Annotated in this window: 60 protein-coding genes and 1 tRNA gene (1 of these 61 running past the window's edge); 41 read left to right on the plus strand and 20 right to left on the minus strand. The window is 55.5% G+C overall.

Annotated features, from left to right (window positions below; translation table 11 throughout):
- Positions 1–102: 102 nt before the first annotated feature.
- Positions 103–177, plus strand: a tRNA-Gln gene (locus INF68_RS08380).
- Between the two features lie 109 nt (positions 178–286).
- On the opposite strand, the gene ubiF is transcribed toward INF68_RS08380, so the two are convergent.
- A complete protein-coding gene (gene ubiF / locus INF68_RS08385) occupies positions 287–1,462 on the minus strand; it encodes a 3-demethoxyubiquinol 3-hydroxylase (protein WP_045402162.1) in 1,176 nt (391 codons plus the stop codon).
- 135 nt (positions 1,463–1,597) lie between these two features.
- Here ubiF and miaB point away from each other — a divergent pair, with 135 nt between their 5' ends.
- The 10 genes from miaB to rihA all read left to right on the plus strand — a co-directional run bounded on the left by miaB (position 1,598) and on the right by rihA (position 11,822).
- Positions 1,598–3,022 carry a tRNA (N6-isopentenyl adenosine(37)-C2)-methylthiotransferase MiaB gene (miaB, locus tag INF68_RS08390; RefSeq protein ID WP_023310760.1) on the plus strand — a complete coding sequence of 475 codons (1,425 nt, stop codon included), beginning with the start codon at positions 1,598–1,600 and terminating at the stop codon, positions 3,020–3,022.
- A 163-nt stretch (positions 3,023–3,185) separates the two neighbouring features.
- Entirely contained in the window at positions 3,186–4,232 is a 1,047-nt protein-coding gene (locus tag INF68_RS08395; protein ID WP_008501053.1) for a PhoH family protein, read from the plus strand.
- A complete protein-coding gene (gene ybeY / locus INF68_RS08400; RefSeq protein WP_008501052.1) occupies positions 4,229–4,696 on the plus strand; it encodes an rRNA maturation RNase YbeY in 468 nt (155 codons plus the stop codon). Before INF68_RS08395 ends, ybeY begins: the two co-directional genes overlap by 4 nt.
- A gap of 89 nt (positions 4,697–4,785) precedes the next feature.
- A complete protein-coding gene (gene corC / locus INF68_RS08405) occupies positions 4,786–5,664 on the plus strand; it encodes a CNNM family magnesium/cobalt transport protein CorC (RefSeq protein WP_021242574.1) in 879 nt (292 codons plus the stop codon).
- A gap of 5 nt (positions 5,665–5,669) precedes the next feature.
- Positions 5,670–7,208: an apolipoprotein N-acyltransferase gene (gene lnt / locus INF68_RS08410; RefSeq protein WP_126785955.1), complete on the plus strand. Its 1,539-nt coding sequence runs from the start codon at positions 5,670–5,672 to the stop codon at positions 7,206–7,208.
- Positions 7,209–7,560: 352 nt separating this feature from the next.
- Positions 7,561–8,466, plus strand: a complete 906-nt coding sequence (locus INF68_RS08415; RefSeq protein WP_008501049.1) for an amino acid ABC transporter substrate-binding protein — start codon at positions 7,561–7,563, stop codon at positions 8,464–8,466.
- Positions 8,467–8,620: 154 nt separating this feature from the next.
- Positions 8,621–9,361 (plus strand): amino acid ABC transporter permease, encoded by a 741-nt coding sequence (locus tag INF68_RS08420; RefSeq protein WP_023310756.1) that lies wholly within the window; start codon positions 8,621–8,623, stop codon positions 9,359–9,361.
- On the plus strand, positions 9,361–10,035 hold the full coding sequence (gene gltK / locus INF68_RS08425; RefSeq protein WP_014883002.1) for a glutamate/aspartate ABC transporter permease GltK: 675 nt from the start codon (positions 9,361–9,363) through the stop codon (positions 10,033–10,035). Before INF68_RS08420 ends, gltK begins: the two co-directional genes overlap by 1 nt.
- The gene (locus INF68_RS08430) at positions 10,035–10,760 is read left to right on the plus strand and encodes an amino acid ABC transporter ATP-binding protein (protein WP_014883001.1); all 726 of its coding nucleotides are present in this window, start codon (positions 10,035–10,037) and stop codon (positions 10,758–10,760) included. The genes gltK and INF68_RS08430 overlap by 1 nt, the downstream gene beginning before the upstream one ends.
- Positions 10,761–10,880: 120 nt before the next feature.
- Positions 10,881–11,822, plus strand: a complete 942-nt coding sequence (gene rihA, locus INF68_RS08435; protein ID WP_126785956.1) for a pyrimidine-specific ribonucleoside hydrolase RihA — start codon at positions 10,881–10,883, stop codon at positions 11,820–11,822.
- A gap of 79 nt (positions 11,823–11,901) precedes the next feature.
- Here the strand turns inward: rihA and INF68_RS08440 are convergent, their stop codons facing one another.
- Positions 11,902–12,384: a zinc ribbon-containing protein gene (locus INF68_RS08440; protein WP_032661386.1), complete on the minus strand. Its 483-nt coding sequence runs from the start codon at positions 12,382–12,384 to the stop codon at positions 11,902–11,904.
- A 214-nt stretch (positions 12,385–12,598) separates the two neighbouring features.
- Here INF68_RS08440 and leuS point away from each other — a divergent pair, with 214 nt between their 5' ends.
- The 14 genes from leuS to lipA all read left to right on the plus strand — a co-directional run bounded on the left by leuS (position 12,599) and on the right by lipA (position 27,552).
- A complete protein-coding gene (gene leuS / locus INF68_RS08445) occupies positions 12,599–15,181 on the plus strand; it encodes a leucine--tRNA ligase (protein ID WP_023310753.1) in 2,583 nt (860 codons plus the stop codon).
- A gap of 14 nt (positions 15,182–15,195) precedes the next feature.
- Positions 15,196–15,765 carry an LPS assembly lipoprotein LptE gene (gene lptE, locus INF68_RS08450; RefSeq protein ID WP_023310752.1) on the plus strand — a complete coding sequence of 190 codons (570 nt, stop codon included), beginning with the start codon at positions 15,196–15,198 and terminating at the stop codon, positions 15,763–15,765.
- The gene (holA, locus tag INF68_RS08455; protein ID WP_059446433.1) at positions 15,765–16,796 is read left to right on the plus strand and encodes a DNA polymerase III subunit delta; all 1,032 of its coding nucleotides are present in this window, start codon (positions 15,765–15,767) and stop codon (positions 16,794–16,796) included. The genes lptE and holA overlap by 1 nt, the downstream gene beginning before the upstream one ends.
- Positions 16,789–17,454 (plus strand): nicotinate-nucleotide adenylyltransferase, encoded by a 666-nt coding sequence (gene nadD / locus INF68_RS08460; protein WP_029740134.1) that lies wholly within the window; start codon positions 16,789–16,791, stop codon positions 17,452–17,454. The genes holA and nadD overlap by 8 nt, the downstream gene beginning before the upstream one ends.
- 269 nt (positions 17,455–17,723) lie before the next feature.
- Positions 17,724–18,041: a ribosome silencing factor gene (rsfS, locus tag INF68_RS08465; protein ID WP_023334893.1), complete on the plus strand. Its 318-nt coding sequence runs from the start codon at positions 17,724–17,726 to the stop codon at positions 18,039–18,041.
- 3 nt (positions 18,042–18,044) lie between these two features.
- Entirely contained in the window at positions 18,045–18,512 is a 468-nt protein-coding gene (gene rlmH, locus INF68_RS08470) for a 23S rRNA (pseudouridine(1915)-N(3))-methyltransferase RlmH (RefSeq protein WP_023310748.1), read from the plus strand.
- A 28-nt stretch (positions 18,513–18,540) separates the two neighbouring features.
- Positions 18,541–20,442, plus strand: coding sequence for a peptidoglycan DD-transpeptidase MrdA (gene mrdA, locus INF68_RS08475; RefSeq protein WP_126785957.1), 1,902 nt, complete (start codon positions 18,541–18,543; stop codon positions 20,440–20,442).
- A gap of 2 nt (positions 20,443–20,444) precedes the next feature.
- Positions 20,445–21,557: a peptidoglycan glycosyltransferase MrdB gene (gene mrdB / locus INF68_RS08480; protein WP_023310746.1), complete on the plus strand. Its 1,113-nt coding sequence runs from the start codon at positions 20,445–20,447 to the stop codon at positions 21,555–21,557.
- A 16-nt stretch (positions 21,558–21,573) separates the two neighbouring features.
- Complete coding sequence (rlpA, locus tag INF68_RS08485) at positions 21,574–22,686, plus strand: endolytic peptidoglycan transglycosylase RlpA (protein WP_126785958.1); 1,113 nt, start codon at positions 21,574–21,576, stop codon at positions 22,684–22,686.
- A 139-nt stretch (positions 22,687–22,825) separates the two neighbouring features.
- Positions 22,826–24,037 carry a D-alanyl-D-alanine carboxypeptidase DacA gene (gene dacA, locus INF68_RS08490; RefSeq protein WP_014069323.1) on the plus strand — a complete coding sequence of 404 codons (1,212 nt, stop codon included), beginning with the start codon at positions 22,826–22,828 and terminating at the stop codon, positions 24,035–24,037.
- 106 nt (positions 24,038–24,143) lie between these two features.
- A complete protein-coding gene (ybeD, locus tag INF68_RS08495) occupies positions 24,144–24,407 on the plus strand; it encodes a DUF493 family protein YbeD (protein ID WP_006177135.1) in 264 nt (87 codons plus the stop codon).
- Between the two features lie 94 nt (positions 24,408–24,501).
- Complete coding sequence (gene lipB / locus INF68_RS08500; RefSeq protein WP_126785959.1) at positions 24,502–25,143, plus strand: lipoyl(octanoyl) transferase LipB; 642 nt, start codon at positions 24,502–24,504, stop codon at positions 25,141–25,143.
- Between the two features lie 282 nt (positions 25,144–25,425).
- Positions 25,426–26,379: a YbeF family transcriptional regulator gene (locus tag INF68_RS08505; RefSeq protein ID WP_126785960.1), complete on the plus strand. Its 954-nt coding sequence runs from the start codon at positions 25,426–25,428 to the stop codon at positions 26,377–26,379.
- Positions 26,380–26,586: 207 nt separating this feature from the next.
- Positions 26,587–27,552 carry a lipoyl synthase gene (gene lipA, locus INF68_RS08510; protein ID WP_013097595.1) on the plus strand — a complete coding sequence of 322 codons (966 nt, stop codon included), beginning with the start codon at positions 26,587–26,589 and terminating at the stop codon, positions 27,550–27,552.
- Positions 27,553–27,633: 81 nt separating this feature from the next.
- Here the strand turns inward: lipA and tatE are convergent, their stop codons facing one another.
- Positions 27,634–27,837, minus strand: a complete 204-nt coding sequence (tatE, locus tag INF68_RS08515) for a twin-arginine translocase subunit TatE (RefSeq protein WP_023310742.1) — start codon at positions 27,835–27,837, stop codon at positions 27,634–27,636.
- A gap of 125 nt (positions 27,838–27,962) precedes the next feature.
- A complete protein-coding gene (locus INF68_RS08520) occupies positions 27,963–28,751 on the minus strand; it encodes a deaminated glutathione amidase (protein WP_126785961.1) in 789 nt (262 codons plus the stop codon).
- A 67-nt stretch (positions 28,752–28,818) separates the two neighbouring features.
- Here INF68_RS08520 and crcB point away from each other — a divergent pair, with 67 nt between their 5' ends.
- Positions 28,819–29,202 carry a fluoride efflux transporter CrcB gene (gene crcB / locus INF68_RS08525; RefSeq protein ID WP_109844983.1) on the plus strand — a complete coding sequence of 128 codons (384 nt, stop codon included), beginning with the start codon at positions 28,819–28,821 and terminating at the stop codon, positions 29,200–29,202.
- A 219-nt stretch (positions 29,203–29,421) separates the two neighbouring features.
- Here the strand turns inward: crcB and cspE are convergent, their stop codons facing one another.
- Both cspE and pagP read right to left on the minus strand, forming a co-directional pair.
- Positions 29,422–29,631: a transcription antiterminator/RNA stability regulator CspE gene (cspE, locus tag INF68_RS08530; protein WP_002439184.1), complete on the minus strand. Its 210-nt coding sequence runs from the start codon at positions 29,629–29,631 to the stop codon at positions 29,422–29,424.
- Between the two features lie 190 nt (positions 29,632–29,821).
- Entirely contained in the window at positions 29,822–30,439 is a 618-nt protein-coding gene (pagP, locus tag INF68_RS08535; RefSeq protein WP_080298633.1) for a lipid IV(A) palmitoyltransferase PagP, read from the minus strand.
- 392 nt (positions 30,440–30,831) lie between these two features.
- Between pagP and dcuC the strand changes: the two genes are divergently transcribed.
- Together dcuC and rna are read left to right on the plus strand one after the other, a co-directional pair.
- A complete protein-coding gene (gene dcuC, locus INF68_RS08540) occupies positions 30,832–32,199 on the plus strand; it encodes an anaerobic C4-dicarboxylate transporter DcuC (protein ID WP_023310737.1) in 1,368 nt (455 codons plus the stop codon).
- A 94-nt stretch (positions 32,200–32,293) separates the two neighbouring features.
- Complete coding sequence (rna, locus tag INF68_RS08545) at positions 32,294–33,103, plus strand: ribonuclease I (protein ID WP_126785962.1); 810 nt, start codon at positions 32,294–32,296, stop codon at positions 33,101–33,103.
- On the opposite strand, the gene INF68_RS08550 is transcribed toward rna, so the two are convergent.
- Entirely contained in the window at positions 33,097–33,714 is a 618-nt protein-coding gene (locus tag INF68_RS08550; RefSeq protein WP_023310735.1) for a flavin reductase family protein, read from the minus strand. The genes rna and INF68_RS08550 overlap by 7 nt on opposite strands.
- 267 nt (positions 33,715–33,981) lie before the next feature.
- Between INF68_RS08550 and rnk the strand changes: the two genes are divergently transcribed.
- Both rnk and yldA read left to right on the plus strand, forming a co-directional pair.
- Positions 33,982–34,392, plus strand: coding sequence for a nucleoside diphosphate kinase regulator (gene rnk / locus INF68_RS08555; protein WP_109844981.1), 411 nt, complete (start codon positions 33,982–33,984; stop codon positions 34,390–34,392).
- Between the two features lie 139 nt (positions 34,393–34,531).
- Positions 34,532–34,621 carry a small membrane protein YldA gene (gene yldA, locus INF68_RS23490; RefSeq protein ID WP_023310733.1) on the plus strand — a complete coding sequence of 30 codons (90 nt, stop codon included), beginning with the start codon at positions 34,532–34,534 and terminating at the stop codon, positions 34,619–34,621.
- An 8-nt stretch (positions 34,622–34,629) separates the two neighbouring features.
- On the opposite strand, the gene INF68_RS08560 is transcribed toward yldA, so the two are convergent.
- The gene (locus INF68_RS08560; RefSeq protein ID WP_193525298.1) at positions 34,630–35,868 is read right to left on the minus strand and encodes a zinc-dependent alcohol dehydrogenase; all 1,239 of its coding nucleotides are present in this window, start codon (positions 35,866–35,868) and stop codon (positions 34,630–34,632) included.
- A gap of 180 nt (positions 35,869–36,048) precedes the next feature.
- Here INF68_RS08560 and uspG point away from each other — a divergent pair, with 180 nt between their 5' ends.
- Positions 36,049–36,477, plus strand: coding sequence for a universal stress protein UspG (gene uspG / locus INF68_RS08565; protein ID WP_023310731.1), 429 nt, complete (start codon positions 36,049–36,051; stop codon positions 36,475–36,477).
- Positions 36,478–36,537: 60 nt separating this feature from the next.
- On the opposite strand, the gene ahpF is transcribed toward uspG, so the two are convergent.
- The gene (ahpF, locus tag INF68_RS08570; RefSeq protein WP_126785963.1) at positions 36,538–38,103 is read right to left on the minus strand and encodes an alkyl hydroperoxide reductase subunit F; all 1,566 of its coding nucleotides are present in this window, start codon (positions 38,101–38,103) and stop codon (positions 36,538–36,540) included.
- 241 nt (positions 38,104–38,344) lie between these two features.
- A complete protein-coding gene (gene ahpC, locus INF68_RS08575; protein ID WP_008501015.1) occupies positions 38,345–38,908 on the minus strand; it encodes an alkyl hydroperoxide reductase subunit C in 564 nt (187 codons plus the stop codon).
- A gap of 623 nt (positions 38,909–39,531) precedes the next feature.
- Between ahpC and INF68_RS08580 the strand changes: the two genes are divergently transcribed.
- Positions 39,532–40,431 (plus strand): LysR family transcriptional regulator, encoded by a 900-nt coding sequence (locus INF68_RS08580; protein WP_109844979.1) that lies wholly within the window; start codon positions 39,532–39,534, stop codon positions 40,429–40,431.
- A gap of 276 nt (positions 40,432–40,707) precedes the next feature.
- Here INF68_RS08580 and INF68_RS08585 read toward each other — a convergent pair whose 3' ends face one another.
- The gene (locus INF68_RS08585) at positions 40,708–41,868 is read right to left on the minus strand and encodes a pyridoxal phosphate-dependent aminotransferase (protein ID WP_126785964.1); all 1,161 of its coding nucleotides are present in this window, start codon (positions 41,866–41,868) and stop codon (positions 40,708–40,710) included.
- A 122-nt stretch (positions 41,869–41,990) separates the two neighbouring features.
- On the opposite strand from INF68_RS08585, the gene INF68_RS08590 reads away from it, so the two are divergent.
- From INF68_RS08590 to INF68_RS08600, 3 genes are read left to right on the plus strand one after another with little or no spacing between them, the layout of a single operon-like run.
- A complete protein-coding gene (locus INF68_RS08590; protein WP_109844977.1) occupies positions 41,991–42,605 on the plus strand; it encodes a methylthioribulose 1-phosphate dehydratase in 615 nt (204 codons plus the stop codon).
- Positions 42,602–43,291 carry an acireductone synthase gene (mtnC, locus tag INF68_RS08595; RefSeq protein ID WP_109844976.1) on the plus strand — a complete coding sequence of 230 codons (690 nt, stop codon included), beginning with the start codon at positions 42,602–42,604 and terminating at the stop codon, positions 43,289–43,291. Before INF68_RS08590 ends, mtnC begins: the two co-directional genes overlap by 4 nt.
- Positions 43,288–43,830, plus strand: a complete 543-nt coding sequence (locus INF68_RS08600; protein WP_109844975.1) for an acireductone dioxygenase — start codon at positions 43,288–43,290, stop codon at positions 43,828–43,830. Before mtnC ends, INF68_RS08600 begins: the two co-directional genes overlap by 4 nt.
- A gap of 139 nt (positions 43,831–43,969) precedes the next feature.
- Here INF68_RS08600 and INF68_RS08605 read toward each other — a convergent pair whose 3' ends face one another.
- The gene (locus INF68_RS08605; RefSeq protein WP_023334870.1) at positions 43,970–44,194 is read right to left on the minus strand and encodes a helix-turn-helix domain-containing protein; all 225 of its coding nucleotides are present in this window, start codon (positions 44,192–44,194) and stop codon (positions 43,970–43,972) included.
- Positions 44,195–44,300: 106 nt separating this feature from the next.
- Between INF68_RS08605 and INF68_RS08610 the strand changes: the two genes are divergently transcribed.
- On the plus strand, positions 44,301–44,573 hold the full coding sequence (locus INF68_RS08610) for a helix-turn-helix transcriptional regulator (RefSeq protein ID WP_109844974.1): 273 nt from the start codon (positions 44,301–44,303) through the stop codon (positions 44,571–44,573).
- Between the two features lie 35 nt (positions 44,574–44,608).
- Here INF68_RS08610 and INF68_RS08615 read toward each other — a convergent pair whose 3' ends face one another.
- Together INF68_RS08615 and mtnA are read right to left on the minus strand one after the other, a co-directional pair.
- Complete coding sequence (locus INF68_RS08615; RefSeq protein WP_109844973.1) at positions 44,609–45,088, minus strand: SRPBCC family protein; 480 nt, start codon at positions 45,086–45,088, stop codon at positions 44,609–44,611.
- A gap of 42 nt (positions 45,089–45,130) precedes the next feature.
- Positions 45,131–46,147 (minus strand): S-methyl-5-thioribose-1-phosphate isomerase, encoded by a 1,017-nt coding sequence (mtnA, locus tag INF68_RS08620; RefSeq protein WP_109844972.1) that lies wholly within the window; start codon positions 46,145–46,147, stop codon positions 45,131–45,133.
- 104 nt (positions 46,148–46,251) lie between these two features.
- On the opposite strand from mtnA, the gene mtnK reads away from it, so the two are divergent.
- On the plus strand, positions 46,252–47,451 hold the full coding sequence (gene mtnK, locus INF68_RS08625) for an S-methyl-5-thioribose kinase (protein WP_126785965.1): 1,200 nt from the start codon (positions 46,252–46,254) through the stop codon (positions 47,449–47,451).
- A gap of 62 nt (positions 47,452–47,513) precedes the next feature.
- Here the strand turns inward: mtnK and INF68_RS08630 are convergent, their stop codons facing one another.
- From INF68_RS08630 to INF68_RS08645, 4 genes are all read right to left on the minus strand, one after another.
- Positions 47,514–48,755 (minus strand): LVIVD repeat-containing protein, encoded by a 1,242-nt coding sequence (locus INF68_RS08630; protein ID WP_181366984.1) that lies wholly within the window; start codon positions 48,753–48,755, stop codon positions 47,514–47,516.
- Positions 48,756–48,884: 129 nt separating this feature from the next.
- A complete protein-coding gene (locus INF68_RS08635) occupies positions 48,885–49,949 on the minus strand; it encodes a sugar ABC transporter substrate-binding protein (RefSeq protein WP_023310718.1) in 1,065 nt (354 codons plus the stop codon).
- A 19-nt stretch (positions 49,950–49,968) separates the two neighbouring features.
- Complete coding sequence (locus INF68_RS08640; RefSeq protein WP_126785966.1) at positions 49,969–50,964, minus strand: ABC transporter permease; 996 nt, start codon at positions 50,962–50,964, stop codon at positions 49,969–49,971.
- Entirely contained in the window at positions 50,961–52,463 is a 1,503-nt protein-coding gene (locus INF68_RS08645) for a sugar ABC transporter ATP-binding protein (protein WP_126785967.1), read from the minus strand. Before INF68_RS08645 ends, INF68_RS08640 begins: the two co-directional genes overlap by 4 nt.
- A gap of 159 nt (positions 52,464–52,622) precedes the next feature.
- Here INF68_RS08645 and INF68_RS08650 point away from each other — a divergent pair, with 159 nt between their 5' ends.
- The 4 genes from INF68_RS08650 to INF68_RS08665 all read left to right on the plus strand — a co-directional run bounded on the left by INF68_RS08650 (position 52,623) and on the right by INF68_RS08665 (position 55,377).
- Positions 52,623–53,711: an oxidoreductase gene (locus tag INF68_RS08650; RefSeq protein WP_126785968.1), complete on the plus strand. Its 1,089-nt coding sequence runs from the start codon at positions 52,623–52,625 to the stop codon at positions 53,709–53,711.
- Positions 53,712–53,768: 57 nt separating this feature from the next.
- Positions 53,769–54,512 (plus strand): SDR family NAD(P)-dependent oxidoreductase, encoded by a 744-nt coding sequence (locus tag INF68_RS08655; RefSeq protein WP_032661029.1) that lies wholly within the window; start codon positions 53,769–53,771, stop codon positions 54,510–54,512.
- Positions 54,513–54,695: 183 nt separating this feature from the next.
- Positions 54,696–54,992: a type II toxin-antitoxin system RelE/ParE family toxin gene (locus tag INF68_RS08660; protein WP_047749439.1), complete on the plus strand. Its 297-nt coding sequence runs from the start codon at positions 54,696–54,698 to the stop codon at positions 54,990–54,992.
- Positions 54,973–55,377, plus strand: coding sequence for a helix-turn-helix transcriptional regulator (locus INF68_RS08665; RefSeq protein ID WP_126785969.1), 405 nt, complete (start codon positions 54,973–54,975; stop codon positions 55,375–55,377). The genes INF68_RS08660 and INF68_RS08665 overlap by 20 nt, the downstream gene beginning before the upstream one ends.
- Here INF68_RS08665 and INF68_RS08670 read toward each other — a convergent pair.
- Together INF68_RS08670 and cstA are read right to left on the minus strand one after the other, a co-directional pair.
- Entirely contained in the window at positions 55,374–55,571 is a 198-nt protein-coding gene (locus INF68_RS08670) for a YbdD/YjiX family protein (RefSeq protein WP_006809671.1), read from the minus strand. The genes INF68_RS08665 and INF68_RS08670 overlap by 4 nt on opposite strands.
- A 96-nt stretch (positions 55,572–55,667) precedes the next feature.
- Positions 55,668–56,108, minus strand: the 3' end of a protein-coding gene (gene cstA, locus INF68_RS08675; protein WP_023310711.1) for a pyruvate/proton symporter CstA. 1,665 nt of this gene lie beyond the right edge of the window; only the last 441 of its 2,106 coding nucleotides appear in the window; the start codon falls outside the window, past its right edge; it ends in the stop codon at positions 55,668–55,670.

The following is a 56,108-nucleotide window of genomic DNA, read 5'->3' on the forward strand; positions in this document are numbered from 1 at the left end:
GCCAAGCGGTAAGGCACCGGATTCTGATTCCGGCATTCCGAGGTTCGAATCCTCGTACCCCAGCCAATTTAAAAAGTCGTTAAGCAGTTTGTTTAACGCAATTGGGGTGTCGCCAAGCGGTAAGGCTCTGGTTTCTGATACCAGCATTCCGGGGTTCGAATCCCTGCACCCCAGCCACTTAAGTAACAAAAAAGCCCGCTCTGCGGGCTTTTTTGTTTTTGTTGTTAGTATTGTGCGGCCTGATGCCCTCACCCTGCCCCTCTCCCACGGGGAGAGGGAATGAAAACTAAAGTCCTAAGGCGTATTTCAGCGCCTGACGTTTCAGACCGCCGGCACGCTCCGCTGCCATCAATCCAATATTACGCAGAATGCGCACCGGGGCTAAGTCATTGCTGAACCCGGCATAGAACAGATCCATCCCCGACTGCATAATAAAGTTATCCGCCATGCGCCGCGTCTGGTAACGCTTGAGAATCTGATGGCTGGCCCAGTTTTCCGCGTGCCCGCGGGCGCTGCTCAGCACATCCAGTAACGCATCGACATCACGGTACCCCAGATTCACGCCCTGCCCGGCCAGCGGATGAATGGTGTGCGCTGCATCGCCCACCAGCGCCAGCCCTTCACGGGCATACTGCAAAGCATGGCGCCGCGTGAGGGGAAACGCCCCGGCAGCCACCGGCGTAACGTTGCCCAGACGGCTCGGAAAATGCAGGCGAATTTCCCGCTGCAATTGTTCCATTGAAAGCCCCTGCAGCTGGCGAATGCGTGCCGGTTTGTCGTACCAGACCAGGGATGCCCAGTTATCAAACAGCGGTAAAAACGCATGCGGGCCATTCGGCGTAAAGTGCTGCCACGTGCTTTCTCCCGGCGCATTCTCGCACTCGGCGGTAATCAGCATGCAGGACTGCTCATACTGCCAGGCATGAACGCCAATTCCCGCCATCTGTCTGACCTGCGAGTTAGCGCCGTCCGCTCCGACGACGAGCTTCACGGCCAGTTCATCGCCGCTGTCGAGCGTCAGCAAATACCCGCTCTCGTGAGGATGCAGAGCCTTAATCGACGCCGGAACGCGCAGCGTCACCTTCGGGTGCGCCTCCAGCGCCTGCCAGAGCGCCTGCTGGAGCACGTTGTTTTCCACCATATAACCCAGGCGCGGCAGCTTCAGCTCAGCGGCATCAAACGCGACGTGGGCATTTTCCCACTCCCAGGTTTCAAGACGGCTGTAAGGATGGGCGCGCATCGCCAGCACCGCCTCCCAGACGCCCAGCCCGCGCAGCAGATCGACGGACGCCGCGCTGATCGCGGAAATGCGCACATCCGGTTTGCTGGCGGGATCGAAGGCCGGTGGAGCAGCCTGTTCGATTACCGTTACCTCAAATCCCTGCTGCGCCAGCCCCAGCGCCAGCGCGCCGCCGACCATACCGCCGCCGACAACGGCAACTTCGGTGTGTAGGAGTGTCATGGTCAATTTTCCTTATTGGAGAATCCCTTAAGTTTACCGGATTTTTGCGGTCCTGAGACACATAACCTTCATACTGGTCACAACCCCACCAAAGCATTACAATACGCGGCTTGCAATCCTGAGCTGAGCAAGTCGATGACTAAAAAACTCCATATAAAAACCTGGGGCTGTCAGATGAACGAATACGATTCATCCAAGATGGCTGATCTGCTGGATTCAACCCACGGATACCAGCTGACAGAAAATGTGAAAGAAGCGGACGTGCTGCTGCTGAACACCTGTTCGATTCGTGAAAAAGCGCAGGAAAAAGTCTTTCACGTGTTAGGCCGCTGGAAGCTTCTCAAGCGAAAAAATCCGGACCTGATCATCGGCGTGGGTGGCTGCGTTGCGTCGCAGGAAGGTAAGCTGATCCGCCAGAGAGCCCCGTATGTGGATATTGTCTTTGGTCCTCAGACCCTGCACCGCCTGCCGGAGATGATCAATCAGGTTCGCGGCAGCCGCAGCCCGGTCGTTGACGTCAGCTTCCCGGAAATCGAAAAGTTTGACCGTCTGCCGGAGCCGCGCGCTGATGGCCCGACCGCCTTCGTCTCCATCATGGAAGGCTGCAACAAATACTGCACTTACTGCGTGGTACCTTACACCCGCGGTGAAGAAGTCAGCCGTCCGGCAGACGATATTCTGTTTGAAATTGCGCAGCTTGCCGCGCAGGGCGTTCGCGAAGTGAACCTGCTGGGCCAGAACGTTAACGCCTGGCGCGGGGAAAACTACGACGGCACCACCGGCAGCTTTGCCGAGCTGCTGCGTCTGGTGGCCGCGATTGACGGTATCGACCGCATTCGCTTTACCACCAGTCATCCGATGGAGTTTACCGACGACATCATTGACGTGTATCGCGATACGCCAGAGCTGGTGAGCTTCCTGCACCTGCCGATTCAGTGTGGCTCTGACCGCGTGCTGAACCTGATGGGCCGCCCGCATACGGTGCTGGAGTACAAGTCCACCATTCGTAAGCTGCGTGAAGCGCGTCCGGATATCCAGATCAGCTCCGACTTTATCGTCGGCTTCCCTGGCGAAACCGCTGATGACTTCGAGCGCACCATGAAGCTCATCGGTGAAGTGAATTTTGACGTCAGCTACAGCTTCATCTTCTCTGCGCGTCCTGGAACACCTGCGGCCGATATGGTTGACGATGTGCCGGAAGAAGAGAAAAAGCAGCGTCTGTATATTCTGCAGGAGCGTATTAACCAGCAGGCCAACGCGTGGAGCCGCCGTATGCTCGGCACCGTTCAGCGCATTCTGGTGGAAGGCACCTCCCGCAAGAGCATTATGGAACTCTCCGGTCGTACCGAAAACAACCGCGTGGTGAACTTTGAAGGCACCCCGGATATGATCGGTAAATTCGTGGACGTCGAAATTGTTGAAGTGCTGACCAACTCGCTGCGCGCGAAGCTGGTACGCACCGAGGACGAAATGGGGCTGCGTATTGCCGAGTCACCGGAATCCGTGATCTCTCGTACCCGTAAAGAAAACGATTCTGGCGTGGGGATTTACCAGCCTTAATCCTCCTGGCCTGCCTTTCCGGCAGGCCTTGTATTTCCTCTCATCGTCCCCAATATCTTCCGCAACGCTTGCGCCTTTATCCTGTGGCGTGAATAATTTCGGTAATGACCGTTTTATTACGCCCTATCGCAATGGGTCAGTTAACCAATTAAAGAGGAACAGTTTGAATATAGATACGCGTGAAATTAGCCTTGAGCCAGCAGACAACGCTCGCCTGCTGAGCCTGTGCGGGCCGTTTGATGACAACATCAAACAACTGGAGCGACGTCTGGGTATCGAAATCAATCGTCGCGATAATCATTTCAAACTTACCGGACGCCCTATCTGCGTCAACGCCGCTGCGGACATTCTGCGTAGCCTGTATGTTGATACCTCCCCGATGCGCGGCGAAATTCAGGATATCGAACCGGAACAAATTCACCTCGCCATTAAAGAGGCGCGCGTGCTTGAGCAAAGCGCGGAAAGCGTGCCGGACTACGGTAAGGCAATCAATATCAAGACCAAACGTGGCGTCATTAAGCCGCGTACGCCAAACCAGGCGCAGTACATCGCCAATATCCTCGACCACGATATCACCTTCGGCGTGGGTCCGGCGGGTACGGGTAAAACCTATCTGGCCGTTGCCGCTGCGGTAGATGCGCTGGAACGCCAGGAGATCCGTCGCATCCTGCTGACCCGCCCTGCCGTCGAAGCGGGCGAAAAGCTGGGCTTCCTGCCGGGCGATCTGAGTCAAAAGGTCGACCCGTATCTGCGTCCTTTATACGATGCGCTGTTCGAGATGCTCGGCTTTGAGAAGGTTGAGAAGCTCATTGAGCGTAACGTTATCGAAGTGGCCCCGCTCGCCTACATGCGCGGTCGTACGCTGAACGATGCGTTCATCATTCTCGATGAGAGCCAGAACACCACCATCGAACAGATGAAGATGTTCCTGACGCGTATCGGCTTTAACTCGAAAGCGGTCATTACCGGTGACGTCACCCAGATCGACCTGCCGCGCAGCACCAAATCAGGCCTGCGCCACGCGATTGAGGTGCTGGCCGAGGTCGACGAAATCAGCTTTAACTTCTTCCACAGTGAAGACGTGGTACGCCACCCGGTGGTCGCGCGTATCGTTAACGCCTATGAAGCCTGGGAAGAGGCGGATCAGAAGCGTAAGGCCGAACTGGCCGCAGAACGTAAGCGCGAAGCGCAGGAGCAAGAACAGAAATGAGTCAGGTGATCCTCGATTTACAGCTGGCCTGTGAAGACAATTCCGGCATGCCAGATGAGGCACAGTTTCAGAAATGGCTGGATGCGGTAATCCCCCAGTTTCAGGAAGAATCAGAAGTGACGATTCGCCTGGTGGATGAAGCAGAAAGCCATGAGCTTAACCTGACCTATCGCGGGAAAGATAAGCCGACCAACGTGCTCTCTTTCCCGTTTGAAGCGCCTCCAGGCATTGAGATGCCGCTGCTGGGCGATCTGATCATCTGCCGTCAGGTGGTTGAACAGGAAGCGAAAGAGCAGCAAAAGCCGCTTGAGGCCCACTGGGCGCATATGGTGGTACACGGCAGCCTGCATCTGCTCGGCTACGATCACATTGAAGATGACGAAGCGGAAGAGATGGAGTCCCTCGAGACAGAGATAATGCTTGCTCTGGGCTATGAGGATCCGTACATTGCCGAGAAAGAATAGTCCGTCACCTGACGGACTCACATGCCGCCACGAAAGGATATCGCGTGGCGGTAAACGTTGAACCAACAAGAGAACCCTTAACAAACGCCATGAGCGACGACAATTCACACAGTAGCGACACGACAACCAGTAAAAAGGGATTTTTCTCCCTCATTCTGAACCAGCTTTTCCACGGCGAACCCAAAAACCGTGATGAACTGCTGGAGCTGATTCGTGATTCCGGGCAGAACGACCTTATCGACGAAGATACGCGTGAAATGCTCGAAGGGGTTATGGACATCGCCGACCAGCGCGTTCGCGATATCATGATCCCCCGCTCGCAGATGATCACCCTGAAACGTAACCAGACTCTGGACGAGTGCCTCGATGTGATCATCGAATCCGCCCACTCGCGTTTCCCGGTCATCAGCGAAGACAAAGATCACATCGAAGGGATTTTGATGGCCAAAGATCTGCTGCCGTTTATGCGCAGCGATGCCGAAGCCTTCAGCATGGAAAAAGTGTTACGCCAGGCCGTGGTTGTGCCGGAAAGTAAACGTGTGGATCGGATGCTGAAAGAATTTCGCTCTCAGCGTTACCACATGGCGATTGTTATTGATGAGTTTGGTGGCGTTTCCGGTCTGGTCACGATCGAGGATATTCTTGAGCTGATCGTGGGCGAAATCGAAGACGAGTACGACGAAGAAGAAGATATCGACTTCCGTCAGCTTAGCCGCCACACCTGGACCGTGCGCGCGCTGGCCTCCATCGAGGACTTCAACGACGCCTTCGGTACCCACTTCAGCGATGAAGAGGTCGATACCATTGGCGGGCTGGTGATGCAGGCCTTTGGCCACCTCCCGGCGCGCGGTGAGACCGTTGACATCGACGGTTACCAGTTCAAAGTGGCAATGGCCGACAGCCGACGTATTATACAGGTTCACGTCAGAACGCCGGACGACTCACCGGTGCCAAAACTGGAAGATTAATGTAAATGGCATTTGCCCCACTGCTTGAACGCCAGCGCGTCCGTTTGCTGCTGGCGCTGTTACTCGGAGCCAGCGGTACGCTGGCTTTTTCTCCTTACGATATATGGCCTGCCGCCATTCTCTCCCTGATGGGGCTTCAGGGCCTGACCCTGAATCGTCGTCCGGTACAGGCTGCTGCCATCGGTTACTTCTGGGGGCTGGGGCTGTTTGGCTCAGGTATCAACTGGGTCTATGTCAGCATCGCCCAGTTTGGCGGTATGCCTGGCCCGGTAAACGTCTTCCTGGTGGTATTGCTCGCCGCGTATCTCTCGCTCTATACCGGTCTGTTCGCCGGCATCCTTTCTCGCCTGTGGCCAAAAACTACCTGGCTGCGCGTCGCCATTGCCGCGCCGGTGGTCTGGCAAATAACCGAGTTCCTGCGCGGCTGGGTGCTGACGGGCTTCCCGTGGCTACAGTTCGGCTACAGCCAGATTGACGGCCCCCTGAAGGGGCTGGCGCCGGTCATGGGCGTTGAGGCCATCAACTTCCTGCTGATGGTGGTGAGCGGCCTGCTGGTATTAGCGCTGGTCACACGCTGCTGGAAGCCGCTGGCTGTGGCGCTGGTGCTGTTTGCCCTGCCCTTCCCGCTGCGCTATATCCAGTGGTTCACGCCCGAGCCAAAGCGCACCCTGCAGGTTTCCATGGTGCAGGGGAACATCCCGCAGTCCATGAAGTGGGACGAGAAAGAACTGCTGAATACGCTGAAGATCTACGCCAACGCCACCGAAGAGGTGATGGGAAAATCACAGCTGATTATCTGGCCGGAGTCTGCCATTCCCGATCTGGAGCTCAACCAGCAGCCGTTCCTCAACATGATGAACGACCTGCTGCTGGCTCGGGGCAGCACGCTGATCACCGGGATTGTCGATGCGCGTCTGAATCAGCACAACCGCTACGACACCTACAACAGCATCATTACGCTCGGGAAAGACAGCGAGTACAGCTACCACTCCACTGACCGGTACAACAAGAACCACCTGGTGCCGTTTGGTGAATTTGTCCCGCTGGAGTCGATTCTGCGCCCGCTGGCCCCGTTCTTTGACCTGCCGATGTCCTCTTTCAGCCGCGGCCCGTACGTACAGCCTCAGCTGCACGCGCACGGCGCTGCCCTGACGGCGGCCATCTGCTACGAAATCATCCTCGGCGAGCAGGTGCGCGATAACTTCCGCCCGGATACGGACTATCTGCTGACCATCTCTAACGATGCCTGGTTTGGTAAGTCAATCGGCCCGTGGCAGCACTTCCAGATGGCACGCATGCGCTCCCTGGAGCTGGCGCGTCCGCTGCTGCGCAGTACCAACAACGGCATCACGGCCGTGATTGGTCCGCAGGGTGAAATTCAGGCAATGATCCCGCAGTTTACCCGCGAGGTACTGACCACTAAAGTCACGCCAACCACGGGGCTGACGCCATACGCGCGCACCGGCAACTGGCCGCTGTGGGTACTGACCGCGCTGTTCGGCTTTGGCGCGGTGCTGATGAGCCTGCGTCAGCGTCGTAAATAACCTTTCCTTCTGTTGTCGGGTGGCGTAGCCGCCACCCGACAATTTTCTCCAGACTCCCATTCTGGCACGCCTATTGCTTTGTTTATTCAGGTAAACGCAGTTTGGCTTAACGTGCAACTTTGTCGCACCAGCGTAGATCATCGGTAGCACCGAAACGGTGCAACGGGAGATATTTGCCTCTGAATGGTGCGGCGCGCTTCGCAAAAATAAACAATAACGCAGCAAAATCTTTACATTAAGCCAGACTAAATGTTAACAAGCTTGCATAACACTGCACTCGCACTGCGCGAGATATAACAACATCACAATGGGTATCAATGCGTCGCTGGCGCTGATAAAAAAGGAGTTGGGTATGCAATTACGTAAACTGGCCACAGCAATGCTGGTTATGGGAATGTCTGCAGGCGTGGTTCACGCTGAAGATGCTCCGGCAGCAGGCAGCACTCTCGACAAGATTGCCAAAAACGGCGTCATCGTGGTCGGCCACCGTGAATCTTCTGTCCCGTTCTCTTACTACGACAACACGCAAAAAGTCGTGGGCTATTCACAGGATTACTCCAACGCCATCGTTGAAGCTGTGAAGAAAAAGCTGAACAAACCTGACCTGCAGGTGAAGCTGATCCCAATCACTTCACAGAACCGTATTCCACTGCTGCAAAACGGCACCTTTGACTTCGAGTGTGGCTCCACCACCAACAACCTCGAGCGTCAGAAACAGGCAGCATTCTCTGACACTATCTTTGTCGTGGGCACCCGTCTGCTGACGAAGAAAGGCGGCGAGATCAAAGACTTCGCTGACCTGAAAGGCAAAGCGGTTGTTGTGACCTCTGGTACGACGTCAGAAGTGCTGCTGCACAAGCTGAACGACGAGAAGAAAATGGATATGCGCATCATCAGCGCGAAAGACCATGGCGACTCCTTCCGTACCCTGGAAAGCGGTCGTGCCGTCGCGTTTATGATGGATGATGCTCTGCTGGCGGGCGAACGTGCGAAAGCGAAAAAACCAGACAACTGGGATATCGTCGGTACCGCGCAGTCCAAAGAAGCCTACGGCTGTATGCTGCGTAAAGACGACCCGCAGTTCAAAAAGCTGATCGATGACACCATCGCTCAGGTGCAGACCTCCGGCGAAGCGGAGAAATGGTTCGACAAGTGGTTCAAGAACCCGATTCCACCAAAAAACCTGAACATGAATTTTGAACTGTCTGACGACATGAAAGCGCTGTTCAAATCACCAAATGACAAGGCTCTTAACTAATTAGAACTACAGGGGCGGGATCTCCTGCCCTCTCGATTGTCGGGAAGCATGGACAGACTATACGTTGAGTGGTCGTTCCCCACTCAGCGCGAAAAATGAGCTTCTCACCAATCTTCGAGGGTAGCGCTGCTACCCTTTTTTTCTGGAGTTTATTATGTCAATAGACTGGAACTGGGGCATATTCCTGCAACAAGCCCCGTTCGGCAACACCACCTATCTTGGCTGGCTGTGGAGCGGCTTTCAGGTCACCGTGGCACTATCGATAACGGCGTGGATTATCGCGTTTCTTGTCGGTTCTTTGTTCGGTATTCTGCGCACCGTCCCTAACCGTTTTCTTTCAACGCTTGGCACCCTGTATGTGGAACTGTTCCGTAACGTTCCGCTGATCGTGCAATTCTTTACCTGGTATCTGGTCATCCCGGAACTGCTGCCGGAAAATATTGGCATGTGGTTCAAGTCGGAACTGGATCCGAACGTGCAGTTCTTTGTCTCCTCCATGATGTGTCTGGGGCTGTTTACCGCTGCACGCGTTTGCGAGCAGGTGCGTGCCGCCATTCAGTCATTGCCGCGTGGACAAAAAAACGCGGGCCTGGCAATGGGCCTGACGCTGCCCCAAACCTACCGCTACGTGCTGCTGCCTAACGCCTACCGCGTTATCGTTCCGCCGATGACCTCCGAGATGATGAACCTGGTAAAAAACTCGGCCATCGCCTCGACTATCGGCCTGGTCGACATGGCCGCGCAGGCGGGCAAGCTGCTGGATTACTCCGCTCACGCGTGGGAATCCTTCACCGCGATTACGCTCGCGTATGTTCTGATTAACGCTTTCATCATGCTGGTGATGAACCTGGTTGAACGCAAAATCCGCCTGCCGGGTAATCTGGGGGGCAAATAATGTACGAATTTGACTGGAGTTCTATCGTTCCATCCATGCCTTACCTGCTTGATGGACTGGTGATTACCTTAAAAATCACCGTTATCGCCATCATCATTGGTATCGTCTGGGGTACCCTGCTGGCCGTCATGCGCCTGTCGAGCTTTAAGCCGCTCGCCTGGTTTGCGACCGCCTACGTTAACGTGTTCCGTTCCATCCCGCTGGTGATGGTGCTGCTGTGGTTTTACCTGATTGTGCCCGGTTTCCTGCAGAACGTGCTGGGGCTGTCGCCGAAAACCGATATCCGTCTGATCTCCGCCATGGTGGCGTTCTCAATGTTCGAGGCCGCTTACTACTCAGAAATTATCCGAGCGGGCATTCAGAGTATCTCCCGCGGGCAATCCAGCGCCGCGCTGGCGCTGGGAATGACGCACTGGCAGTCCATGCAGCTCATTATTCTGCCGCAGGCGTTTCGCGCCATGGTTCCGCTCCTGCTGACCCAGGGTATCGTGCTGTTCCAGGATACCTCGCTGGTCTACGTTCTGAGTCTGGCAGACTTCTTCCGTACCGCGTCAACCATCGGTGAACGTGATGGTACGCAGGTCGAGATGGTGCTCTTTGCGGGTGCGGTCTATTTTGTGATTAGTTTAAGCGCGTCGCTGTTGGTCAGCTGGCTGAAGAAAAGGACGGTATAATGATTTCCCTGAAAAATGTTTCTAAATGGTATGGGCACTTTCAGGTGCTGACCGACTGCTCCACCGAAGTCAAAAAAGGCGACGTGGTGGTGGTGTGCGGGCCGTCCGGCTCCGGTAAATCGACGCTGATCAAAACCGTCAACGGACTGGAGCCGGTGCAGCAGGGTGAGATCGTCGTCAACGGCACAAAGGTCAACGACAAGAAAACCAATCTTGCCCAGCTTCGCTCTCACGTTGGTATGGTGTTCCAGCATTTTGAGCTGTTCCCTCACCTCTCCATTATTGAGAACCTGACCCTGGCCCAGGTGAAAGTGCTCAAGCGTGATAAAAAAGCGTCGCGCGAGAAAGGTCTGAAGCTCCTGGAACGCGTTGGCCTCTCTGCGCATGCCGATAAGTTCCCGGCGCAGCTCTCCGGCGGCCAACAGCAGCGTGTGGCGATCGCCCGCGCGCTGTGCATGGATCCGGTTGCCATGCTGTTTGATGAGCCAACTTCGGCGCTCGATCCGGAGATGATCAACGAAGTGCTGGACGTAATGGTCGAACTGGCGCACGAAGGGATGACCATGATGGTGGTGACCCACGAAATGGGCTTCGCCCGTAAGGTGGCCAACCGCGTGATCTTTATGGACGAAGGGAAAATTGTCGAAGATTCCCCGAAAGAAGAGTTCTTCGCTAACCCGAAATCCGAGCGTGCGAAAGATTTCCTTGCGAAAATCCTGCACTAACCTTCCCGGTGCGCAATCTGCGGATTGCGCACTGCTTCACGCTTTCGCTCAGTTCCTCTCGTCGGCGTCACATTGCAGCGTTAACCTTGTCACAAAATAACGCTACGTATGGAGAACGCTATGGCACAGCCTATTATTCTCGATTGCGATCCGGGTCATGACGACGCGATCGCGCTCGTCCTCGCTCTTGCCTCCCCTGAACTCGTGGTAAAAGCCGTCACTTCATCCGCCGGAAACCAGACGCCTGACAAAACCCTGCGCAACGTGCTGCGCATGCTCACGCTGCTCAAACGCACCGATATTCCTGTCGCCGGCGGGGCCGTGAAGCCGCTGATGCGCGAGCTGATTATTGCCGACAACGTTCATGGTGAAAGCGGGCTGGATGGTCCGGCACTGCCGGAGCCGGGTTTCACGCCGCAAAACTGTACCGCCGTCGAGCTGATGGCGAAGGTGCTGCGCGAAAGCGCGGAACCGGTAACGCTGGTGGCAACCGGACCGCAAACCAACGTTGCGCTGCTGCTGAACAGCCATCCTGAGCTGCATAATAAAATTGCCCGTATTGTGATTATGGGCGGGGCCATGGGGCTGGGGAACTGGACGCCTGCGGCGGAGTTCAACATCTTTGTCGACCCGGAAGCGGCGGAAATCGTCTTTCAGTCCGGCTTACCGATTGTGATGGCCGGGCTGGACGTTACCCACCGCGCGCAGATTATGGCGGACGATATTGAGCGTTTTCGCTCGGTGGGTAATACGGTCGCGACAACCGTGGCCGAGCTGCTCGACTTCTTTATGGAATATCACAAAGCCGAGAAATGGGGCTTCCACGGCGCGCCGCTGCACGACCCGTGCACCATTGCCTGGCTACTGAAGCCGGAGATGTTCACCACGGTGGACAGATGGGTTGGTGTTGAGACGCAGGGAAAATACACCCAGGGAATGACGGTGGTGGATTACTACTCGCTGACGGGGAATAAACCTAATACCACGGTGATGGTGGACATCGATCGCGAGGCGTTTGTGGATTTGCTGGCGAAGAGACTGGCTTACTATAGTGCAGCCTGATGCCCTCACCCCAACCCTCTCCCACGGGGAGAGGGGGCAAACACTAAAAACGGCAACATAGTTGCCGTTTTGCTTTTATTTAGGGCTCAAACGGCCGACGCTGGAACTGATCGTGGCCGCATTTCGGACACAGCGGCAGGACATCCGGCGTATATACCGCAATATGGTGGTGGCAATTCTCGCACACCAGATTTCCCAAGCCGACCACCTCACCACTGTGATACACACCGTGATGGTTCAAATCCTGAAAGACCTCGCGCCACTCCAGCTGCGTTTTATCCGTGATGTCGGCCAGCTCCTGCCACAGGCTCTCTTTAATCACCCGCATAAAAACGCTGTCAGTGACCTCCTCCTGACTCTCCTGGTAGCTGCGCGCGAACTCTTCCAGATCGCGACGCACGGCGCGCGTCACCTCTTCCACTTCGGTTCGCGTTAACTCACCCGTTTGCGTCACGCGGGCACGCGCCTGCTCCACCAGCGCATCGATATCTCGCTCGCCGTTACGCAGCCGTTCCGTCAGTGTCGCCACCAGTTCGCGGTAAAATTGAGCAACCTTGTTCATCATTTTGCCTCCCGGGTAAGTAACTATTTCTAATAATAGACCTTATTTCATCGCCGCTTTGTCAGGTGAAGCACAGACCCGGTAAATTCCTGCAAAGCGCATTTGTGCGAAAGGCTGTTTTGACGCGGGCGTTTGGGCTATGCTATGCGGATCTGAATTACCACATCCATTGGCTACATTTGTAGCTGTATTGAAAACAGGACCACTGGCTGCCATGCAAGAGCAATACCGCCCGGAAGAGATAGAATCAAAAGTCCAGCAACACTGGGACGAGAAGCGCACCTTTGAAGTAACCGAAGACGAGAGCAAAGAGAAGTATTACTGCCTGTCGATGCTTCCCTATCCTTCTGGTCGACTACACATGGGCCATGTGCGTAACTACACCATCGGCGATGTGATTGCACGCTACCAGCGCATGCTGGGTAAAAACGTTCTGCAGCCTATCGGCTGGGATGCGTTCGGTCTGCCTGCGGAAGGCGCGGCGGTCAAAAACAACACCGCTCCGGCGCCGTGGACGTACGACAACATCGCGTACATGAAAAACCAGCTCAAAATGCTGGGCTTTGGCTATGACTGGAGCCGCGAGCTGGCAACCTGTACCCCGGAATACTATCGCTGGGAGCAGAAGTTCTTCACCGAGCTGTACAAAAAAGGCCTGGTGTATAAGAAGACCTCTGCCGTTAACTGGTGCCCGAATGACCAGACCGTTCTCGCGAACGAACAGGTTATCGACGGCTGCTGCTGGCGCTGTGACACCAAAGTTGAGCGTAAAGAGATCCCACAATGGTTTATCAAAATCACCGCTTACGCTGATGAGCTGCTGAACGATCTGGATAACCTGGATCACTGGCCAGATACCGTTAAGACCATGCAGCGCAACTGGATCGGCCGTTCTGAAGGCGTGGAGATTACCTTCAACGTTGAGAACTACGACCAGACTCTGACTGTCTACACCACCCGTCCGGATACCTTCATGGGCGCGACCTACCTGGCCGTGGCCGCAGGTCATCCGCTGGCGCAGAAAGCGGCGGAAAACAATCCGGAGCTGGCGACCTTCATCGACGAGTGCCGCAACACCAAAGTGGCCGAAGCCGACATGGCGACGATGGAGAAAAAAGGGGTTGATACCGGCTTTAAAGCCATTCACCCACTGACAGGCGAAGCAATCCCTGTCTGGGCCGCCAACTTCGTTCTGATGGAGTACGGCACTGGCGCCGTGATGGCTGTTCCGGGTCACGACCAGCGCGACTACGAATTTGCCACCAAATATGGCCTGACCATCAAGCCTGTCATCCTGGCGGCTGACGGTTCAGAACCAGACCTGTCTGAACACGCGCTGACTGAAAAAGGCACCCTGTTCAACTCCGGTGAATTTAGCGGTCTGAGCTTCGAAGAGGGCTTCAACGCCATCGCCGATAAGCTGGCCTCTCTGGGCGTGGGCGAACGTAAAGTTAACTTCCGTCTGCGCGACTGGGGCGTGTCCCGTCAGCGTTACTGGGGTGCGCCAATCCCGATGGTGACGCTGGAAGATGGCACCGTGATGCCAACCCCGGAAGATCAGCTCCCGGTGATCCTGCCGGAAGACGTGGTCATGGACGGTATCACCAGCCCGATTAAAGCCGATCCGGAGTGGGCAAAAACCACCGTTAACGGACAGCCTGCGCTGCGTGAAACCGACACCTTTGACACCTTTATGGAGTCATCCTGGTACTATGCGCGCTACACCTGCCCGCAGTATCAGGACGGTATGCTCGATTCCGATGCGGCAAACTACTGGCTGCCGGTTGATATCTATATCGGCGGCATCGAACACGCCATCATGCACCTGCTCTACTTCCGCTTCTTCCACAAACTGATGCGCGATGCAGGCATGGTGAACTCTGACGAACCAGCAAAACAGCTGCTGTGTCAGGGCATGGTGCTGGCAGATGCGTTCTATTATGTTGGTGCCAACGGCGAGCGTAACTGGGTTTCACCGGTTGATGCGATCGTCGAGCGTGACGAGAAGGGCCGTATCGTTAAGGCGAAAGACGCCGAAGGTCATGAACTGGTCTACACCGGCATGAGCAAGATGTCCAAGTCGAAAAACAACGGTATCGATCCGCAGGTGATGGTTGAGCGTTACGGTGCGGATACCGTGCGTCTGTTCATGATGTTTGCCTCTCCGGCGGACATGACCCTGGAATGGCAGGAGTCCGGCGTGGAAGGGGCGAACCGCTTCCTGAAACGCGTCTGGAAACTGGTTTACGAACACACTGCACTGGGCGATGCCCCGGCGCTGAACGCCGCCGCACTGACTGAAGATCAGCAGGCGCTGCGTCGCGATGTTCATAAAACGATTGCGAAAGTGACCGATGATATTGGTCGTCGTCAGACCTTCAATACCGCAATTGCGGCTATTATGGAACTGATGAACAAGCTGGCGAAGGCTCCGCAGGACGGCGAGCAGGATCGTGCCTTAATGCGTGAAGCGCTGCTTGCTGTTGTTCGCATGCTGAACCCGTTCACTCCGCACGTCAGCTTCACCCTGTGGCAGGAGCTGAAAGGCGAAGGCGATATCGACAACGCGCCGTGGCCGCAGGCTGACGAATCAGCGATGGTAGAAAACACGACGCTGGTTGTGGTCCAGGTAAACGGCAAAGTCCGCGGTAAAATTACCGTGGCGGTCGATGCAACCGAAGAACAGGTTCGCGAGCGCGCGGGCCAGGAACCTCTGGTCGCAAAATATCTTGAGGGCGTTACCGTACGTAAAGTGATCTACGTACCGGGTAAACTGCTCAATCTGGTCGTTGGCTAAGCGCGGGAGGAAACGTGCGACAACTGGCAACAATACTCTTATCACTGGCGGTGCTTGTCACCGCCGGCTGTGGCTGGCACCTGCGCAATACCACGGCGGTGCCTGCTGAGATGAAAACGATGATTTTCGACTCATCAGATCCGAATGGTCCACTCAGCCGGGCAATTCGTAATCAGCTGCGTCTGAACGGCGTTGAGCTTGTTGAGAAACAAACGCTACGCCAGGATGTACCGTCTCTGCGCGTTACAGGAAGTGGTCTGTCGAGAGATACGGCCTCTATCTTCCAGGATGGCCGTACAGCTGAATATCAGATGGTGCTGACGGTCAACGCAGCGGTCCTGATCCCGGGTAAAGACATCTATCCGATCAGCACGAAAGTGTACCGTTCGTTCTTCGATAATCCGCAGACGGCGCTGGCAAAAGATGCCGAACAGCAGATTATCATCAACGAAATGTACGACAAGGCGGCGGAACAGCTGATCCGTAAACTGCCAGGTATTGCAGCGTCTACCAGACAAGGCTCTGACATTGTTGAAAAACCCGTTGCCGGCACGCTTCCTGCTGCTAACTCTCTGGGTAAATGATGATCAGGCTGTATCCTGAACAACTCCGCGCGCAGCTCAAAGAAGGGCTGCGCGCGGCGTATCTGCTTCTTGGAAACGATCCGTTATTACTTCAGGAAAGCCTGGATGCCGTGCGGCATGAGGCCGCCTCTCAGGGCTTCGATGAGCACCACACCGTCCAGCTGGATAACAACACCGACTGGAATGCCCTCTTCTCACTCTGTCAGGCGATGAGCCTTTTTGCGTCGCGCCAGACTATTCAGATCCTGCTGCCAGAGAACGGCCCTAACGCGGCCATCAATGAACAGCTGGCCACGCTGGTCAGCCTGCTTCACAGCGATCTGCTGCTGATTGTGCGCGGCAACAAGCTCACCAAAGCGCAGGAAAATGCGGCGTGGTTCACCCAACTCGCTGCCCACGCGGTGCAGGTGACCTGTCAGACGCCTGAACAGGCGCATCTGCCCAAATGGGTGGCAGCGAGAGCGAAGCAGAACAACCTTCAGCTGGATGATGCGGCGAACCAACTGCTCTGCTACTGCTATGAAGGTAACCTTCTGGCCCTGGCGCAGGCGCTGGACAGACTCTCCCTGCTCTGGCCGGATGGCAAGCTGACCTTGCCGCGCGTCGAGCAGGCCGTTAACGACGCGGCGCACTTCACGCCGTTCCACTGGGTGGACGCGCTGCTGTCGGCGAAAAGCAAACGCGCCCTGCATATTCTGCAACAGCTGCGTCTCGAAGGGAGCGAACCGGTTATTCTGCTGCGTACGCTGCAGCGCGAATTGCTGCTGCTGATTACGCTCAAGCGTCAGTCTGCCCATACGCCGCTGCGTTCGCTGTTTGATAAACACCGCGTGTGGCAAAATCGCCGCGCTTTGACCACCGAGGCCGTCAACCGCCTGAGTCATGAACAGCTTCGTCAGGCTGTGCAGCTTCTGATGCGCGCTGAGCTCACGTTAAAACAAGATTACGGCCAGTCGGTCTGGGCGGAGCTGGAAAGCCTTTCCCTGCTGCTCTGCCACAAGGCGCTGGCAGACGTTTTTATTGATGGATAGCATGCATTCTTTACAGGCCTTATATGGCGGCACCTTCGACCCGGTACATTACGGACATCTGAAGCCGGTTGAAATTCTGGCGAATCTGATCGGACTTCAGCGCGTCACCATCATGCCCAACAATGTCCCGCCCCATCGTCCACAGCCCGAGGCGACGAGCGAGCAGCGAAAAGAGATGCTTGCCCTTGCCATCGCAGATAAACCGCTCTTCCGACTTGACGAGCGTGAGCTGCGTCGCGACACGCCCTCCTGGACGTCTCAGACGCTTCAGGAGTGGCGCGCCGAACAAGGACCAGACCAGCCGCTTGCCTTTATCATCGGCCAGGATTCTCTGCTGAATTTCCCCACGTGGCATCAGTATGAAACCATCCTGGAGAACAGCCACCTGCTCGTCTGCCGCCGTCCCGGCTATCCGCTGACCATGCGCGAAGAGCAGTACCAGCAGTGGCTGGAAGACCATCTCACCGATAATGTTGAAGATCTTCACAACCAGCCTGCCGGGAAGATCTATCTGGCGGAAACGCCGTGGTTCGATATCTCTGCGACTCTCATTCGCGAGCGTTTACAGCAGGGTTTAGCGTGTGACGATCTGCTGCCAACCCCGGTGCTGGCCTATATCCATGCGCACGGTTTGTATCAGAAAAGCGCAGATGAATAGCCGGAGAGCATAAAAAGCGGCTTATTGTTTATCCTGCCTTGACAGGGTAAGCCATACTGTTATTCTCCGCTGCCAGACTTTCCCGCCGATCGTTGCTTTACAGAAATTGTTTTACAAAAATGGCAATGCAATCTCAGGCGGAGGGTGGGATGATACCCGCCTTCAAAAGCCCGGCCGGAGACATTTGTCCCGACGCAGGCGTGAGTTCAGGTATACTGTCTGGCTACGAATTCAAAGTTTTACAATCTCATTCACCCCAGGGGGAAAACTTGCAGGGTAAAGCACTCCAGGATTTTGTTATTGACAAAATTGATGATCTGAAAGGTCAGGACATCATCGCTATCGACGTTAAGGGTAAATCCAGTATTACCGACTGCATGATCATCTGCACCGGTACATCGACGCGTCATGTTGTTTCAATTGCCGATCACGTGGTTCAGGAATCGCGTGCAGCAGGGCTGTTACCGCTGGGTGTTGAAGGTGAAGCGACGGCTGACTGGGTGGTAGTCGACCTCGGCGATGTGATTGTCCACGTCATGCAGGACGAGAGCCGTCGCCTGTATGAGCTGGAAAAACTCTGGGGTTAATGCGTGAAGTTACAGCTGGTCGCCGTCGGCACCAAAATGCCGGACTGGGTACAAACCGGTTTTACTGAATATCTGCGTCGTTTTCCAAAAGACATGCCGTTCGAGCTGGTGGAAATTCCCGCCGGTAAGCGCGGCAAGAACGCTGATATCAAACGTATTCTCGATAAAGAGGGCGAACTGATGCTGGCTGCCGCAGGCAAAAACCGCATCGTCACCCTCGATATTCCAGGTAAACCCTGGGATACGCCGCAGCTGGCGCAAGAACTGGAGCGCTGGAAGCAGGATGGTCGTGACGTCAGTCTGTTGATTGGCGGACCAGAAGGGTTATCCCCTGCCTGCAAAGCGGCGGCTGAACAAAGTTGGTCTCTCTCCGCGCTGACGCTTCCCCACCCGCTCGTTCGGGTACTGGTGGCAGAAAGCCTGTATCGCGCGTGGAGCATTACTACCAACCACCCCTATCACCGCGAGTAATGACTGACCAGGGTAGATTAAGCAGCGGATGAAACTACAGAATTCTTTTCGCGACTATACGGCTGAGTCCGCGCTGTTTGTGCGCCGGGCGCTGGTCGCCTTTACCGGGATTTTGCTGCTTACCGGCGTGCTGATCGCCAACCTCTATAATCTGCAAATTGTCCGCTTTACCGACTACCAGACGCGTTCAAACGAAAACCGCATTAAGCTGGTGCCTATCGCACCCAGCCGCGGCATTATTTACGATCGTAACGGCACACCGCTGGCGTTAAACCGCACCATCTATCAAATCGAGATGATGCCGGAAAAAGTCGATAATGTTCAGGATACGCTGGAAGCGCTGAAAAGCGTTGTCGACCTTAACGATGACGATATCGCGGCCTTCAAAAAAGAGCGCGCCCGCTCTCACCGCTTCACCTCGATTCCGGTTAAAACCAATCTTACGGAAGTCCAGGTGGCCCGCTTTGCGGTGAATCAGTACCGTTTCCCCGGCGTGGAAGTGAAGGGATATAAGCGTCGCTACTACCCCTACGGCTCCGCGCTGACGCATGTGATTGGCTACGTTTCCAAAATTAACGACAAAGACGTCGACCGCCTTGATAAAGACGGCAAGCTGGCCAACTACGCTGCTACGCACGATATCGGTAAGCTGGGGATCGAACGTTACTACGAAGACGTTCTGCACGGACAAACCGGCTATGAAGAGGTTGAAGTTAACAACCGCGGCCGCGTGATCCGCCAGCTGAAAGAAGTGCCGCCTCAGGCGGGGCATGACGTCTACCTGACGCTCGACCTCAAGCTACAGCAGTATATCGAAACCCTGCTGGCGGGTAGCCGTGCAGCCGTTGTGGTCACCGATCCCCGTACCGGCGGCATCCTGGCGATGGTCTCCATGCCTAGCTATGACCCGAACCTCTTTGTTGACGGCATTTCCAGTAAAGACTATTCCGGTCTGCTGAATGACCCGAACACGCCGCTGGTGAACCGCGCGACGCAAGGGGTTTACCCGCCGGCATCAACGGTTAAACCGTACGTGGCGGTCTCTGCGCTGAGTGCCGGCGTTATCAACCGTAATACCAGCCTGTTTGACCCGGGCTGGTGGCAGCTGCCGGGTTCAGATAAGCGCTATCGTGACTGGAAAAAATGGGGCCACGGTCATCTGAACGTCACCAAATCGCTGGAGGAATCCGCGGATACCTTCTTCTATCAGGTGGCGTATGACATGGGTATCGACCGCCTGTCAGAGTGGATGAGCAAATTCGGCTACGGACACTACACCGGCGTTGACCTTGCGGAAGAACGCTCCGGCAACATGCCGACGCGTGAATGGAAGCTGAAGCGCTTTAAAAAACCGTGGTATCAGGGTGACACCATCCCGGTGGGTATCGGCCAGGGTTACTGGACGGCAACGCCGATTCAGATGAACAAAGCCATGATGATCCTCATCAATGACGGCGTGGTAAAAGTGCCTCATCTGCTGCAGAGCACGGTTGAAGACGGCAAAAAAGTGCCGTGGAATCAGCCGCACGAGGCCCCGGTGGGTGACATCCATTCCGGCTTCTGGGAAATTGCGAAAGACGGTATGTACGGCGTGGCAAACCGCCCGAATGGGACCGCGCATAAGTACTTCGCCGGTACGCCGTACAAAGTGGCAGCAAAGTCCGGTACCGCGCAGGTGTTTGGTCTGAAAGCCAACGAAACCTATAACGCGCACCGCATTGCTGAACGTCTGCGTGACCATAAGCTGATGACGGCGTTTGCCCCTTATGATAACCCGCAGGTCGCGGTGGCGATGATTCTGGAGAACGGCGGTGCCGGACCAGCAGTAGGGACCATCATGCGCCAGATTCTTGACCACATTATGCTGGGTGATAACAACACCGAACTGCCGGCTGAAAACCCGGCCGCCGCTGCGGCGGAGGACCAATAATCATGACGGATAATCCAAATAAAAAATCGCTGTGGGATAAAATCCATATCGACCCAGCCATGCTGCTGATCCTGCTGGCTCTGCTGGTGTACAGCGCCCTGGTTATCTGGAGCGCCAGCGGCCAGGACATCGGCATGATGGAGCGCAAAATCGGCCAGATCGCCATGGGTCTGATTATCATGGTAGTGATGGCGCAAATCCCGCCGCGCGTCTATGAAGGCTGGGCGCCCTATCTCTACATCTTCTGTATTATTTTGCTGGTTGCGGTAGATGCGTTTGGCGCCATTTCAAAAGGGGCGCAGCGCTGGCTGGATCTGGGCGTTGTCCGCTTCCAGCCTTCGGAAATTGCCAAAATCGCCGTTCCATTGATGGTGGCACGCTTTATCAACCGCGACGTCTGTCCGCCGTCGCTGAAAAATACCGCCATCGCGCTGGTGCTGATTTTCCTGCCGACGCTGCTGGTTGCGGCACAGCCTGACCTCGGTACCTCAATCCTTATCGCCCTCTCCGGCCTGTTTGTCCTTTTCCTGTCAGGACTGAGCTGGCGCCTGATTGGTATCGCGGTGGTGCTGATTGCGGCGTTCATTCCTATCCTCTGGTTCTTCCTGATGCATGATTACCAGCGCCAGCGCGTCATGATGCTGCTCGATCCGGAAACCGATCCGCTGGGCGCGGGCTATCATATTATTCAGTCCAAGATTGCGATTGGCTCCGGCGGCCTGCGCGGTAAAGGCTGGCTGCACGGCACGCAGTCGCAGCTGGAGTTTTTACCGGAACGCCACACCGACTTTATCTTTGCGGTACTGGCGGAAGAGCTGGGGCTGGTTGGCATCTTAATATTGCTGGCGCTGTACGTCCTGCTGATCATGCGGGGATTGTGGATTGCAGCGCGCGCGCAAACCACCTTTGGTCGCGTCATGGCCGGCGGGTTGATGCTGATTTTATTCGTTTATGTCTTCGTAAATATTGGTATGGTGAGTGGTATTCTGCCGGTGGTAGGCGTACCGCTGCCGCTGGTGAGTTACGGAGGCTCGGCACTGATCGTGTTGATGGCCGGGTTTGGTATCGTGATGTCGATCCATACCCACAGAAAAATGTTGTCAAAAAGCGTATAAAAATAAGGGGATCGGAATGCGTAAGCAGTGGCTGGGGATCTGCATCGCGGCAAGTTTACTTGCGGCCTGCACAAGTGATGATGGTCAGCAACAGGCAACCGTCGCGCCGCCGCAGCCTGCGGTGTGTAATGGCCCGATCGTTGAAATCAGCGGTGCCGATCCCGTTTATGAACCGCTGAATGCCAGTGCCAATCAGGATTACGAGCGCGACGGCAAAAGCTATAAAATTGTTCAGGATCCTTCCCGTTTCAGTCAGGCGGGCTTTGCCGCCATTTATGATGCCGAGCCAGGCAGTAACCTGACGGCTTCCGGGGAAGCGTTCGACCCAATGCAGCTGACGGCGGCACACCCGACGCTGCCGATCCCGAGCTACGCCCGTATCACCAACCTGGCGAATGGCCGTATGATCGTCGTGCGGATCAATGACCGTGGACCTTACGGGAATGACCGGGTGATTTCCCTGTCGCGCGCGTCTGCCGATCGCCTGAACACCTCGAACAACACCAAAGTCCGTATTGATCCGATTATCGTCGCACAGGATGGTTCGCTCTCCGGGCCGGGTACCGCGTGTACGACGGTGGCAAAACAGACCTATGCCCTTCCTGACCGCCCAAATCTTGACGGCGGAATGGGAAGCGTCTCGTCTCCGGCAGAGCCTGCTCAGCCGGGGGGAGAAATTCGCCCGATCAGCAATGACACGCTGCAAAGCGAGGATTCTACCGGCGCGCCGGTAAAGAGTAGCGGCTTTCTTGGCGCACCGACGACCTTAGCCTCAGGCGTGCTGGAAGGCAGCGAGCCGACTCCGGCCCCTGCTCCCGTTGCTGCGCCAGCGACCCAGCCGGCTCCCGTAACGGCGCCAGCGGCCACGCAAAGTGCGGCGGTGGCGGCTCCAGCAGCGGCCAGCGGCAGCTATGTGGTTCAGGTAGGCGCAGTGAGCGATCAGGCCCGGGCCAGGCAGTACCAACAGCGTCTGAGCCAGCAGTTTGGCGTACCGGGACGCGTTGAGCAGAACGGCGCGGTCTGGCGCATTCAGATGGGGCCGTTTGCCAGCAAATCGCAGGCCGCATCCCTGCAGCAGCGTCTGCAGAATGAAGCTCAACTTCAGTCATTTATCGCTGTTGCGAAATAATTAACCGGCGGTATCCGAATTGTCAGTTAGTGTAAAACACATTCACAAACTCATGCTTAAAGTCGGATGCCTGCCTGAATAGCATTTGCTATAGTAAGGCACTTTTTTTAATTCCATCACGGATGTCGTAGTTCTGACCATGAAGACCACTTTTTCTGCTCGTTTTGTGCAGCGCATGGCGCTGACCACGGCCCTTTGCGCTGCTGCGCTCTCTGCAGCTCACGCCGATGACCTGAATATCAAGACCATGATCCCTGGCGTTCCGCAAATCGACGCGGAATCCTACATCCTGATCGATTACAACTCTGGCAAAGTGCTGGCAGAGCAGAATGCCGATGCCCGCCGTGACCCGGCCAGCCTGACCAAAATGATGACCAGCTACGTTATCGGCCAGGCGATGAAGGCAGGTAAATTCAAAGAATCGGATCTGGTCACCATCGGTAACGATGCTTGGGCAACCGGGAACCCTGTTTTCAAAGGTTCCTCTCTGATGTTCCTGAAGCCGGGTATGCAGGTTCCTGTTTCCCAGCTGATTCGCGGTATCAACCTGCAGTCTGGTAACGATGCCTGCGTGGCAATGGCCGATTTCGCCGCCGGTAGCCAGGATGCCTTTGTGGGTCTGATGAACAGCTACGTTACCGCGCTGGGTCTGAAAAACAGCCATTTCCAGACTGTACACGGCCTGGACGCAGACGGTCAGTACAGCTCCGCACGTGATATGGCCCTGATTGGTCAGGCCCTGATCCGCGATGTACCTAACGAATACTCTATCTATAAAGAGAAAGAGTTCACTTTCAACGGTATTCGTCAGACCAACCGTAACGGTCTGCTGTGGGATAACAGCCTGAACGTTGACGGCATCAAAACTGGCCACACCGACAAAGCGGGCTACAACCTGGTGGCCTCTGCCACTGAAGGTCAGATGCGTCTGATCTCTGCCGTGATGGGCGGCCGCACCTTTAAAGGTCGTGAAACAGAAAGCAAGAAACTGCTGACCTGGGGCTTCCGCTTCTTCGAAACCGTGAACCCACTGAAAGCAGGCAAAGAGTTTGCGTCTGAACCCGTCTGGTTCGGCGACAACGACCGTGCTTCACTCGGCGTTGATAAAGACCTCTACCTGACCATTCCACGCGGTCGCATGAAGGATCTGAAAGCCAGCTACGTGCTGAACAGCACCGAGCTGCATGCCCCGCTGCAGAAAAACCAGGTTGTGGGCACGATCAACTTCCAGCTGGATGGAAAAACGATCGATCAGCGTCCGCTGGTTGTCCTGCAAGAAATTCCTGAAGGCAATTTCTTCGGCAAAATCATTGATTACATTAAATTGATGTTCCACCACTGGTTTGGTTAAAAATTGAACACTTGAAAGTGTGATTTTGATCCCCATATACTAAGTATCCTGATAACTCCCACCTGACGTGGGAGTTATTATTTTTTGACGTTACGCCGGAGCTGACATGAAAACCAAACTTAACGAACTGCTTGAATTCCCTACCTCATTTACCTACAAAGTAATGGGTCTGGCGAAACCTGAGCTGGTTGATCAGGTGGTTGAAGTGGTACAGCGCCATGCGCCGGGTGACTACTCTCCGTCAGTAAAACCAAGCAGCAAGGGCAACTACCACTCTGTCTCTATTACCATCACTGCGACACACATCGAGCAGGTTGAAACGTTGTACGAAGAGCTCGGCAATATCGAAATTGTTCGTATGGTGCTGTAGTCCCTTTGCGGTTACCCGGTTTGCCGGGTAACCCCTCTCCCCGCTGTGATATACTCCCCCACACCTTTTGTCCCTCGTCTTCGGAGACGCAGTTTTGTATCAGGATAAAATTCTGGTCCGTCACCTCGGCCTGCAACCTTATGAGCCTGTCTCCCAGGCTATGCATGACTTCACCGATTCACGCGATGACAGCACCCCGGATGAGATCTGGCTGGTCGAACACCTGCCGGTATTTACGCAGGGCCAGGCGGGTAAAGCAGAGCATTTGCTAATGACGGGAGATATCCCGGTTATTCAGAGCGATCGCGGCGGTCAGGTCACTTATCATGGGCCCGGGCAGCAGGTGATGTACGTCCTGCTCAATCTGAAACGCAGAAAGCTTGGCGTACGTGAACTGGTTACCTTACTGGAACAAACTGTCGTCAACACGCTGGCGGAATATGGTATTGACGCGCATCCACGCGCCGATGCGCCGGGCGTTTACGTTGGGGAAATGAAGATCTGCTCCCTGGGGCTGCGTATTCGTAAAGGCTGCTCATTCCATGGCCTGGCCTTGAATATTAATATGGACCTCGCGCCTTTCCAGCGCATTAACCCCTGCGGCTATGCCGGCATGGAAATGACGCAGGTACGCCAGTGGGTTGAAACCGCTACGCCAGAAACTATTCGTCCGGTGCTTTTGAAGAACGTTTTAGCACTACTTAACAATCCACCACACGAATATATCCCTGCTTAATATATCATACAACAGGGCTCGATAATTTGGCGGGCCACTGTTTATTTACCGCTTTTGCACTTTACAATAATCCGCAGATTCTATATTTTCGAAGCGCCCGAATATTACCGCTACATATTATTTAGCCTCCAGCAAGCACGGCATAAGTAACGTGAGCAATAATCACTCAACTGTTTGTTTTTGATAAACAAGTGAAACAAAACCAACACTTTATGAATCTCTACAAGCATAATAAATAAATTCAACTATCATTCATATTGTGAATGTATACGGAGTGAAAGCGTGGAGTATAATAATTTACCAGCCAAACGACTGAATGAACCCGGTGGCGAAGACAAGCCACAAATTTTTCGGACTTTACGTAATATTGATCTCAATTTACTGACTATTTTTGAGGCGGTATATGTCCATAAGGGTATCGTTAACGCTGCGAAAATTCTTAATCTCACGCCATCAGCAATAAGCCAGTCAATCCAAAAGCTTCGCGCTATATTTCCTGACCCATTATTTATCCGCAAGGGCCAGGGGGTAACGCCGACGGCTTACGCCACGCATCTCCATGAGTACATCAGTCAGGGGCTGGAGTCGATTCTGGGCGCGCTGGATTTAACCGGGAGCTATGATAAGCAGCGAACCATCACCATCGGCTGTTCCCCTTCTGTAGGGGTGCTGGTGATGCCGGCGATCTTCCAGGCCCTGAAAGAACATGCTCCGCAGCTCCTGCTTCGCAACGTGCCTCTCAATGAACCAGACATTCAGCTTGCCCAGTTCCAGACGGACCTGATTATTGAAAGCGGCAGCTTCAGTGCCAGAGCGCTGGGGCAAAATGTGCTTTATGCGGATAACCTGGTATTGGTTTGCCGCCAGCAGCATCCTGCTCTTAGCGAGCCGTTAACCATCGAAAACCTGCGCAACTACGATCACTCATCTTTCATGACCGAAGGGCAATCTAATCACGCACTTCGTCAGCGTATTGATGAAATTTTCCCGGAACGTCAGATCAGCTTCAGCAGTTACAATATGTTTACCACCGCATCCCTGATCGGCAGCAGCGACATGCTGTGCGTTATGCCATCACGCCTGTACAGTCTGCTACAAAAATGCTGGCCGCTGGAAAGCATCCCGCTCAGTCAGCTTAATGCGGAATCTATCGAGATTTCACTGCATTACAACAAGCTAAGTTTGCGCGATCCGGTCCTGGAAAACGTCATCCGCATTATCCGTCAGGCCTTCTGACAGGTTTAGCCAGCACAAGTCCCTGCAACCCGCAGGGCAAAAGGCACAAAACAACAACTATTTTACAAATTGGCGATCTGACAGGCTGCTTTAAAGACCGTTTCAATGATATACTGCCTGTCGTTCGTTCAAAAATAGTTGATAAATACAACATTCCCTTGAATTGAAACGCTTTCCTTCGATATTCGCAACTGGAACACGCACGCTATGAGTAAACCCATTGTGATGGAACGCGGTGTTAAATACCGCGATGCCGATAAAATGGCCCTTATCCCGGTTAAAAACGTGGCTACAGAGCGCGAGGCGCTGTTAAGAAAACCGGAATGGATGAAAATCAAACTTCCGGCCGACTCTTCGCGTATCCAGGGGATCAAAGCGGCGATGCGCAAGAATGGCCTTCACTCCGTCTGTGAAGAAGCCTCTTGCCCGAACCTTGCTGAATGTTTTAATCACGGTACCGCGACGTTTATGATTCTGGGTGCTATCTGTACCCGCCGCTGCCCGTTCTGCGATGTTGCTCATGGCCGTCCAGTCGCGCCTGATGCTAACGAACCCCAGAAACTGGCGCAGACCATCGCCGACATGGCGCTGCGTTATGTGGTTATCACGTCCGTTGACCGTGACGACCTCCGTGACGGTGGTGCTCAGCACTTCGCCGACTGCATTACGGCCATTCGCGAGAAAAGCCCTAACATCAAAATCGAGACGCTGGTGCCTGACTTCCGTGGCCGTATGGACCGCGCGCTGGATATCCTGACCGCAACGCCGCCAGATGTGTTTAACCACAACCTGGAAAACGTGCCGCGTCTTTACCGTCAGGTCCGTCCGGGCGCTGACTATAACTGGTCCCTGAAGCTGCTGGAGCGTTTCAAAGAAGCGCATCCGCATATTCCGACCAAGTCTGGTCTGATGGTGGGTCTGGGTGAAACCAATGATGAAATCATCGAGGTGATGCGCGATCTTCGCCGCCACGGTGTGACCATGTTGACCCTCGGACAGTATCTGCAGCCAAGTCGTCACCACCTGCCGGTACAGCGCTACGTGAGCCCGGACGAATTCGATGAAATGAAAGCCGAAGCGATGGCGATGGGCTTCACCCATGCTGCCTGCGGCCCATTCGTTCGTTCCTCATACCATGCCGATATGCAGGCTAAAGGCGAAGAAGTCAAATAATGCTGTAATATTCATTTACAGTAATACAAAAAAACCGGCCTCATGAGCCGGTTTTTTTTCGCAAGCCCTCAGGCGTTGCTGTCACTCTTTGTGAGAAAGCTTGTCTGCCGGGACGTCATCCTCGGCGCTTTTCTTCGCCGCTGCATCATCATCGTTCATCGCTTTCTTAAAGCCTTTGATGGCAGCCCCCAGGTCACCACCCAGCGTGCGTAACTTCTTGGTACCAAACAGCAGGACGACCAGTGCGGCAACCACCAGCAGTTTGGTAATACTAATCTCACCCATAGATACCTTCTTTACTTAAAACAGGCTGCATTCAGCGCCAAAACCTGACTGTATTAACGGTCATTTAGCGCGTGCACACAATAGCAATCTGTAACAAGGTGAATCAAGCATTGTTGAAAAAAACATCACAATAATTGCGGTGGCGCAAACCGACGATTGCGAAGAACGGGTAATTGCTGACGCGCAAGCGCAATTCTCTCTAAGTTTATCTCCGCCACCAGCAAATGCGGGGCTTCAGCGGCGGCGGCGATCGTCACCCCCAGCGGGTCAACCACCCTGCTTTGCCCAATGTTTTTCGTGCCACATTCCCCTGCGGCAACGACATAGCAGGTTGTATCCAGCGCGCGCGCCGTAAGCAGCGTTGCCCAATGGTACTCTTTTAACGGCCCTTTGACCCACGCGGCGGGGAGTACCAGCACGTCCGTCCCCTCCAGCGCCAGATGCAGCGCCAGCTCGGGAAAACGCAGGTCATAGCAGGTCATCAGCCCGATCTTAAATCCGTCAATCTCCAGCAGCGGAGGGAGCTCGTCTCCGGGGTCAACGCGACGCGACTCCTGGATGCTGAACGCATCATAGAGGTGAAGCTTGGCGTAACGTGCGACGATGGCCCCGTCACGAATCGCCACGAGCGTATTCACCGCGCGGCCCGGCATGGAGGGAACATGGATCGTTAAGATCGTCGTCATCGTATTGCCCGCGCTTTGGGCGAGTAATTGCTGTAAGAATTCGCCGTCCAGCGGCTGCGCGGACTTCACGGATAAATCCGGGTCATTATCATCCCTGGCCAGCAGCGCCTCGGGGAGAACCAACAGCGACGCGCCTTTCTGCCTGGCCTGCATCATCAGTTCGACGCACGTGAGCGCATTTTCACGCCAGTCAGGCGTGACCACAAATTGCCCTACCGCTACATACATATTTGTCCCCTCATCATAAACGGCGTTAAACTCGCTACTCTTACACATCAAATAGCAGGTATTTAGCGTGTTACAACTACTTTTAGCCGTTTTTATTGGTGGGGGAACGGGTAGCGTTGCGCGATGGTTTCTGAGTATGCGATTTAACCCCCTGCATCAGGCGATTCCCATGGGGACGCTTGCCGCTAACCTGATTGGTGCCTTTATCATCGGCATGGGGCTGGCCTGGTTTAACCGAATGACGCACATTGACCCAATTTGGAAGGTATTGATTACCACCGGATTCTGCGGCGGTTTGACCACCTTCTCAACCTTTTCTGCGGAAACGGTTTTTCTCTTTCAGGAAGGCCGCATTGGCTGGGCGCTAATGAATATGGCGATCAATATGTTCGGCTCGTTTGCGATGACGGGGATCGCATTTTGGCTATTTTCTTCCGCAAGCGCGCATTAACAGCCGAACCGTTAATGTTGGCTTAATTTTTCTCTGTCACTCTGCATGCAGTAATGAACGAGGGTGACAGAATGAAACAGAGTCTGATGAGCGCAGGAATGGTGTTGTTGAGCGTGCTGATCGTAGCCAGCTTCCTGAAAATGTATCTGCTTGGCTGATTCAAAACGAAAAAAACCCGCTCAGTGAGCGGGTTTTGAAATTCTTGCTGACGCGTCTGAATTACAGAGCGATTACGTTAGCAGCAGAAGGGCCTTTGGCACCGTTAGTGATTTCGAACTCTACACGCTGACCTTCAGCCAGAGTTTTGAAACCATTAGACTGGATTGCAGAGAAGTGTACGAACACGTCTTTGCTGCCATCTTCAGGAGTAATGAAACCGAATCCTTTGGACTCATTAAACCACTTAACGTTACCTTTAATCTTAGACATCAAAATTACCTTTACATTAAAAAACGACACAAATGCTGTGTCGGTTATCAGTACATCAATTGTGGGACCTTTTGTCCAGCGGATCTTTGATAAAAAGTGACTAAAGTCGCGTTAATTTTCACTGACAGATTTTTATCGCTTATGAATCAACAACTGCGCGTTTTATCACCAGCATGTAACGTTTTGTCAGTTAAAACTGAAAACGCATCCAGGCGAAGTAAACGTTACCGTTGTTGTACGTACCCGGGATGTAGGTCATCTGGAACGTTGCGGGACCATAGCCAATAGAGGCCAAAGGCAGCAGGACCGGGATCGGAATGTAGTTCCAGTTGTCACGTGCAGTGACCCCGGCGGTATAGCCCAAACCGACGTGGAAGTTCTCGTCCGCTAGCGGACGCCAGGTTTTCTCCCAACCATACCCCCCAATCGGCTCCCATTTATTAAACGAGTCTTTGAAGGCCATCAGATAGATGCCATGCCAGTTTCCCTTTTCATCCCAGCGCGACTGGCCAAAACCCGCGCCCCACGGACGCTCGTTGTATTTATCGGTTTTCTCTTTGTCATAAGCAAAACGCGCATGCCACGTTATTGCCGGGACATAGAGATCATAATGTTCAGGTGCCGTCCATGTCTGGGAAACATTATCCGTAAAGGTTGAGAACCAGCCTTTATCCGTCGCGTTGCCTTCTGCCTGTGCAACAGAAGAAAACGTTAACTGCCCAAAAATAAACAACAAAATAGAGAAAAATGTATTACGTACAATCACAATGCAATTACCATTCTTAGTATTCGAGGCAAAGTTTACCATAAAGTAGTTGAATCAAAGCTTAACGACATCAGCGTTATTCCTAATTATTCGGGCTCATTCCGGGAATATTCTTAAAGAAAGCGAGAGATACGTACAAATAAACCCACAAGGGGTGTGACTTTTCGCATTACTCTTTGTTAATCAGCAACATGCAAAACCATACAAAACATTAACAATTTGTTATCATTAATGGGGCATGTTGCGCTATTTCTGACGGTCAAGGGGCGCATGACATAAATGTACTGGCCATGGCAAAACATGGTTGTTCGGTTCTCTAGTCGTCTGTTTATTGATTTTAATCAGCAAGAACAGGCCAATTATTCGGCACATTTTCATCCTTCTTTTTTTATTGATTTTTTGTGCTCCATAGCAGCAGAGATACAGGGGAAATCATGCTTACGTTATTCGAACTCCTTATTGGAGTCGTCGTCATTGTCGGCGTCGCACGCTACATCATTAAAGGCTACTCGGCCACGGGCGTATTATTTGTCGGCGGTCTAACGCTGCTGATTATCAGCGCAATAATGGGGCACCAGGTGTTACCTGCCAGCGCGACCAGCACCGGTTACACGGCAACAGATATTGTTGAATACATTAAAATATTGCTCATGAGCCGCGGCGGTGACCTGGGTATGATGATCATGATGCTGTGCGGTTTTGCAGCCTACATGACCCACATCGGCGCCAACGACATGGTCGTTAAGCTTGCCTCCAAACCCCTGCAATACATCAACTCGCCGTATCTGCTGATGGTCGCCGCCTATTTCCTCGCCTGCCTCATGTCGCTGGCCGTTTCGTCAGCTACCGGACTTGGCGTACTGCTCATGGCAACGCTGTTCCCGGTCATGGTGAACGTCGGTATCAGCCGTGGCGCGGCCGCGGCAATTTGCGCGTCTCCGGCAGCGATTATTCTCTCCCCGACCTCCGGCGACGTTGTGCTGGCGGCAAAGGCGGCGGAGATGTCACTCATCGACTTCGCCTTTAAAACCACGTTACCGATCTCGATCGTTGCCATCGTGGGCATGGGGATCGCACATTTCTTCTGGCAGCGCTATCTCGATAAGAAAGAAAACATCAGCCATGAAATGATGGACGTGAGTGAAATCACCACGACCGCTCCCGCGTTCTATGCCATTCTGCCGTTCACCCCGATCGTCGGAGTGCTGATTTTTGATGGCAAATGGGGTCCACAGCTGCACATCATCACCATTCTGGTCATCTGTATGCTGCTGGCCGCCGTGCTGGAGTTTGTGCGCGGTTTTAACACGCAAAAAGTCTTCTCGGGTCTGGAAGTGGCGTATCGCGGTATGGCGGATGCCTTCGCTGGCGTGGTGATCCTGCTGGTTGCTGCGGGCGTTTTTGCCCAGGGTCTGAGCACGATCGGCTTTATCCAGAGCCTGATTTCTATCGCCACCTCGTTCGGCTCGGCCAGTATTATCCTGATGCTGGTTCTGGTGGTGCTCACCATGCTGGCGGCGATGACCACCGGTTCCGGTAATGCCCCTTTCTACGCATTCGTTGAGATGATCCCGAAACTGGCTCACTCCTCCGGTATTAACCCGGCCTACCTTTCCATTCCCATGCTGCAGGCGTCAAACCTCGGCCGGACCATTTCGCCGGTGTCGGGTGTGGTCGTCGCCGTTGCCGGGATGGCGAAAATTTCGCCATTCGAAGTCGTCAAACGCACCTCAGTGCCCGTTATAGTTGGTCTGATTATCGTGATTATCGCCACGGAAGTGCTGGTACCCGGCGCGGCCTAAGCTAAATTATGGATATCCAAAAAGCGCCTGCGGGCGCTTTTTGTGCTTTAATAACTTCCAGAAATAAATAGTGCTCATTCGATCAGGAAATCATATGTTCAGGAAGGATATCGTCATCCCGTCTGGCGCAATGGCGCTTTCTCTCTGTCTCTTCTCCGCGCAGGCGGAACTGCTGAAGGCAACACAGTATGGCGATTTCGATCGCTATGTGCTGGCTCTGTCCTGGCAAACCGGGTTTTGCCAGAGCATGGTCGAGCGCAACCGCAATGAACCTGACGAATGTCGCCTGCAAAAAGAGCGCGATAATAAAGCCGATTTTCTGACCGTCCACGGTCTATGGCCTGGCCTGCCAAAATCTATTGCCGCACGCGGCGTGGATGAACGTCGATGGATGCGTTTTGGCTGCGCCACACGCCCGATTCCGAACATGCCGGAAGTGAAGGCCAGCCGCAAATGCGATGCCGCCGAAACCGGACTCTCGCTTTCTGCTGCCGCAAAGCTCAACGACGTCATGCCGGGTGCGGGCGGTAATTCCTGCCTGGAACGTTACGAATATGCCAAACATGGCGTCTGCTTTGGTTTCGATCCGGATGCCTATTTCGGCACGATGGTGCGGATGAATCAGGAAGTTAAAAACAGCGCGGTCGGTAAATTCCTCGCCGAGAATTACGGGAAAACCATCAATCGCAGCGACTTTGACAGTGCCGTTGCCAAAAGCTGGGGCAAGGAGAACATCAAAGCGATCAAGCTGACCTGCAACGGCAATCCGGCGTATCTGACCGAGATGCAGATTTCGCTTAAGGCGGACACCATTAACAACCCGCTTTCTCCGGCGTCATTTGCACCGCAGCCACATCCGGGTAACTGCGGAAAACAGTTCGTGATTGATAAAGCCGGTTACTGATCCGCGCCCGGGCGCACCATGTCAAACCGGTTTTCATCACTGATGCCATAATACGCCGTCGGCCCACCCGCACGCAGGATGGGCTGCGCTTTAGCCGTCTGGTATATCCCCTCTTCCAGCAGCGTTTCGGCTATATGGATACCAACCACCTCTCCCAATACCAGCCAGGTATCCACCGGCGTGCCGTCGGCACCGGTAAGCTGAATGCACTGCGACAGGCGGCATTCAAAGTTAACCGGGCTTTCGGCGACGCGGGGCGCGTTAACCAGCTGGCTCGCCGCTGGCGTTAGCCCGGCAAAGCTAAATTCATCCCGATCGTGGGGAAGCATTGCAGAGGTTTGGTTCATTGCCTGCGCGAGATCGCGCGTCGCCAGGTTCCAGACAAATTCCTTTGTTTCGGTAATATTACGCACGCTGTCCTTCCAGCCGTTGCTGGAAAAGCCGATGATCGGCGGGCGATAGTTAAAGCAGTTAAAGAAGCTGTACGGTGCGAGATTCAACTGACCGGCCTTATCGCATGACGAGATCCAGCCGATCGGACGTGGACCAATAATGGCGTTCAGCGGATCGTGCGGCAGGCCGTGACCCTGAGACGGTTGGTAGAAGTACATAATTCTCTCTCGTTGGTGGGCTGACGCGAATTGCGCTTCGCGCAACGCCCGGGTTCAGGACTCTCAGCGTAACGTATTCCGTCGGGAATGAAGACTGAATAAATTTCAGCGAAAATTCATATGGACCATGAATGTGACCTTCATCACTTCAAACTTACGCGCTCAGCCAGTATCATCGGGAGAGTTAAACCCTCGCTGCCAGACGGCGAGGGTTTTCTTTTGGATTGGTTTCTGCGTTACACGCAGCATTAACGACATGGAGTAAAAATGTCCAGACCTACAATTATCATCAACGAGCTCGACGCAGAACGTATCGACAGGCTGCTGGAAAAAGCAGAGTTTGCCTCACTTCCCGTGGCCGACGCCCTGAATGAGGAGCTCGACCGGGCACAGATGTGCACGCCTGAGACGATGCCGCATGACGTGGTCACCATGAACAGCCAGGTAAAATTCCGCAACCTGACCACCGGTGAAGAGCTGATCCGCACGCTGGTTTACCCGGCTCAGATGACCGACAGCAGCGCACAGCTTTCTGTTCTTGCGCCTGTGGGTGCCGCACTGCTGGGCCTGCGCACGGGCGATACCATCCACTGGGAATTGCCGGGCGGTGCCTCAGCCCATCTTGAAGTGCTGGCGTTGCTCTACCAGCCAGAAGCCGCGGGCGATTACCTGCGTTAACCACTTCTGAACAAGCGCCCACCCGCTTTGCACAGAGGATGCAGCCGCATCCTCTTTCCGTAAATTCACCCCATTTTCTTATATCGCGCAAAAAGCCCTTAATCCACGCTTAATCTGTTTTGGTGCCGTGGGGACGGTCATGAGTGAGATACTGGCTATCACACTTATTTTTCTGATTATTGCGGCGATTATCGTCTTGGCCGTGCTTTATCTTGAACGCCACAGCTAGGCGAGTATTCATGTAACCCCACCGGGGAAAGCATTCACCAGGCCCTTAACTTTCTGCTCTGCGGCCTCGGGCGTTTCTGCACCAGGGACCAGAATCACCTTCCGGCACTCCTCCTCCCGTTTTTCGAATACCTTATAGGCGCGTTCCGCATCAGCAAGGGGAAGATAATGGGTCACGATCTCTTCCGGGGTAAGCAGCCCTTTTTCGATCAGCGGTAGCAGTTCACCCAGCCAGGCATGGACGTGGGTCTGGCCCATCCTGAACGTCAGCCCCTTATCAAAGGCATCGCCAAACAGGAATCCATGAATAAACCCGGCGTACACGCCGGGTACGCTAACTACGCCACCGCGTCGAACGGCAGCAATGCACTGCCGCAGCGCTTTGCCGCTGCTACCTTCAATTTTGAGATTGCTGAGGATCGTTTCGGTGGTGCTGCCTTTCGCTTCGAACCCTACCGCATCAATCACGGCGTCAACGCCGCGCTGGCCCGCGGTCTGCTCGATGATTTTTTCCGCTGCGTCGTTATCCTCATCAAAGTTGATGGGGATTGCGCCGTAACGCGCCTCGGCAAATCGCAAACGGTACGGGTGGTGATCGATAACAAAGATCTGCTCAGCCCCTAACAGCCGCGCGCAGGCAATAGTCAGTAGCCCCACCGGCCCGGCGCCGAAAACCGCAACGCTTGAGCCTTTTTCAATCTGCGCATTTTTTGCCGCCTGCCAGGCCGTGGGCAAAATATCGGACAGGAACAGCGCCTTATCATCGGAAAGGAGTTGCGGGACCTTAAACGGCCCGACGTTGCCTTTTGGCACGCGGACATATTCCGCCTGTCCCCCCGGCACGCCGCCGTAGAGATGGCTGTAGCCAAACAGCGCGGCCGGAGCGGGAATTTGCTTTTTGTTCAGCGCGGCGCCCTGCCCGGCATTGGTATTCTCACAGGCCGCGTATTGCTGCATACGGCAGAAGAAACAGTCTCCGCAGGCAATGACAAAGGGGATCACCACGCGATCGCCTTTTTGCAAATTCTTTACCTCTGCGCCGCACTCGACGATTTCCCCCATAAACTCATGGCCAAAAATGTCGCCGTGCTGCACCTTCGGGATCTTTCCGCGATAGAGATGCAAATCGGAGCCGCAGATCGCCGTGGCCGTGACGCGCAAAATGATATCGTCGGTCTGCTCGATAATGGGATCGGGGACATTCTCGACGCGAACATGGTGCGGACCGTGATACGTAAGTGCTTTCATGCGACCTCCGAAAGGTTCCAGGTAAGTGTATAAGGGTAGCTACCCCTGAAGGTCTGCCCGTGAATACGGTTCTTTTGAGATTTATCCTGGCAAGATAAGAAAACTGACGGGGCGCTTACAGAAACCATGACTATTTTGTGGTTGAATGAGTACAGCGTTTATAAACAAGGAGAAACGGGTATGTATCAGAGAATCATTATGCCGGTTGATGTTTTTGAGATGGAGTTGAGCGACAAGGCCGTACGCCACGCGGAGTTCCTGGCGCAGCAGGACGGGGTCATTCATCTGTTGCACGTGCTCCCGGGCTCCGCCAGCCTGAGCCTGCACCGCTTTGCTGCCGACGTGCGCCGCTTCGAAGAGCATCTGCAGCACGAGGCGGAAACGCGCCTGCAAACCATGGTCAGCCACTTCAGCATCGACCCTTCACGGATCAAAACGCACGTCAGATTCGGCAGCGTACGTGATGCGGTAAATGAACTGGCGAACGAGCTGAAAGCAGACGTGGTGGTCATCGGTTCGCGCAACCCTTCCATTACCACGCATCTGCTGGGATCTAACGCCTCCAGCGTGATCCGCCACACGCATATACCGGTGATGGTCGTCAGATAAAAAAAGAGGCCACCTTTCGGTGGCCTCTCGCTATTGCAGGTGTAGCCTTACTTTCTTTTCTTATGCGGTTTTGGTGCGGATCAGGTAGTCAAACGAGCTGAGAGACGCTTTCGCCCCTTCACCCGTGGCGATAATGATCTGTTTGTACGGCACGGTGGTGCAGTCGCCCGCCGCAAACACGCCCTTCACGCTGGTTTCACACTTCGCATCGATGATGATTTCGCCCATGCGGTTGCGCTCAATCGCGCCTTCCAGCCAGGTGGTGTTTGGCAGCAGACCAATCTGCACGAAGATCCCTGAAAGCTGCACGCTGTGCACGTCGCCACTCACGCGGTCGCGGTATTCCAGACCGGTCACCTTGCTGCCGTCACCCTTCACTTCCGTGGTCTGCGCGTTCAGTATGATGTCGACGTTTTTCAGGCTGCGAACTTTATCCTGCAGAACCTGGTCGGCCTTCATCTCTGGAGCGAACTCCAGAAGGGTAACGTGCTCAACAATCCCCGCAAGGTCGATAGCCGCTTCCACGCCCGAGTTACCGCCGCCGATCACCGCCACGCGTTTACCTTTAAACAGCGGGCCGTCGCAGTGCGGACAGTAGGTCACGCCTTTGGTACGGTACTGATCTTCGCCCGGAACGTTCATGTTGCGCCATTTCGCGCCGGTGGCAATGATGATGCTGCGCGCTTTCAGCACCGCGCCGGACGCGGTTTCAATCTGGTGTAAACCACCCTCGACCGCTGCCGGAACCAGCTTGCTGGCGCTCTGGCTGTCGATCACGTCTACGTCATAGTCGCTGACGTGCGCCTTCAGCGCCCCTGCCAGCTTCTGGCCTTCGGTCTTCGGCACGGAAATGTAGTTTTCGATGTCCACGGTATCGAGCACCTGACCGCCAAAGCGTTCACCCATCAGGCCCGTGCGGATCCCTTTACGCGCGGAGTACACTGCCGCCGCCGCGCCCGCCGGACCGGAACCGACAATCAGCACGTCATAGGCATCACGTTTGTTCAGCTCTTCCGCCGCACGTTTTTCAGCACCGGTATCCACTTTGGCTACGATTTCGGTCAGCGTCATACGGCCCTGGCCGAACTCTTTGCCGTTCATGTAGACCGCTGGAACGCCCATCACGTTGCGATCGGTGATTTCATTCTGGAAGGTACCGCCGTCAATTGCCGTGTGCTTGATGCGCGGGTTGAGGACCGACATCAGGTTCAGCGCCTGCACCACGTCCGGACAGTTGTGGCAGGAGAGCGAGTAATAGGTTTCAAACTCGAAATCGCCGTCGATATCGCGGATCTGCTCCAGCAGCGCCTGCGCCTCTTTCGACGGATGACCGCCGGTCCACAGCAGCGCCAGCACCAGCGAGGTAAATTCGTGCCCCAGCGGCGAGCCGGCAAAACGCGGCCCCAGCTCAGAGCCTGGGTTAGTAATCAGGAAAGAAGGCTTACGGACGTTAAGCGAGTTATCTTCTTTGAAGGTCACTTTTGGCGACAGCTCGGCGATCTCAGCCAGCAGTTCTTTGATCTCTGCCGATTTCGCGCTGTCGTCCAGCGTGGCAATCAGCTCAACGGGTTTAGTCAGTTTCTCAAGGTAGGCCTTGAGCTGGGTTTTCATATTGGTGTCGAGCATTGTTCTTCCCTCTCTTAAGACGTCATCATGCAAGCTGCCTTATGTGGGCGGCCTGAATGCAACTTGCATCATGGTGCTGGAATAACATGGGCGCGGGTGCGCCCATAATAGAAACAATTTCCAAAGTATTTCGCGTCAGAGCAAGGCGGCTAGCCTGTGAATCCCCGGGAGCTTACTGAAGTAAGTGACCGGGGTGAGCAGGCGACGCCAACGCAGCTATGGCGTGAAAGACGACGGAAATTTAGATCTTGCCGACCAGGTCCAGGGATGGTGCCAGCGTTGCTTCGCCTTCTTTCCATTTAGCCGGGCACACTTCGCCTGGGTGAGAAGCGACATACTGCGCTGCTTTCACTTTACGCAGCAGGTCAGACGCATCACGGCCGATACCTTCAGCGGTAACTTCGATAGCCTGGATAATGCCCTGCGGGTCAACAACGAAGGTGGCACGGTCAGCCAGGCCTTCATCTTCACGCATGTTGTCGAAGTTACGGGTCAGGGCGCCAGTCGGGTCACCGATCATCGCGTATTTGATTTTCGCGATGGTTTCAGAGCTGCTGTGCCATGCTTTGTGGGTGAAGTGGGTATCGGTAGAGACAGAGTAAACGTCTACGCCCAGCTTCTGCAGTTCGTCGTAATGGTCTGCCACGTCACCCAGTTCAGTCGGGCAAACGAAGGTAAAGTCAGCCGGATAGAAGAAGAAGACGCTCCAGCGGCCTTCGGTATCTTTCTCGGTAACTTCGATAAACTCACCGTTTTTGAACGCCTGGTTTTTGAAAGGTTTAATTTTGGTGTTAATCAAAGACATCTGTACTTCCTCCGTGTTTTCGTTGAGATGTAAGGTAACCAACTTTATTCATCGGGGCTAATGCGTATGCTTTATCAAATCAATCAGCCAAACCTTACAACGTCGACAAGACAACAAGGTGAACCTTTTACAGGAAAGCCTAAAAGTAAAAAGGCCGCCTCAACGGGCGGCCCTGATACCTGAATTCCCCGCAGGTACATTCAGTGCCAGCCGAAACTGGCGTTGCGTTGCGCTCTACAACCCTTTATATCAAGGCGGTAACAGCCTTTTGATTACACCACCCGCGCAGGGATTGAGCAATCCATAAGAGAGGCATTCCTGCCTATGGCTGTGATAGGTTGCGTCGAACATCATTCCGGAGCGTTATAGATGTATTTTTATTATAAAACTATCGCGATATATAAATGGCAATTGTCATTTAAAATGATCACTCACTTTTCTACAATAAAATTATCTCAATCGCTTTCGAAGCGCTATTTCAATAATCTGCCACCGTGATATATTAAGATGTTTTTAATTTAAAACTAAGAGAATTAACCGAAAGAATTATAAATGGTTAGCCTCAAACTATTGTTATCAGTTATATGATAACCACAGCAAACGCAGCACCCTCAGGACGAAACATGGCAAACCTCTATGACCTTAAAAAATTCGATCTTAATCTGTTAGTCATTTTCGAGTGCATTTACCAGCACCTTAGTATCAGTAAAGCCGCCGAAACGCTGTATATCACACCCTCTGCCGTGAGCCAGTCACTGCAGCGTCTGAGAGGGCAACTCAACGATCCTCTGTTTATCCGTTCCGGTAAAGGGATCACGCCCACGACCGTCGGCGTCAATCTGCATCATCATCTGGAACAGAACCTGAACCAGCTGGAGCAGACTATCAATATCATGCACAGCAGCGGGTTGAAGAAGAACTTTGTCATTTATTGCCCGCATTTTATGAGTACGAAAGCAACGCTTGACCCTATAAAACTGCTCATGGATAACCATAACTATTCAATTGAATTGCATGATGTTTTTCTTTCGTCTGATTCAGCAGAAGATCTTTTAGCCTACAGAAGAGCCGACCTGATATTTTCATTTTCTTCTTCTAACAATCATTCTGTCGCCTGTAGCCTCTACCATAAACTTCCTTTCGTCCTCGTTTGTCGTGAGGGCCATCCCCGTCTCAGTGAAAATCCCACGCGTGAAGAGATCCTGAATGAAAACTTCACCGCCTACCTGAACGATGAGAACAGCTTCAAAGACTATCAGGAAAAGGCCGAAAGCCTGTTAACCAAAAGAAATATCGTCTATCGTAGCGACTCTTTTATCTCCCTTCTGTCGGTGATCGGTTCGTCCGATCTCATAGGATTAGTACCCGCGCCGGCCTTCGAACAATATGGGCCAGCCCTCAACCTGCGAAAAGTGGAAACTGACATTCGATTCCCCAGCATTGATATTTACATGATGTACAACCGTTCCGCGCTCAATAGCTCAGCATTCGCGAGTTTTATTGAAGAATTATCCTTACCGTAAGATATTGCTGTGGTTCTCACACAAAATGAGAACTACGATTTTAAAAAAGCATCACGTCATAGAATTAAGCGGCATATATCCAGTTGATTATTGACTGATATCATCCTCTCTTTTGTATTGGCGCTACAGTCTGGTATTTATTGCGCAGGATGAGAATAAGCAAGGCGCTGGGAATGGACGGCGATGAAGTCTTGCGCCTCAGACAAATAAACGGTCTGCTGGAGCTGTTTGCAGACCGCAGACCGCCGTTACTCAGAAGCCTGGACGGTGAAATAATCAGAGCGTGTTCAGACGCTCTGCCGCCGCCAGCAGCGTCGATTCCTGCTTCGCAAAGCAAAGACGAATAAGCTTATGCGGGAAAGGATCGGCGCAGAACACCGACAGCGGAATGGCGGCCACGCCCACCTCTTTCGTCAGCCACTGGCAGAAGCTCACGTCGTCCAGATCCGAAATCGCGCTGTAGTCGGCGAGCAGGAAATAGGTCCCTTCTGAGGGCAAAATCTCCAGACGGCTTTTGCTTAGCGCCGCCACAAACAGATCCCGACGTTCACGATAGAAGTGCGGCAGCTCGCGATAGTGCTCCGGCTCGGTGCGCAGCATATCCGCCAGCGCCAGCTGAGCCGGCGTGTTCACGGCAAAGGTCAGATACTGGTGCACCTTGCGCAGCTCGGCGCTGATAGCCGCCGGTGCAACGCAGTAGCCCACTTTCCAGCCGGTCATATGGTAAGTCTTACCGAATGACGAGACGGCGATAGCGCGCTCGCGAAGCTGCGGATGGGCCAGCACGCTGGCATGTCCTTCTTCTGCAAAGCAGATGTGCTCGTAGACCTCATCGCTCAGCACGTAAATTTCACGTTCCGCAATCGCCTGCCAGAGTGCGGCGAAATCGGCCTTTTGCCACACCGTCGCCGACGGGTTGTGCGGGGTGTTCAGGATCACCAGGCGGGTTTTGTCGCTCAGCAGCGCAGCAAACGCCTGCCAGTCAGGGCGAAAATGCGGCGGCTGAAGCGCCACGCGCTTCACCACGCCGCCGGAGAGTTCAACCGCAGGTGCATAGCTGTCGTAGCTCGGATCAAAGCAGATAACTTCATCGCCCTTACGCACCAGCGCGGTAATCGCCGCATACAGCGCTTCGGTCGCCCCTGCCGTCACCGTAATGTCGCTGTTCGCATCGGGCTTATGGCCGTATAGCTCCGCCGTTTTATCCGCAATGGCTTCCCGCAGCGCCTGCACGCCCGTCATCGGCGCATACTGATTCGCCCCCTGCGCCACGTGGTACGCCAGACGCTCCTGCAGATACGTCGGGCCATCGAAATCCGGGAAGCCCTGAGAAAGGTTAATGGCGCTGTGCTGCTGCGCCAGAGCGCTCATCTGCGTAAAGATGGTAGTACCGAGATTGGGAAGTTTACTATTAGGAATCAATGCATTATTGCTCATTGTATCGTGCCTGCTTGTAATACTTATGTTGCTGCCACTATAACACGATGTTAGTCTTTGGCAATCAAGACGCTTAGACGTCTAAACCATATGAATATTCCTGGCCGCGAGGGTAAAAGGAAATGACAGACAACCTGCAACTCACACATCTTGTCGACGCCTGCCGCTGGATTGGCGCTAAAGGCTGGGCACCCGCCACCGGCGGCAACATGTCGGTGCGTCAGGACGAACGCCTGTGCTGGCTCAGCGAATCCGGCAAAGACAAAGGCAGCCTGACGACGGAGGATTTTTTGCAGGTGGAGATTGCCACCAACCGCGCGCCATCTGGCCGTAGACCGTCGGCGGAAACCGGTCTTCACACCCTTATTTATCGCCTGTTCCCGGAAGCCAACGCCGTCCTGCACGTTCATACCGTCAACGCCACGGTGCTGTCGCGTCTGGTCAAAGAAGCCGAGCTCAACATCAGCGGCTTTGAGATGCAAAAGTCCCTCACAGGGCAGACCACGCATCTGGATACGGTGGCTATCCCGGTCTTTGATAACGACCAGGATATTGACGCCCTCGCCTCCCGAATCGCCCATTACGCACAGGAACGCCCGCTTAATTATGGTTTTCTTCTGCGCGGTCATGGCTTAACCTGCTGGGGACGCGACGTGGCCGAGGCCCGCCGTCATCTGGAAGGACTAGAATTCTTATTTGAATGCGAAATGCGTTTACGACAACTGGAGAGAATATGATTCGCGCGATTGTGACGGATATTGAAGGGACCACCAGCGATATCCGTTTTGTCCATGACGTTTTGTTCCCCTATGCGCGTGAGCGGCTGGCGGCCTTCGTGACCGCGCAGCAGTACGCCGAGCCGGTCAAATCCATTCTGGACAACCTGCGTGATGAAATCGATAACCCGCACGCTAGCGTCAGCGAGCTTATCGAGGCCCTTTTTGCCTTTATGGATGAGGACCGCAAATCCACGGCGCTCAAAGCCCTGCAGGGGATCATCTGGCATGACGGCTACGTGAACGGCGACTTTACCGGCCACCTCTATCCGGACGTACTGCCCGCGCTGGAAAAATGGAAGGCGCAAGGGATTGATCTCTATGTTTATTCCTCTGGCTCCGTTGCCGCGCAGAAACTGTTATTTGGCTACAGCGACGAAGGTGATATTACTCATCTGTTCAGCGGCTATTTTGATACCCACATCGGCGCCAAGCGCGAGGTGCAGTCCTATCAGAACATTGCGGCACAAACGGGCATCGCCCCGTCGCAGATCCTGTTCCTGTCCGATATTCATCAGGAGCTGGACGCGGCTGAACAGGCAGGCTTTCGCACCCTGCAGCTGATTCGCGGTGATGAAGACGGCGCAAGCCATCACCATCAGGTCCACCAGTTTGACGAGATTAATCCGGAGCAGATCCCTTCATGAGCGCATTGACCATTTATTCCGATAAAGACGCCAGTCAACATCAGTGGTACAGCACCGACGCCGCCGAGATCGCCCAACAGCTCAACGCCAAAGGCGTGCGGTTTGAACGCTGGGCTGCGGATCGCGATTTAGGACACGATCCCGCGCCCGAAGCCGTGATCGCGGCGTATCAGCATGCGATCGACAAACTGGTGGCAGAGAAAGGCTATCAGAGCTGGGACGTGATCAGCCTGCGCGCCGACAACCCGCAGAAAGAGGCGCTGCGCGCGAAGTTCCTGAACGAACATACCCACGGCGAAGACGAAGTGCGCTTCTTCGTGGAAGGCGCGGGGCTGTTCTGCCTGCACATTGGCGATGAGGTGTATCAGGTGCTGTGCGAGAAAAACGATCTGATTTCCGTTCCCGCCGGCACGCCGCACTGGTTTGATATGGGCTCAGAGCCGAACTTTACGGCGATTCGTATTTTCGACAATCCGGAAGGCTGGGTGGCGCAGTTTACGGGCGATGCCATCGCGGATGCGTATCCGCGAATGGCATAATCTTTTCTCCCTCTCCCCGTGGGATGAGTGATCCCCACAAATTAATGCGAGCACTGAGCTATCCCCTCGCCCCTCTGGGGAGAGGGTTAGGGTGAGGGGAACATACGGCTGAGGTGGTCATTCCTATTTCAGGCATTAATTAAATACTGGCGATAATCCTCTGTACATCTGCGTCAACCAGCCTCGCCAGATGCACAAACTCCACCACATCTAACCTGCGTTCACCACTTTCCACTTTAGCGATAAACGATTGGGGTTTCCCCAAAGCCTCAGCAAGCTGCGCCTGAGTAATCCCCTTCTCCTTACGAGCTTTCTTCAACGCACTGATAACACGCTGGTATTCGTCCGAGTAAACTGAGGCCATTGTTCCGATTCCATACAAATATCCTGAAATCGAATATCCTCCCATTGTGTTTTTATCCCAAAACAGGATAATTAAGTGCGTAACAAATACATGTAAGGAGGACACAATGCGTCATCAGAACTGGCATCCTGCCGATATCATCGCCGCACTAAAGAAACACGGAACAAGCCTTGCTGCGTTGTCCCGAAAGGCTGGCCTTTCCTCATCCACACTGGCAAACGCGCTTACCCGACCATGGCCCAAAGGTGAATTGCTTATCGCTCAGGCGCTAAACATTCCGCCCGATGTGATATGGCCGGAAAGATACTTTGATGAAAAGGGAGAGCCAATATTTCGTCAGATGAGGAATACCAAAAAGAGAAACCTATCTTCGACTTGATCAATGAATTCTCCCCCTCACCCCAACCCTCTCCCTCAAGGGAGAGGGGGTCGAAGAGACTTCACATACCCCACCAGCTGATCCAGCACAATCCCCCACCCTTCGTGGAAGCCCATCTGCTCGTGCTGTTCGCGGATTTCCTTCGTCGGATGACGCGCAATCGCCGTGTAGCGGGTTTTGCCCTCGCCTACGTCTTCCAGCAGCAGGATCGCCGTCATAAACGGTTTCTCCGCAGGCTTCCAGTCCTCCCCGTAACCGTCGGTAAAGACCAGCTTTTGACCGGGATCGATTTCCAGAAAGACGCCCCGGTTATCCATCCGCTGACCGTCCACATCAAACACGGTGTTGAACCGCCCGCCCACGCGGAGATCGAGATCGCATTCGGTCACCTTATGGGGAGCAGGAATGAAGAAGTTTTTGATGTGTTCCGGCGTGGTCCAGCAGAGCCACAGCAGGTCGCGCGGTGCATCCACCACGCGCTCCAGTTTTAAGTCAGTTTCAGGATCGAGCGTCACGATATTGTCCTCTTAAGGGAACCCCTTAAAGGATAGCCGGACTCAGGCGAATTTCCCGTTTGCCACCGCTTCCGGCGTGACCACGCCCGTATCCAGCACCCAGCCGCTAACCAGCGAGGCAGGCGTAACGTCAAACGCCGGGTTATAGACCTGCGCGTTTTCCGGCGCCCACTGCACCGCGCCAAAGCTTCCGGCCACGCCCGTCACCTCGCTGGCGGCGCGCTGCTCAATGGGGATCGCGTCCCCGTTCGGGCAGTCCGGATCGAGGGTCGTTTGCGGGGCAGCCACATAAAACGGAATGCCGTGGAATTTCGCCAGCACCGCCAGAGAATAGGTGCCGATCTTGTTCGCCACGTCGCCGTTGGCGGCAATACGATCTGCGCCCACCCACACGGCGTCAACTTCCCCTTTTGCCATCAGGCTGGCGGCCATGGAATCGGTAATCAGCTGGTACGGTACGCCCAGCTCGCCAAGCTCCCACGCGGTCAGTCTACCGCCCTGCAGCAGCGGACGGGTTTCATCCACCCAGACGCTGCTGACGTTGCCTTCCTGATGCGCGCGGGCAATCACGCCCAGCGCGGTACCGACGCCCGCCGTTGCCAGCCCGCCGGTGTTGCAGTGGGTCAGTAGGCGGCTGCCGGGCTTCACCAGCGCGCTACCGGCTTTCGCAATCGCGTCGCAAAGCCGTTTGTCTTCGTCAATCAGGCGCAGCGCTTCGGCCACCAGCGCCGGAACATAATCTTCCTGCCACAGCGCAATCTTCATGCGGTCGAGATTGTTCATCAGGTTCACCGCCGTCGGGCGGGAGGCGCGCAGGGTTTCCAGCGCCGCCGCCAGCTCGTCGCGGCTTTTGCCGTTTTCCGCCAGCAGCGCCAGCAGCAGGCTTGCAGAGAGACCAATCAGCGGCGCACCGCGCACGCGCAGGGCGTGAATATGCCCGACCAGCGCCTCTACCGTCGAGGCATCCAGCCAGCATTTCTCCTGCGGAAGCGCCTGCTGATCGAGAATAAAGAGCTGATTATCCGCCACCCGCAGGCTGGTCGTCTGTAATGTCTGCATGTCGTTAATTCCCTGTTGCGTTGTTGTAGCACATTGTGTCAGGATGAAATCCAGATGTATAGACGTCTACATGTCTTAATTAGAAAACTCGTGAGGAGCAGGCCATGTCGCAATACCGTACCTTTACCGCTCAGGACGCCGTGGAGTATGCCAGGCAGTTTGGCGGACTTGACGATCCTTCATCGCTGGTAGAGGCGCAGGAAGTAGGCGACGGCAACCTCAATCTGGTATTCAAAATTTTCGACGGCGCGGGCGTGAGCCGCATCGTCGTTAAGCAGGCGCTGCCCTATGTGCGCTGCGTCGGCGAGTCCTGGCCGCTGACGCTGGACCGCGCCCGTCTTGAAGCACAGACCCTGGTCGAGCACTACCAGCACAGCCCGCAGCACACCGTGAAAATCCACCACTTTGACCCGGAGCTGGCGGTGATGGTGATGGAAGATCTCTCCAGCCATCGCATCTGGCGCGGCGAGCTGATTAAAAATAATTTCTACCCACAGGCGGCCCGTCAGCTGGGCGAATACCTCGCGCACGCGCTGTTCCACACCAGCGATTTCTACCTGCACCCGCACGCGAAAAAAGCGCAGGTGGCGAAATTCATCAACCCGGAGATGTGCGAGATCACCGAAGATCTGTTCTTCAACGATCCGTACCAGATCCAAGAGCGCAACAGCTATCCGGCCGAGCTGGAAAATGACGTCGCGGCCCTGCGCGACGACGCTCAGCTTAAAATTGCCGTGGCCTCCCTGAAGCACCGCTTCTTCTCGCACGCCGAAGCGCTCCTGCACGGCGATATTCACAGCGGCTCGATTTTTGTGGCCGACGGCAGCCTGAAGGCCATCGACGCCGAGTTCGGCTACTTTGGCCCGATTGGCTTTGACGTCGGCACCGCCATCGGCAACCTGCTGCTGAACTTCTGCGGGCTGCCGGGGCATCTGGGCATTCGCGATGCCGCCGCCGCGCGCGAGCAGCGCCTGACAGATATCCAGGAGCTGTGGAACACCTTCGCGGAACGCTTCCAGGCGCTGGCAAACGAGAAATCCCGCGACGCCGCGCTCGGCGCGCCGGGCTATGCCTCCGCGTTCCTGAAAAAGGTCTGGCATGACGCCATCGGCTTCTGCGGAACCGAGCTCATTCGCCGCAGCGTCGGGCTTTCCCACGTCGCGGATATCGACACCATCCAGGACGAGGCGATGCGCCACGAGTGCCTGCGCCACGCCATAACGCTCGGTAAAGCGCTGATTGTCATTGCCGACCGCATCGACAGCGCCGAAGATCTGGTGGCACGAGTGCGGCAGTACAGCTGATTACATTTGGTTTTCTCCCTCTCCCTGTGGGAGAGGGCCGGGGTGAGGGCATCAAACCGCACTTACCCCAAATACTCAATCACCGACAGCCCGCCGTTATAATCCGTGCTGTAAATTATCCCCTGCACATCCACAAACACGTCGCACGACTGGATCACCTGAGGGCGATTCGGCCGCGTGTCCATCATTCTCTCCGGCGCGGCGGGCACCAGCGCACCGGTTTCCACTGGTCGATACGGATTGGAAATGTCATACGCCCGCACGCCCGCGTTCTGCCAGGTGGCAAAAATCAGCGTCGAGCTGACGAAGCTTCCCGGCCGGTTCTCGTGCAGGTTGTGCGGGCCGAAATGCGCCCCTTTCGCCACGTAGTCGGTTTCATCCGGCTGCGGGAAGGTCGAGATGCTGACCGGGTTCGACGGCTCGCGGATATCAAACAGCCAGATCAGCTTTTCGCCGTCCTCCTGGTTATCCAGCACCGCTTCGTCCAGCACCACCAGCAAATCGCGGTCCGGCAGCGGCAGCGCGGTGTGCGTTCCGCCGCCAAACGGCGGGCTCCAGTTGCGGTGGCTAATTAGCTTCGGCCGGGTGCGGTCCTTCACGTCCAGCAGCGTCAGGCCGCCGTCGCGCCAGCTGCCGTAGGCGGTATCGCCCGCGATAATCGCGTGGTGCAGCGCGTAGCGTTTCCCTTCCGGCCAGTTCGGCTTCTCCCCTTCCGCCTGGTTCATCCCCGGCAGCCACCAGCGCCCCGCCACTTCAGGCTTGCGCGGGTCCGCCAGGTCGATGGTCAGAAAGATGTAGTCGGTAAAGCCGTCAATGAGTGCTGAAACGTAGGCCCAGCGTCCGCCGACGTACCAGATGCGGTGAATGCCGATGCCGCTCAGCGACAGAAAGCCGATTTCGCGCGGCCTGTCGGGCGTGGAGATATCAAATACGCGCAGCCCGGCGCTCCAGCCTTTGTCCTGCACGTCGCTGACGGTCTCGCCCACCTGCCGGGTGTAGTAGACCTTCTCATCGGCAAAACGCGCATCGGCAAAAAGATCCCGCGCGTTGATGACCAGCAGCAGGTCGTCATGCGCCTGCAGGTGCACGTTCCAGGTGCCGGGCGGCGCGGGCACGTAGCCCGCCGCTTTCGGGTTCTTCGGGTCGCGCACGTCGACAATCGAAAAGCCCTGCGACACCATATGGCCGATATAGGCGAAACCGCGATGCACCATCAGCTGTACGCCGTCCGGACGACCGCCCTGATCGCTATGGCCAATCAGCCGCATATTGCAGCTGTATTCGGGTGGGGGTAGTTGAGACACCTTGAACTCCTTTCGCCCGTTGGCGCTACGCTTACCGGGCCTACGGGTACTGTTGGTTTTCCCCCTCTCCCTGCGGGAGAGGGCCGGGGTGAGGGCGTCAGGCTGCACCTGACGCCACCCGGCCTGGTTTTATTTATTCTTCGCTTCCAGCGTCGCAAACCATGGCGCGATAAAATCTTCCGTCTGGCCCCAGCCCGGAATGATTTTCCCCAGAGACGCCACGTTCACCGGGCCCGGCTGGGCGGTCAGCAGCGCCTGAGGAATGGCCGCCGCTTTGAAATCGTAGGTCGCAGGCGTGGCTTCCCCGGCAATCTTGTTCGCCACCAGACGCACGTTAGTCGCGCCAATCAGCTTCGGATCCACCGCCACGCTCACCTTCCACGCGCTGCCCGGCTCGCGCATCAGCTGCAGATCCTGGTTGGAGATGTCGATGCTGTAGAGCTTGATCTCGGTACGCCCGTTCTCTTTCAGCGCTTTGTACGCGCCCTGGCTGAAGGCGTCCCAGGTTCCCCAGATGGCGTCGATTTTGCCTTTCGGGTATTTCGCCAGGATCGCACCCACCTTGTTGGCGGTATCGCCCTGCACGTCAGAGGAGACGGCGCCAATAGACTCCAGCTCTTTGATGTCCGGATACTGCTTTTGCAGCTCTTTATAGGCCGCCTGACGACGCTCCATCGGCGGGAAGCCCGCCACCCACAGCTTGACGATATTCGCCTTGCCGTTGAAATCTTTCGCCAGCTGGCCGAAGGAGAGGTTCGTCAGGGAGGCATCGTCCTGCTGGGTGACGGTTACGCCCGGGATCTCGCCGTTAACCGCCGTATCAAAGACTGAAACTTTGATCCCGGCATCCACCGCTTTCTTCACCAGCGCGGTGGAGTACGGATCGCGCCCCTGAGAGAGAATAATCCCGTCATATTTCTGGCTGATCGCCTGGTTCACGAAGTCCTGGAATTTGGCGTCGTCCCCGTTGCTTAAAAAGGTGCTGACCTTAAAGCCGAGCTTTTTCCCTTCCTGAATTGCCCCGGCAATAAACTGCGTGGTGTTGTCGTCTGAGCCGAGGTTACGGATCACCGCGATGCGGATGGGGCCGTCATGGTTCGCAATGGCAGCCGGAAGCGGCGCGGGCGTAGCCGCGAAGCCTGGCAGAGCAGTGAGCAACCCAAGTGCCACCAAAGATAGTGCAATCTTTTTCATTTTTTATCCCGTTGTGTTGTCAGCGTTTTTGTATGTAGGTAATCGCCAGCGCTACCGCGAGCACCAGCCCTTTTATAATGTCCATGGCGTAATACGGCACGGAGAGCATCACCAGCCCGTTCGACAGCACGCCGAGAATGACCGCCCCGACCAGGGTTCCCAGCGCGTTCGGCTTGCCGGAGCCTGCCAGAGAGAAGCCAATCCACGCCGCCGCCACCGCATCCATCAGGTATCCGCCGCCCGCATTCACCTGCGATGAACCGATGCGCGAAGCCAGCAAAATCCCGCCCAGGCCCGCCAGCAGCGAGGCAATCACGTAGGCCGCCACCTTGTAGCGCGTGGTGCGAATGCCGGAGAGACGCGCGGCTTCAGGGTTGCCGCCGATGGCGTACATCCGGCGCCCGTGAGTGGTCAACGAGAGGCCCAGCTGCGCCAGCACGGTCACCACCAGCATGACGATCACGATGGTCGGCACCTGCCCCAGCAGGCTGAACGCCACCGGAATAGTGCCTTCCGCCATGTCGCCGCTCGGCAGCACCATGTTCTCGGTAATCGACCCGCCGTAGCTGTAGGTCATCGCCACGCCCTGAATGACGAACAGGCTGGCAAGCGTCGCGAGCATGTCAGGAATACGCAGGATGACGATGAGGAAGGCGTTAAACAGCCCCACCAGTGAGCAGAGCGCGAGGGTAATCAGAATCGACTCGGTTGTGCCAAAGCCGTGCCAGACGAAAAGGGAAATCACCAGCGCGTTCGCCAGCGACGCGGTCGATCCTACGGAGAGATCGAACCCGCCAATGGTCAGCGAGATAGACACGCCGATAGCAATCACCGTCACGATGGCAATCGAACGCAGAATATTGATGATGTTGTTTGGATCGAGGAAGCTGTCCGACGCCAGGCCAAAGACGGCCACCAGCGCGACGACGGTTAACAGCATGCCCCACCTGTAGAGAAAATCGAAAATCTGCTGGCGGCCAGACGCCGCCGCGTTCACTGAAAGGGCCTTGCTCACGACGCCGTTCCTCCGGTTGAATAATAAAGTAGTGTTTCTTCGCGGGCCTCGGCACCGGCGATTTCCGCCACGATGCGCCCGTCCCACAGGACGCAGATGCGATCGCACAGCCCGACCAGTTCGGCAAATTCGCCCGAGGCGTAAATCACCCCTTTGCCCTCGCGCGCCAGGCCGTCAATCAGCTGGAACAGATCGGTTTTGGCCTTCACGTCCACGCCTTTGGTCGGCTCGTCGAATATCAGCACGCTGGCGTCATTGCGCAGCCATTTACCGATGGCGACCTTCTGCTGGTTGCCGCCGGAGAGACGGCGCAGCACCTGCCCCGGCCCACGCGCGCGCACGCCGACGCGGGCTATCACCTCTTCCGCCCAGCGCCACGCCTGACGATGGCCAAACAGGCTCCAGCGCGAAAAGCTGTTATCGGCGCATACGGCAAGGTTCATGCTCACCGGCTCGTCGATAAAAATGCCCTCTTTCCGCCGCTCCTCCGGCACCAGCGCCAGACCTCGCAGCACGGAGTCGGCCGGGTCGCGCGGCTGCCAGGATTGATGATTCAGCTCACCGCGCGCCACACGGCTTTTGGTGGCGCCAAACAGCGCCTTGCAGAGTTCGGTTTTTCCCGCGCCCGCCAGCCCGGCAATCCCGAGAATTTCGCCTTTGCGCAGGTGCAGGGAGATATCTTTCAGCAGCGCGTCGTCATGCAGACCTTCCACCCGCAGCAGCGTCTCTTCGCCGTGCGGCGGCCTCGCGGGCGGATAGATATCGCTCAGCACGTGGCCGAGCATCTTCTCGACGATCGCTTCGCCGCTAAGATCGGCCATCGGACCGGACTCGATCAGCTTGCCGTCGCGAAGCACCGTCAGGGTGTCGCAGATGGCCTTCAGCTCGTGAATGCGGTGAGAGATAAACACCACGCCGATGCCCTGCTGCTTTAAGCGTCTCACTACCGCAAACAGGCGCTCGCTCTCATGCGCGTCCAGCGGCGCGGTGGGTTCATCAAGAATCAAAAAACGGCAGTGGTGGGACAAGGCGCGTGCCAGCAAAATCTGCTGCTTTTCGGCCAGCGAACAGCCGTCAATGGAACGGCGAACGTTCAGCGTCACCTCGAGCTGCGCCAGCGCCTGTCTCGCCTGCTGGCGGATCGCGCGCCAGCTGAAGCGATGCCCCGGCAGCGCCAGCTGGTCGAGCATGATGTTTTCGGCGATGCTTAACCCTGGGATCAGCGCCACGTCCACCTCCTGCTGAACGAGGTGGATCCCCAGCCGTTTGGCGTCAAGCGGTTCACGGATGCTCACCGGCTGGTTGTTAATGCTGATCTCGCCCTCATAGTGGTCGTGCGTGCCGCACAGCACCGCCATCAGCGTCGATTTCCCCGCGCCGTTGGCGCCGGTCAGCGCGTGTACGGATCCGCCGGTTAAGGTAAAGTCCACGCGCGACAGCGCCTGAAAGCCGGAAAAGGCCAGGCTGATACCGCGCATTTCAAGGCGACTGGAAACCATCCGCGTAAATCCTTCATTACTCTTCTGATTTATCGAATTTTTCACAGCTCCGGTTGACTGACAACGACGGAAAAGGCATAAGTTAAAGCGAAATATTATTAGCCATCCGGATGTCCAGACATAACATCGGGTTAGCGCTTCCGCAAAAAGGACACCATCATGAGCAACACCGATATCCGCGTCGTGCCTGGCCCGGCGAACTACTTCTCTCATCCCGGAAGCCTTGCGAGGCTGGATAACTTCTTTACCCCGGAACAGCTCTCCCGCGCGGTGTGGATTTACGGCGAGCGCGCTATCGAAGGCGCGCGCCCTTTCCTGCCCGAGAGCTTTAACGCGCCGGGGGCGAAACGCCTGCTGTTTAAAGGCCACTGCAGCGAGCGCGACGTCACCCATCTGGTGAATGAATCCGGCAGCGACGCCAGCGTGGTGATTGGCGTCGGCGGCGGCGCGGTGATGGATACCGTCAAGGCCGTGGCGCGCCGCTTAGGGGTGCCGTTCGTGGGCATCCCCACCATTGCCGCCACCTGCGCGGCGTGGACCCCGCTCTCCGTCTGGTATAACGATGCCGGTCAGGCGCTGCATTTTGAGATCTTCGACGACGCCAACTTCCTGGTGCTGGTGGAGCCGCAGATCGTCCTTAACGCTCCGGCGGAGTACCTGCTGGCGGGCATCGGCGATACGCTGGCGAAGTGGTACGAAGCGGTGGTATTGGCACCTGAGCCGGAGAACCTGCCGCTGACCGTGCGGCTGGGCATCAACGGCGCGCTGGCGATCCGCGACGTGCTGCTGACGCGCAGCGAAGAGGCGCTGGCCGACCAGCAGCGCGGCGAACAGACGCAGGCGTTTCGGGACGTGGTAGATGCGATTATCGCCGGTGGCGGAATGGTTGGCGGCCTGGGCGAGCGCTACACCCGCGTGGCGGCGGCGCATGCGGTACACAACGGCTTAACCGTGCTGCCGCAGACGGAAAAATACCTTCACGGCACCAAGGTGGCCTACGGCATTCTGGTGCAGAGCGCCCTGCTCGGCCAGGACGACGTGCTGGCGCAGCTGGTCGCGGCGTACCAGCGTTTTAACCTGCCGACCACGCTTCGCGAGCTGGACGTCGACATCAATAACCGCGACGAGCTGGATCGGGTCATCGCCCACACCCTGCGCCCGGTGGAGTCGATTCACTATTTACCGGTTGCATTAACGCCTGACGTTCTGCGCGCCGCGTTTGAGAAAGTGGAATCCTTCAGCCGTTAATCGCCCCGACAGGCTATACCTAATGATGATTCTTACCACTCTCGTAACGAGGTCATCATGCAGATCGATTTAACAGGTAAAAAGGCGCTGGTTACCGGCGCCAGCCGCGGGTTGGGTCGTGCGATTGCCCTGTCGCTGGCGCGCGCCGGTGCGGATGTGATTATTACGTATGAAAAATCTGCCGATAAAGCCCAGGCGGTCGCCGATGAGATTAAGGCGCTGGGACGACACAGCGAAGCCGTGCAGGCCGACAGCGCCAGCGCGCAGGCGATTCAGGATGCCGTCACCCATGCGGCGCGTTCCCTTGGCGGGCTGGACATTCTGGTCAACAACGCCGGGATCGCGCGCGGCGGCCCGCTGGAGTCCATGACGCTGGCGGACATTGACGCCCTTATCAACGTCAATATTCGCGGCGTGGTTATCGCCATTCAGGAAGCACTGGTGCACATGTCCGACGGCGGGCGCATTATCAACATCGGAAGCTGTCTGGCAAACCGCGTGGCGCAGCCGGGCATTGCCGTTTACTCGATGACCAAATCGGCGCTGAATTCCCTCACCCGCGGGCTGGCCCGTGATTTAGGGCCGCGCGGTATTACCGTTAACCTGGTGCACCCCGGCCCCACCAACAGCGATATGAACCCGGAAGACGGGGAACAGGCTGACTCTCAGCGTCAGCTTATTGCTTTGGGTCATTACGGTCAGCCGGAAGACGTCGCGGCGGCGGTCACGTTTCTTGCCAGCCCGGCGGCCGGGCAGATCTCCGGTACCGGCCTGGACGTGGACGGCGGTTTGAACGCCTGATCGCAATCTCCCTGCAAGCCTCTGTCGCCCGGCAGAGGCGTTTCCGAGCGCCCTCGACGGTTCGCGTTTTGCCGCTTTCTCCGGTTATTTCACCGCTCTACAGTATCCCATTAGAAATTCGGAATTTATCTAATAGTCTTATTATTTCCTTATACTTTGTGCGGGCGTACAGTGGAGGTACGGATGAAGATTGTCTGGTCAAAGAATGCAAAGAAAGAGTTTTTCAAAATCGATGGCCGATATCAGCGAAGAATCAAAGCAAAACTTGCTGAGCTGGACGATCGCTCAGCTCCCCGGCCCGATATCAAAAAAATATCGGCGACAGAAAATCAATTCCGGCTACGCGTTGGCGATTACCGCATTCTGATTACACTTCGGGACGATCCCGATAACCATTGTTATGTTTTGGCCGTCAAGCGCAGAACATCAACGACCTACCTTCACGAGGAGAAAGCCCCCTATGGCTGTTCAGCTAATTAAGGACGATGACGGAAAAGCGCAGTACGTCGTTATTCCCTATGATGAATACTTTCGTATGTGCTTACAGATGGCAGAAATCGACGACGAAACCGATAATGATCTAGAGGATATTGAAGTCGAACACGATTGTTATGATGACGTAGGATTACCTGGTGAAGTGTGCGACGTCATGCATAACGAGAACGTCAGCCTGCAGGCCGCGTGGCGTATCCTGCGCGGCATGTCCCAGCAGGAAGTAGCTAAGAAACTCGGCATCACCCAGTCCGCCGTGTCGCAGCTGGAAGCGCTCGACTCCCGTCCGCAAAAGCGCACCCGTGAAAAGCTGGCAGCGATCTACGGCTGCAAGCAGGAACAGATCAGCCTCTATTTACCGAAAGAGGGTTAACAGCACTTCGCCCCGCCCTTGCCGCCGTAGCGGGCATCCTGGCGGTCGCGGAAAAATTCTTCGTAGGTCATGGGCGTCTGGTCCGGATGGTTGACGCGCATATGCTCGACGTAATTATCGTAGTCCGGCACGCCAATCATCATTTTGGCGGCCTGGCCCAGGTACTTACCTGCTTTGGAAAGGGTGTCGAACATAATCAGTTTCTCGTTTGTTTTCGGCCCTCTCCCGGAGGGAGAGGGCGGAGAAAAAATGTAGGCCGGGTAAGGCGAAGCCGCCACCCGGCACACAGGTTAATGCGCCCCTTTCGCCTGGGTCACAATCTCTTCCAGGTTTTCAGGCATCGGCTCGTACGGCGTCTCTTTCGCCGTAGGCTTATCGTTTTTCAACGCCGCCAGCGCGGTCTTCAGAGAATACAACGCCAGCACCACGACCACCACCATAAAGAAGATGGTCAGCCCGGCGTCCAGACGGTTGTTAAACACCAGCTGCGACAGCTGCGACTCGGTGTACTGCGCCGGGATCTTACCGCTGTCGATCATCGCCTGGAACTTGTTGGCGATCGCCAGGAAGCCCACCTTGTTGTCCGGGCTGAAGGCCTTCTGCCAGCCCGCCGTCAGGGTACAGATCAGCAGCCACGCGGTTGGTACCAGTGCCACCCAGGCGTAACGCTGGCGCTTCATCTTGAACAACACCACCGCGCAGAGCATCAGCGCCATGCCCGCCAGCATCTG

This window comes from Enterobacter cloacae complex sp. P16RS2 (genome assembly GCF_014982155.1).
GTDB lineage: Bacteria > Pseudomonadota > Gammaproteobacteria > Enterobacterales > Enterobacteriaceae > Enterobacter > Enterobacter cloacae_M.

What these genes read in the sequence shown, in the direction of transcription:
- INF68_RS08665 (WP_126785969.1), top strand. Translation starts at nt 54,973, where the DNA reads ATGGCTGTTCAGCTAATTAAGGACGATGACGGAAAAGCGCAGTACGTC.
- pagP (WP_080298633.1), bottom strand. Translation starts at nt 30,439, where the DNA reads ATGGTAAACTTTGCCTCGAATACTAAGAATGGTAATTGCATTGTGATT.
- INF68_RS08670 (WP_006809671.1), bottom strand. Translation starts at nt 55,571, where the DNA reads ATGTTCGACACCCTTTCCAAAGCAGGTAAGTACCTGGGCCAGGCCGCC.
- dacA (WP_014069323.1), top strand. Translation starts at nt 22,826, where the DNA reads ATGAAGACCACTTTTTCTGCTCGTTTTGTGCAGCGCATGGCGCTGACC.
- yldA (WP_023310733.1), top strand. Translation starts at nt 34,532, where the DNA reads ATGAGTGAGATACTGGCTATCACACTTATTTTTCTGATTATTGCGGCG.
- INF68_RS08520 (WP_126785961.1), bottom strand. Translation starts at nt 28,751, where the DNA reads ATGTATGTAGCGGTAGGGCAATTTGTGGTCACGCCTGACTGGCGTGAA.
- lipA (WP_013097595.1), top strand. Translation starts at nt 26,587, where the DNA reads ATGAGTAAACCCATTGTGATGGAACGCGGTGTTAAATACCGCGATGCC.
- INF68_RS08655 (WP_032661029.1), top strand. Translation starts at nt 53,769, where the DNA reads ATGCAGATCGATTTAACAGGTAAAAAGGCGCTGGTTACCGGCGCCAGC.
- INF68_RS08590 (WP_109844977.1), top strand. Translation starts at nt 41,991, where the DNA reads ATGACAGACAACCTGCAACTCACACATCTTGTCGACGCCTGCCGCTGG.
- holA (WP_059446433.1), top strand. Translation starts at nt 15,765, where the DNA reads ATGATCAGGCTGTATCCTGAACAACTCCGCGCGCAGCTCAAAGAAGGG.
- mrdB (WP_023310746.1), top strand. Translation starts at nt 20,445, where the DNA reads ATGACGGATAATCCAAATAAAAAATCGCTGTGGGATAAAATCCATATC.
- rihA (WP_126785956.1), top strand. Translation starts at nt 10,881, where the DNA reads ATGGCACAGCCTATTATTCTCGATTGCGATCCGGGTCATGACGACGCG.
- INF68_RS08440 (WP_032661386.1), bottom strand. Translation starts at nt 12,384, where the DNA reads ATGAACAAGGTTGCTCAATTTTACCGCGAACTGGTGGCGACACTGACG.
- mtnA (WP_109844972.1), bottom strand. Translation starts at nt 46,147, where the DNA reads ATGCAGACATTACAGACGACCAGCCTGCGGGTGGCGGATAATCAGCTC.
- ahpC (WP_008501015.1), bottom strand. Translation starts at nt 38,908, where the DNA reads ATGTCTTTGATTAACACCAAAATTAAACCTTTCAAAAACCAGGCGTTC.
- INF68_RS08585 (WP_126785964.1), bottom strand. Translation starts at nt 41,868, where the DNA reads ATGAGCAATAATGCATTGATTCCTAATAGTAAACTTCCCAATCTCGGT.
- ybeY (WP_008501052.1), top strand. Translation starts at nt 4,229, where the DNA reads ATGAGTCAGGTGATCCTCGATTTACAGCTGGCCTGTGAAGACAATTCC.
- uspG (WP_023310731.1), top strand. Translation starts at nt 36,049, where the DNA reads ATGTATCAGAGAATCATTATGCCGGTTGATGTTTTTGAGATGGAGTTG.
- miaB (WP_023310760.1), top strand. Translation starts at nt 1,598, where the DNA reads ATGACTAAAAAACTCCATATAAAAACCTGGGGCTGTCAGATGAACGAA.
- leuS (WP_023310753.1), top strand. Translation starts at nt 12,599, where the DNA reads ATGCAAGAGCAATACCGCCCGGAAGAGATAGAATCAAAAGTCCAGCAA.
- ybeD (WP_006177135.1), top strand. Translation starts at nt 24,144, where the DNA reads ATGAAAACCAAACTTAACGAACTGCTTGAATTCCCTACCTCATTTACC.
- INF68_RS08560 (WP_193525298.1), bottom strand. Translation starts at nt 35,868, where the DNA reads ATGAAAGCACTTACGTATCACGGTCCGCACCATGTTCGCGTCGAGAAT.
- tatE (WP_023310742.1), bottom strand. Translation starts at nt 27,837, where the DNA reads ATGGGTGAGATTAGTATTACCAAACTGCTGGTGGTTGCCGCACTGGTC.
- rlpA (WP_126785958.1), top strand. Translation starts at nt 21,574, where the DNA reads ATGCGTAAGCAGTGGCTGGGGATCTGCATCGCGGCAAGTTTACTTGCG.
- gltK (WP_014883002.1), top strand. Translation starts at nt 9,361, where the DNA reads ATGTACGAATTTGACTGGAGTTCTATCGTTCCATCCATGCCTTACCTG.
- lnt (WP_126785955.1), top strand. Translation starts at nt 5,670, where the DNA reads ATGGCATTTGCCCCACTGCTTGAACGCCAGCGCGTCCGTTTGCTGCTG.
- INF68_RS08645 (WP_126785967.1), bottom strand. Translation starts at nt 52,463, where the DNA reads ATGGTTTCCAGTCGCCTTGAAATGCGCGGTATCAGCCTGGCCTTTTCC.
- INF68_RS08420 (WP_023310756.1), top strand. Translation starts at nt 8,621, where the DNA reads ATGTCAATAGACTGGAACTGGGGCATATTCCTGCAACAAGCCCCGTTC.
- ahpF (WP_126785963.1), bottom strand. Translation starts at nt 38,103, where the DNA reads ATGCTCGACACCAATATGAAAACCCAGCTCAAGGCCTACCTTGAGAAA.
- mrdA (WP_126785957.1), top strand. Translation starts at nt 18,541, where the DNA reads ATGAAACTACAGAATTCTTTTCGCGACTATACGGCTGAGTCCGCGCTG.
- INF68_RS08600 (WP_109844975.1), top strand. Translation starts at nt 43,288, where the DNA reads ATGAGCGCATTGACCATTTATTCCGATAAAGACGCCAGTCAACATCAG.
- INF68_RS08660 (WP_047749439.1), top strand. Translation starts at nt 54,696, where the DNA reads ATGAAGATTGTCTGGTCAAAGAATGCAAAGAAAGAGTTTTTCAAAATC.
- INF68_RS08650 (WP_126785968.1), top strand. Translation starts at nt 52,623, where the DNA reads ATGAGCAACACCGATATCCGCGTCGTGCCTGGCCCGGCGAACTACTTC.
- INF68_RS08580 (WP_109844979.1), top strand. Translation starts at nt 39,532, where the DNA reads ATGGCAAACCTCTATGACCTTAAAAAATTCGATCTTAATCTGTTAGTC.
- INF68_RS08415 (WP_008501049.1), top strand. Translation starts at nt 7,561, where the DNA reads ATGCAATTACGTAAACTGGCCACAGCAATGCTGGTTATGGGAATGTCT.
- mtnK (WP_126785965.1), top strand. Translation starts at nt 46,252, where the DNA reads ATGTCGCAATACCGTACCTTTACCGCTCAGGACGCCGTGGAGTATGCC.
- INF68_RS08610 (WP_109844974.1), top strand. Translation starts at nt 44,301, where the DNA reads ATGCGTCATCAGAACTGGCATCCTGCCGATATCATCGCCGCACTAAAG.
- dcuC (WP_023310737.1), top strand. Translation starts at nt 30,832, where the DNA reads ATGCTTACGTTATTCGAACTCCTTATTGGAGTCGTCGTCATTGTCGGC.
- rna (WP_126785962.1), top strand. Translation starts at nt 32,294, where the DNA reads ATGTTCAGGAAGGATATCGTCATCCCGTCTGGCGCAATGGCGCTTTCT.
- cspE (WP_002439184.1), bottom strand. Translation starts at nt 29,631, where the DNA reads ATGTCTAAGATTAAAGGTAACGTTAAGTGGTTTAATGAGTCCAAAGGA.
- INF68_RS08550 (WP_023310735.1), bottom strand. Translation starts at nt 33,714, where the DNA reads ATGTACTTCTACCAACCGTCTCAGGGTCACGGCCTGCCGCACGATCCG.
- mtnC (WP_109844976.1), top strand. Translation starts at nt 42,602, where the DNA reads ATGATTCGCGCGATTGTGACGGATATTGAAGGGACCACCAGCGATATC.
- INF68_RS08430 (WP_014883001.1), top strand. Translation starts at nt 10,035, where the DNA reads ATGATTTCCCTGAAAAATGTTTCTAAATGGTATGGGCACTTTCAGGTG.
- nadD (WP_029740134.1), top strand. Translation starts at nt 16,789, where the DNA reads ATGGATAGCATGCATTCTTTACAGGCCTTATATGGCGGCACCTTCGAC.
- INF68_RS08605 (WP_023334870.1), bottom strand. Translation starts at nt 44,194, where the DNA reads ATGGCCTCAGTTTACTCGGACGAATACCAGCGTGTTATCAGTGCGTTG.
- INF68_RS08635 (WP_023310718.1), bottom strand. Translation starts at nt 49,949, where the DNA reads ATGAAAAAGATTGCACTATCTTTGGTGGCACTTGGGTTGCTCACTGCT.
- ubiF (WP_045402162.1), bottom strand. Translation starts at nt 1,462, where the DNA reads ATGACACTCCTACACACCGAAGTTGCCGTTGTCGGCGGCGGTATGGTC.
- corC (WP_021242574.1), top strand. Translation starts at nt 4,786, where the DNA reads ATGAGCGACGACAATTCACACAGTAGCGACACGACAACCAGTAAAAAG.
- rnk (WP_109844981.1), top strand. Translation starts at nt 33,982, where the DNA reads ATGTCCAGACCTACAATTATCATCAACGAGCTCGACGCAGAACGTATC.